The sequence below is a fragment of the Pseudomonas sp. TNT2022 ID642 genome, from assembly GCF_028656995.1.
Lineage (GTDB): Bacteria > Pseudomonadota > Gammaproteobacteria > Pseudomonadales > Pseudomonadaceae > Aquipseudomonas.
In genome coordinates, this window is the sequence record NZ_JAMDGW010000045.1 from 1 (window position 1) to 57,671 (window position 57,671).

The 57,671-nt window shown below is 57.5% G+C and carries 49 protein-coding genes, 5 tRNA genes, 2 pseudogenes and 1 riboswitch; of the genes and pseudogenes, 22 read left to right on the forward strand and 34 right to left on the reverse strand.

The genetic code is table 11. The annotated features are described in order from the left end of the window. Positions 1-333: 333 nt before the first annotated feature. Positions 334-410: transfer RNA gene (locus M5G26_RS29010), tRNA-Arg, on the reverse strand. A 295-nt stretch (positions 411-705) separates the two neighbouring features. Here M5G26_RS29010 and M5G26_RS29015 point away from each other — a divergent pair. Then, on the forward strand, positions 706-933 hold the full coding sequence (locus M5G26_RS29015) for a hypothetical protein (protein ID WP_134176809.1): 228 nt from the start codon (positions 706-708) through the stop codon (positions 931-933). A gap of 19 nt (positions 934-952) precedes the next feature. Beyond that, the gene (locus tag M5G26_RS29020; RefSeq protein WP_134176808.1) at positions 953-1,132 is read left to right on the forward strand and encodes a PA3371 family protein; all 180 of its coding nucleotides are present in this window, start codon (positions 953-955) and stop codon (positions 1,130-1,132) included. On the opposite strand, the gene phnN is transcribed toward M5G26_RS29020, so the two are convergent. After that, on the reverse strand, positions 1,107-1,676 hold the full coding sequence (gene phnN, locus M5G26_RS29025; protein ID WP_150693347.1) for a phosphonate metabolism protein/1,5-bisphosphokinase (PRPP-forming) PhnN: 570 nt from the start codon (positions 1,674-1,676) through the stop codon (positions 1,107-1,109). The two genes, M5G26_RS29020 and phnN, sit on opposite strands and share 26 nt — an antisense overlap. Before the next feature lie 390 nt (positions 1,677-2,066). On the opposite strand from phnN, the gene M5G26_RS29030 reads away from it, so the two are divergent. Beyond that, complete coding sequence (locus M5G26_RS29030) at positions 2,067-2,393, forward strand: Arc family DNA-binding protein (protein ID WP_003178899.1); 327 nt, start codon at positions 2,067-2,069, stop codon at positions 2,391-2,393. Positions 2,394-2,507: 114 nt separating this feature from the next. Here the strand turns inward: M5G26_RS29030 and mgtE are convergent, their stop codons facing one another. After that, complete coding sequence (gene mgtE / locus M5G26_RS29035; RefSeq protein WP_038366547.1) at positions 2,508-3,950, reverse strand: magnesium transporter; 1,443 nt, start codon at positions 3,948-3,950, stop codon at positions 2,508-2,510. A 321-nt stretch (positions 3,951-4,271) separates the two neighbouring features. Between mgtE and M5G26_RS29040 the strand changes: the two genes are divergently transcribed. Further along, positions 4,272-4,790 carry a cell envelope protein SmpA gene (locus tag M5G26_RS29040; RefSeq protein WP_273917146.1) on the forward strand — a complete coding sequence of 173 codons (519 nt, stop codon included), beginning with the start codon at positions 4,272-4,274 and terminating at the stop codon, positions 4,788-4,790. Positions 4,791-4,809: 19 nt separating this feature from the next. On the opposite strand, the gene M5G26_RS29045 is transcribed toward M5G26_RS29040, so the two are convergent. From M5G26_RS29045 to ltaE, 8 genes are all read right to left on the reverse strand, one after another. Continuing rightward, positions 4,810-4,886 (reverse strand) — tRNA-Arg (locus tag M5G26_RS29045). Positions 4,887-4,958: 72 nt separating this feature from the next. Beyond that, positions 4,959-5,035 (reverse strand) — tRNA-Arg (locus tag M5G26_RS29050). Positions 5,036-5,107: 72 nt separating this feature from the next. Beyond that, positions 5,108-5,184, reverse strand: a tRNA-Arg gene (locus M5G26_RS29055). 107 nt (positions 5,185-5,291) lie between these two features. Further along, positions 5,292-5,382, reverse strand: a tRNA-Ser gene (locus tag M5G26_RS29060). A gap of 62 nt (positions 5,383-5,444) precedes the next feature. Then, positions 5,445-5,633: a carbon storage regulator CsrA gene (csrA, locus tag M5G26_RS29065; RefSeq protein WP_002554426.1), complete on the reverse strand. Its 189-nt coding sequence runs from the start codon at positions 5,631-5,633 to the stop codon at positions 5,445-5,447. Positions 5,634-5,820: 187 nt separating this feature from the next. Further along, a complete protein-coding gene (locus M5G26_RS29070) occupies positions 5,821-7,062 on the reverse strand; it encodes an aspartate kinase (protein ID WP_007919332.1) in 1,242 nt (413 codons plus the stop codon). A 90-nt stretch (positions 7,063-7,152) separates the two neighbouring features. Further along, positions 7,153-9,771 (reverse strand): alanine--tRNA ligase, encoded by a 2,619-nt coding sequence (alaS, locus tag M5G26_RS29075; RefSeq protein WP_273917147.1) that lies wholly within the window; start codon positions 9,769-9,771, stop codon positions 7,153-7,155. A 146-nt stretch (positions 9,772-9,917) separates the two neighbouring features. After that, the gene (ltaE, locus tag M5G26_RS29080; RefSeq protein ID WP_273917148.1) at positions 9,918-10,922 is read right to left on the reverse strand and encodes a low-specificity L-threonine aldolase; all 1,005 of its coding nucleotides are present in this window, start codon (positions 10,920-10,922) and stop codon (positions 9,918-9,920) included. A gap of 198 nt (positions 10,923-11,120) precedes the next feature. After that, positions 11,121-11,293, forward strand: a riboswitch (FMN riboswitch). Positions 11,294-11,394: 101 nt separating this feature from the next. Between ltaE and M5G26_RS29085 the strand changes: the two genes are divergently transcribed. Further along, positions 11,395-11,904, forward strand: a complete 510-nt coding sequence (locus M5G26_RS29085) for a 6,7-dimethyl-8-ribityllumazine synthase (protein WP_016983960.1) — start codon at positions 11,395-11,397, stop codon at positions 11,902-11,904. 152 nt (positions 11,905-12,056) lie between these two features. Here the strand turns inward: M5G26_RS29085 and astE are convergent, their stop codons facing one another. The 7 genes from astE to M5G26_RS29120 form a co-directional block, all read right to left on the reverse strand. After that, the gene (gene astE, locus M5G26_RS29090) at positions 12,057-13,067 is read right to left on the reverse strand and encodes a succinylglutamate desuccinylase (protein WP_273917149.1); all 1,011 of its coding nucleotides are present in this window, start codon (positions 13,065-13,067) and stop codon (positions 12,057-12,059) included. 12 nt (positions 13,068-13,079) lie between these two features. Next, the gene (locus tag M5G26_RS29095) at positions 13,080-13,370 is read right to left on the reverse strand and encodes a hypothetical protein (protein WP_016983958.1); all 291 of its coding nucleotides are present in this window, start codon (positions 13,368-13,370) and stop codon (positions 13,080-13,082) included. A gap of 57 nt (positions 13,371-13,427) precedes the next feature. Then, positions 13,428-14,774 (reverse strand): N-succinylarginine dihydrolase, encoded by a 1,347-nt coding sequence (gene astB / locus M5G26_RS29100; RefSeq protein ID WP_134176802.1) that lies wholly within the window; start codon positions 14,772-14,774, stop codon positions 13,428-13,430. A gap of 166 nt (positions 14,775-14,940) precedes the next feature. Further along, positions 14,941-16,410: a succinylglutamate-semialdehyde dehydrogenase gene (astD, locus tag M5G26_RS29105; RefSeq protein ID WP_273917176.1), complete on the reverse strand. Its 1,470-nt coding sequence runs from the start codon at positions 16,408-16,410 to the stop codon at positions 14,941-14,943. Beyond that, on the reverse strand, positions 16,407-17,432 hold the full coding sequence (astA, locus tag M5G26_RS29110) for an arginine N-succinyltransferase (protein ID WP_160041483.1): 1,026 nt from the start codon (positions 17,430-17,432) through the stop codon (positions 16,407-16,409). Before astA ends, astD begins: the two co-directional genes overlap by 4 nt. 51 nt (positions 17,433-17,483) lie before the next feature. Next, positions 17,484-18,503, reverse strand: coding sequence for an arginine/ornithine succinyltransferase subunit alpha (gene aruF, locus M5G26_RS29115; protein ID WP_016983955.1), 1,020 nt, complete (start codon positions 18,501-18,503; stop codon positions 17,484-17,486). 214 nt (positions 18,504-18,717) lie between these two features. Further along, the gene (locus M5G26_RS29120; protein ID WP_007912711.1) at positions 18,718-19,938 is read right to left on the reverse strand and encodes an aspartate aminotransferase family protein; all 1,221 of its coding nucleotides are present in this window, start codon (positions 19,936-19,938) and stop codon (positions 18,718-18,720) included. Between the two features lie 303 nt (positions 19,939-20,241). On the opposite strand from M5G26_RS29120, the gene M5G26_RS29125 reads away from it, so the two are divergent. Further along, entirely contained in the window at positions 20,242-28,068 is a 7,827-nt protein-coding gene (locus M5G26_RS29125) for a dermonecrotic toxin domain-containing protein (RefSeq protein WP_273917151.1), read from the forward strand. Positions 28,069-28,100: 32 nt separating this feature from the next. On the opposite strand, the gene argR is transcribed toward M5G26_RS29125, so the two are convergent. The 7 genes from argR to acs all read right to left on the reverse strand — a co-directional run bounded on the left by argR (position 28,101) and on the right by acs (position 36,441). Beyond that, positions 28,101-29,093: a transcriptional regulator ArgR gene (gene argR / locus M5G26_RS29130; RefSeq protein WP_273917152.1), complete on the reverse strand. Its 993-nt coding sequence runs from the start codon at positions 29,091-29,093 to the stop codon at positions 28,101-28,103. Positions 29,094-29,336: 243 nt separating this feature from the next. Continuing rightward, on the reverse strand, positions 29,337-30,101 hold the full coding sequence (locus M5G26_RS29135) for an ABC transporter ATP-binding protein (RefSeq protein WP_007912705.1): 765 nt from the start codon (positions 30,099-30,101) through the stop codon (positions 29,337-29,339). 27 nt (positions 30,102-30,128) lie between these two features. Next, entirely contained in the window at positions 30,129-31,241 is a 1,113-nt protein-coding gene (locus M5G26_RS29140) for a M14 family metallopeptidase (RefSeq protein WP_273917153.1), read from the reverse strand. Between the two features lies 1 nt (position 31,242). Next, entirely contained in the window at positions 31,243-31,941 is a 699-nt protein-coding gene (locus tag M5G26_RS29145) for an ABC transporter permease (RefSeq protein ID WP_007912703.1), read from the reverse strand. Beyond that, a complete protein-coding gene (locus M5G26_RS29150; RefSeq protein ID WP_007912702.1) occupies positions 31,938-32,627 on the reverse strand; it encodes an ABC transporter permease in 690 nt (229 codons plus the stop codon). The genes M5G26_RS29145 and M5G26_RS29150 overlap by 4 nt, the downstream gene beginning before the upstream one ends. Positions 32,628-32,718: 91 nt before the next feature. Beyond that, positions 32,719-33,492, reverse strand: coding sequence for an ABC transporter substrate-binding protein (locus M5G26_RS29155; RefSeq protein WP_095123092.1), 774 nt, complete (start codon positions 33,490-33,492; stop codon positions 32,719-32,721). 993 nt (positions 33,493-34,485) lie between these two features. Beyond that, positions 34,486-36,441, reverse strand: a complete 1,956-nt coding sequence (acs, locus tag M5G26_RS29160; RefSeq protein ID WP_007912698.1) for an acetate--CoA ligase — start codon at positions 36,439-36,441, stop codon at positions 34,486-34,488. Positions 36,442-36,906: 465 nt separating this feature from the next. On the opposite strand from acs, the gene M5G26_RS29165 reads away from it, so the two are divergent. From M5G26_RS29165 to M5G26_RS29175, 3 genes are all read left to right on the forward strand, one after another. Beyond that, the gene (locus M5G26_RS29165) at positions 36,907-37,167 is read left to right on the forward strand and encodes a DUF2790 domain-containing protein (RefSeq protein WP_007912695.1); all 261 of its coding nucleotides are present in this window, start codon (positions 36,907-36,909) and stop codon (positions 37,165-37,167) included. Positions 37,168-37,709: 542 nt separating this feature from the next. Then, positions 37,710-38,960, forward strand: a complete 1,251-nt coding sequence (locus M5G26_RS29170) for a ribonucleotide-diphosphate reductase subunit beta (RefSeq protein WP_008084848.1) — start codon at positions 37,710-37,712, stop codon at positions 38,958-38,960. A 347-nt stretch (positions 38,961-39,307) separates the two neighbouring features. Continuing rightward, complete coding sequence (locus M5G26_RS29175) at positions 39,308-39,841, forward strand: BRO-N domain-containing protein (RefSeq protein ID WP_150693334.1); 534 nt, start codon at positions 39,308-39,310, stop codon at positions 39,839-39,841. A 136-nt stretch (positions 39,842-39,977) separates the two neighbouring features. On the opposite strand, the gene M5G26_RS29180 is transcribed toward M5G26_RS29175, so the two are convergent. Further along, positions 39,978-41,033 carry an HNH endonuclease gene (locus M5G26_RS29180; protein ID WP_224789344.1) on the reverse strand — a complete coding sequence of 352 codons (1,056 nt, stop codon included), beginning with the start codon at positions 41,031-41,033 and terminating at the stop codon, positions 39,978-39,980. 230 nt (positions 41,034-41,263) lie between these two features. Here M5G26_RS29180 and M5G26_RS29185 point away from each other — a divergent pair, with 230 nt between their 5' ends. Then, complete coding sequence (locus M5G26_RS29185) at positions 41,264-42,250, forward strand: hypothetical protein (RefSeq protein ID WP_273917154.1); 987 nt, start codon at positions 41,264-41,266, stop codon at positions 42,248-42,250. Between the two features lie 3 nt (positions 42,251-42,253). Here M5G26_RS29185 and M5G26_RS29190 read toward each other — a convergent pair whose 3' ends face one another. The 4 genes from M5G26_RS29190 to M5G26_RS29205 form a co-directional block, all read right to left on the reverse strand. Next, the gene (locus M5G26_RS29190; RefSeq protein WP_273917155.1) at positions 42,254-43,444 is read right to left on the reverse strand and encodes a hypothetical protein; all 1,191 of its coding nucleotides are present in this window, start codon (positions 43,442-43,444) and stop codon (positions 42,254-42,256) included. A gap of 86 nt (positions 43,445-43,530) precedes the next feature. After that, positions 43,531-44,250 carry a DUF6933 domain-containing protein gene (locus tag M5G26_RS29195; RefSeq protein ID WP_273917156.1) on the reverse strand — a complete coding sequence of 240 codons (720 nt, stop codon included), beginning with the start codon at positions 44,248-44,250 and terminating at the stop codon, positions 43,531-43,533. Positions 44,251-44,282: 32 nt separating this feature from the next. Further along, the gene (locus tag M5G26_RS29200; RefSeq protein ID WP_150693329.1) at positions 44,283-44,645 is read right to left on the reverse strand and encodes a hypothetical protein; all 363 of its coding nucleotides are present in this window, start codon (positions 44,643-44,645) and stop codon (positions 44,283-44,285) included. Positions 44,646-44,718: 73 nt separating this feature from the next. Continuing rightward, positions 44,719-45,534, reverse strand: coding sequence for a sulfite exporter TauE/SafE family protein (locus M5G26_RS29205; RefSeq protein WP_273917157.1), 816 nt, complete (start codon positions 45,532-45,534; stop codon positions 44,719-44,721). 112 nt (positions 45,535-45,646) lie between these two features. Between M5G26_RS29205 and M5G26_RS29210 the strand changes: the two genes are divergently transcribed. The 3 genes from M5G26_RS29210 (at position 45,647) to M5G26_RS29220 (ending at position 47,117) form a co-directional block, all read left to right on the forward strand. Beyond that, the gene (locus M5G26_RS29210; RefSeq protein ID WP_273917158.1) at positions 45,647-46,414 is read left to right on the forward strand and encodes an AraC family transcriptional regulator; all 768 of its coding nucleotides are present in this window, start codon (positions 45,647-45,649) and stop codon (positions 46,412-46,414) included. Positions 46,415-46,507: 93 nt separating this feature from the next. Continuing rightward, positions 46,508-46,825, forward strand: coding sequence for an XRE family transcriptional regulator (locus M5G26_RS29215; RefSeq protein WP_273917159.1), 318 nt, complete (start codon positions 46,508-46,510; stop codon positions 46,823-46,825). Positions 46,826-46,835: 10 nt separating this feature from the next. Next, on the forward strand, positions 46,836-47,117 hold the full coding sequence (locus M5G26_RS29220; protein WP_273917160.1) for an XRE family transcriptional regulator: 282 nt from the start codon (positions 46,836-46,838) through the stop codon (positions 47,115-47,117). 21 nt (positions 47,118-47,138) lie between these two features. Here the strand turns inward: M5G26_RS29220 and M5G26_RS29225 are convergent, their stop codons facing one another. Beyond that, positions 47,139-48,194, reverse strand: a complete 1,056-nt coding sequence (locus M5G26_RS29225; RefSeq protein WP_038369643.1) for an MBL fold metallo-hydrolase — start codon at positions 48,192-48,194, stop codon at positions 47,139-47,141. Between the two features lie 215 nt (positions 48,195-48,409). Between M5G26_RS29225 and M5G26_RS29230 the strand changes: the two genes are divergently transcribed. The 5 genes and pseudogenes from M5G26_RS29230 (at position 48,410) to M5G26_RS29245 (ending at position 52,473) form a co-directional block, all read left to right on the forward strand. Next, positions 48,410-49,018, forward strand: coding sequence for a TetR/AcrR family transcriptional regulator (locus M5G26_RS29230; protein ID WP_273917161.1), 609 nt, complete (start codon positions 48,410-48,412; stop codon positions 49,016-49,018). Positions 49,019-49,174: 156 nt separating this feature from the next. Then, on the forward strand, positions 49,175-50,242 hold the full coding sequence (locus tag M5G26_RS29235) for a diguanylate cyclase (protein WP_273917177.1): 1,068 nt from the start codon (positions 49,175-49,177) through the stop codon (positions 50,240-50,242). A 280-nt stretch (positions 50,243-50,522) separates the two neighbouring features. Next, positions 50,523-51,206, forward strand: a pseudogene (locus M5G26_RS29705) (PAS domain-containing protein); the annotation flags it as partial. A gap of 108 nt (positions 51,207-51,314) precedes the next feature. Further along, positions 51,315-51,752 (forward strand): annotated as a pseudogene (locus M5G26_RS29710) (methyl-accepting chemotaxis protein); the annotation flags it as partial. 187 nt (positions 51,753-51,939) lie between these two features. Further along, positions 51,940-52,473, forward strand: a complete 534-nt coding sequence (locus M5G26_RS29245) for a DUF1003 domain-containing protein (protein ID WP_150693323.1) — start codon at positions 51,940-51,942, stop codon at positions 52,471-52,473. On the opposite strand, the gene M5G26_RS29250 is transcribed toward M5G26_RS29245, so the two are convergent. Beyond that, positions 52,474-53,415: a LysR family transcriptional regulator gene (locus M5G26_RS29250; RefSeq protein ID WP_273917163.1), complete on the reverse strand. Its 942-nt coding sequence runs from the start codon at positions 53,413-53,415 to the stop codon at positions 52,474-52,476. A gap of 15 nt (positions 53,416-53,430) precedes the next feature. Between M5G26_RS29250 and M5G26_RS29255 the strand changes: the two genes are divergently transcribed. Further along, on the forward strand, positions 53,431-54,135 hold the full coding sequence (locus M5G26_RS29255; protein ID WP_273917164.1) for a CTP synthase C-terminal region-related (seleno)protein: 705 nt from the start codon (positions 53,431-53,433) through the stop codon (positions 54,133-54,135). Beyond that, complete coding sequence (locus M5G26_RS29260; RefSeq protein WP_273917165.1) at positions 54,135-54,440, forward strand: antibiotic biosynthesis monooxygenase family protein; 306 nt, start codon at positions 54,135-54,137, stop codon at positions 54,438-54,440. Before M5G26_RS29255 ends, M5G26_RS29260 begins: the two co-directional genes overlap by 1 nt. Before the next feature lie 132 nt (positions 54,441-54,572). Here M5G26_RS29260 and M5G26_RS29265 read toward each other — a convergent pair whose 3' ends face one another. Beyond that, the gene (locus M5G26_RS29265) at positions 54,573-54,899 is read right to left on the reverse strand and encodes a DUF2025 family protein (protein WP_273917166.1); all 327 of its coding nucleotides are present in this window, start codon (positions 54,897-54,899) and stop codon (positions 54,573-54,575) included. Between the two features lie 221 nt (positions 54,900-55,120). Here M5G26_RS29265 and M5G26_RS29270 point away from each other — a divergent pair, with 221 nt between their 5' ends. Further along, positions 55,121-56,248 (forward strand): glycerophosphodiester phosphodiesterase, encoded by a 1,128-nt coding sequence (locus M5G26_RS29270; protein WP_273917167.1) that lies wholly within the window; start codon positions 55,121-55,123, stop codon positions 56,246-56,248. Positions 56,249-56,289: 41 nt separating this feature from the next. Here M5G26_RS29270 and M5G26_RS29275 read toward each other — a convergent pair whose 3' ends face one another. Beyond that, positions 56,290-57,132, reverse strand: a complete 843-nt coding sequence (locus tag M5G26_RS29275; protein ID WP_273917168.1) for a hypothetical protein — start codon at positions 57,130-57,132, stop codon at positions 56,290-56,292. Between the two features lie 205 nt (positions 57,133-57,337). Here M5G26_RS29275 and M5G26_RS29280 point away from each other — a divergent pair, with 205 nt between their 5' ends. Then, the gene (locus M5G26_RS29280) at positions 57,338-57,643 is read left to right on the forward strand and encodes a PepSY domain-containing protein (RefSeq protein ID WP_007917758.1); all 306 of its coding nucleotides are present in this window, start codon (positions 57,338-57,340) and stop codon (positions 57,641-57,643) included. The last annotated feature ends 28 nt before the right edge of the window (positions 57,644-57,671 follow it).

Here is a 57,671-nt window from a genome sequence, read left to right on the forward strand (position 1 = left end):
TCGATGAACTGAAGCAACCTGCTGCCGAAACCTACATAACTCATTGAATCTCAAGGAGTTTTCCGTTTCGACTGCGCCGGAAGTGGGGCGAATTATAGACATCTGAAATCTGCCGTCAACCGTTAATTTCGTTTTTTATCCAGATCCCGCTAAAGACGCCTCCGCAGCCCTACCTATATAGAAGCAAAACTCGCGACCTCACCCGAAATCAACATGAAGGGCAACGCTGGACGCGGGCGGGACATGCATAGCCACACCAATAGAGGAGACAAACGAGAGGATTGAGCGATTTAGCGAGCAGAAGCTATGAAGGAAAGGGATTCATTATATAGATGGTGTCCCAGGGCAGGTTCGAACTGCCAACCTTCCCCTTAGGAGGGGGATGCTCTATCCAATTGAGCTACTGAGACACACGCTTGTCGCAGCAGACGCTGCATGACGGACGGCGTGCATGTTAACCACCGAACCCCGATTTGTCATGTCGTCCGTAGGGCTTTTTAAGTGTAGGCAGGTAGCCTGCCATGCTGCGGGAAGATTTACCGTGCATTTTGCACCCCCCTCAAAAACCCAGCATTGCAAATTGCAACCTTCAGAATCCGAAAAACTCTCTTAAATGCCTGTTTTTAAAGGACTTAACAGCGGTTAGACTATTGGCACGACGGCTGCTTTGACTGTTCTATAGACGAACACTCGGAGCCACGCCCCATGAACAGCACCCTTTTGCTTGCAAACGCAATTGCTCTGGCGGTTTTGGTGAGCGTCCATTTTCTTCCTGAGGCCGGTGAGCCACAAACGATAGCTCAGCGCATGCCACATTATTTGCAGGTGCAGAGAATGCCGCAGCTGGCTGTCCTGAGTGACCAAAACGACCTTGGCTCGAAGGAAGTCAGTAATTCCGAGCCAGCACCGACCTCCGAACATCTGGTTTTTTGAATATCTTCAGGAGCAAAACATGTCTAAGTCAGCTGCAGGATTTCTGATCCTCGCTTTATTGAGTGGCATTGTGCATTTATCGCTGTTCGAGGATACCGAAATCACCCTGCCGCTAATTGTCAGCGGTGTTTCTGCCGTGATATTCGTGCTAGCCCTGGCTGCAGGACGAAAGATCAAATTTGACCCGGTGCTGCGTTGAGATCGATCAAACTCAAAAGATGACTGACCGTTTCATCCAGATCACCAGAATTATCGATGAGATGGACAGGTCCGTCACTTGACCTCCTATCCTTGAATAGCGCATTACGAGCCAGCCTTGCATCAACTTGCTCAAGCGTCTCTCGACCCCGACTCAGCAGACGCTCTCGCAACACCTCTTCCCTGACCGTCAGTAAAACCGGCAACAATGTCGGATAACGCTCCAGCGCCTGCCGCAGGTTAGCCCGGGAGCCATTGACCAAAACATACTGCCCGGCACTCAACCATCTATCCATCTCCACCGGTATTCCGTAAGCGAGACCATTGGCACGCCATGCGAGCGAAAAATCACCGGCACGCTCGCGTCGCTCGAACTCTTCCGGCGTCACCCCAATAGCATCCTCCCCCACCGACTCCGCTGATCGGGTAATCACCCTGCGCATCACTTCACAGTTAAAAGCACGTAATGGCTCGCGAGCAGCCTCAATCAGACTGTCCTTGCCTGAACCGGACGGCCCCATCAAATAAATCAGTTTGCCATCCATCCTGAAAACGCCCTCCGGCAGGTGTCTGCCACTAGTAAATCGGCAATTTGCCACTATCCTGTACAGGTAAGGAACAAGGATGCAGAACCCGCATAGGATGCACGTTCTGATGGCTTCGGACATCAATAGATGTGCAGCAGGAGGCGGACCAGGTTGCGGACAGAGACGAAGATTTCAAACCAGTCCGCATTTCTGATAATTGGTGCTGGCATTACGCCTTTACCCAGCTCAATATTTGTCACAGAATTGACGCCAATGATCTGGCAATTTTGAGGCATGATGCGGGCCTCTTAACAATTCAGGTTGAACCATTTGGCGCGGATGCTTGTCCTACCACACATCCTGCGGCCAATCCCGAGAACCGCTCCCCTGAACTAACCGGTTAAATATATGCGCCCATTGAAACAGGCAATTTATTCCAGCCGTACGGCTGACAAGTTTGTCGTACGTCTGCCAGACGGAATGCGTGAACGCATTGCCGAGGTGGCTCGCAATCATCATCGCAGCATGAACTCCGAGATCATTGCGCGCCTTGAGCAGAGTCTTATTCAGGAAGGCGCACTGGGCGAAGAGCTGAGCATGCGCCTCGACAGTCCGGAACTGTCACTGCACGAGCGCGAGCTGCTGCAACGCTTCCGCCAACTTTCTCATCGCCAGCAGAACGCCTTGGTGTCCTTGATCGCCCACGACGCTGAAATGGCAGCAGACGCGTCCTGAGTCATACCGAACATCTCAAGCCAGCTTAACAGCTGGCTTTTTTTTGCGCGGAATTTGAGAATTCGCAGGCAAAAAAAAGCCCGCCAGATGAGCGGGCTGTTTCGATAGCGCAGATCAGAGCAGGAAGATTGTTGCCAACCCCAGGAAGATGAAGAAGCCGCCGCTGTCGGTCATGGCGGTGATCATCACGCTGGCACCCATGGCCGGGTCTCGACCCATTTTCGCCAGGGTCATCGGGATCAATACCCCCATCAATGCAGCCAGCAACAGGTTGAGCGTCATCGCCGCCGTCATCACCACGCCCAACGACCAACTGCCGTAGAGCAGATAAGCAACCACACCGATCACCCCACCCCAGACCAGGCCGTTGATCAGACCTACGGCCAACTCTTTGCGCATCAGGCGCGAAGTATTGCCAGTACTGACCTGATCGAGCGCCATCGCGCGAACGATCATGGTGATCGTCTGGTTACCGGAGTTGCCACCAATACCCGCCACAATCGGCATCAGTGCCGCGAGCGCTACCAGCTTCTCGATCGAGCCTTCGAACAGACCGATCACCCGCGAGGCCACAAATGCAGTGATCAGGTTGATCGCCAGCCACGCCCAACGGTTGCGCAGCGACTTCCAGACGGAGGCGAAGATGTCTTCCTCTTCACGCAGACCCGCCATGTTGAGGACTTCGCTTTCGCTCTCTTCACGAATCAGGTCGACCATTTCGTCGATGGTCAGTCGGCCGATCAACTTGCCGTTCTTGTCGACCACTGGAGCCGAGATCAAGTCGTAACGCTCGAACGCTTGAGCAGCGTCGTAAGCGTCCTCATCGGGATGGAAACTCACCGGATCACTGGCCATGACTTCAGCCACCTGCTTTTCCGGATCGTTGACCAGCAAGCGCTTGATCGGCAGCACGCCCTTGAGCACACCGTCGTAATCGACCACGAACAGCTTATCGGTATGGCCCGGCAACTCTTTCAGACGACGCAGGTAACGCAAGACGACTTCGAGGCTGACATCCTCACGGATTGTCACCATTTCGAAGTCCATCAGCGCACCGACCTGCTCCTCGTCATAGGACAGGGCCGAGCGCACTCGCTCGCGCTGCTGGTTATCCAGACTCTCCATCAGCTCATGGACGACGTCTCTCGGCAGCTCGGAAGCCAGGTCAGCAAGTTCGTCGGCGTCCATGTCCTTGGCGGCAGCCAGGAGCTCGTGATCGTCCATGTCGGCGATCAGCGTCTCACGAACGGAATCGGATACTTCGAGAAGAATGTCGCCGTCTCGATCAGCCTTGACCAGTTGCCAGAGCGTCAGACGATCGTCCAGCGGCAAGGCTTCAAGGATATAGGCAACGTCGGCGGAGTGCAGGTCATCAAGCTTGCGTTGCAGCTCGACGAGATTTTGTCGGTGAACCAGGTTTTCGACGCGATCGTGATGCGCGCCTTCCTGACGGTGAGTCAGGTCTTCGACGACCCGCTGGCGCTGCAGCAGCTCAACGACCTGAGCCAGGCGATCCTGCAGGCTTTCTTGTGTTTTCTTTACTTCGATTTCAGACATAGGCGAACTCCACTCCCAGCAGCGGGGCACGCCGGAAGGATCAATCAGTCAATTCATGATTGGTGAAACTATTTACTGAGTAACTACTGGGTAAGTCCATGGAGGTTTTCCATAAGCCCCGGCGGGGCTGACGGGCGCAATGATACACCGCCTGACGGTTTAAAACGTTAATAAATCACGGTCGAAACAAGCGCTTGCGAAACAAACCTGAGCGCCGTCCTGATCCCCGCAAATGCGACGACTTATCCTGAAAAGAAAACACACGAGCACCAAAAAATGTAGCGACTACCCTTCAGCGTAGATCGTCATGGAGGACGTCGAATGCCACTGAAACCATCACACCTTGTACTCACCAGCCTGCTCTGCCTACCACCCGACGGTGCCGCGACCAGCCTGCATCGCTGCGAAGCCATCGACGGCAGCCTCACCTTCACATCAATGAGCTGTGCGCACGGTGATCAGCGCTCAGTACAGGAAGTCCACCCCTACTCGCCCGGATCAGTCGTAGCGGTGATGCCGGAACATAACCACGAAAAGACATCCGGCATGACAACCAGAACTCGAGAACCGGGCATTATCGGCCACACTGAAGACCGATGCGGAAACCTGATCGACGCGAAGCAACGACGCGCAGCGATCATCAATCGACGTGTCATCGCCGGCATGAGCCAGCAAGATGTCGAAAGCGCGTTAGGCAAACCGGACAAGGTGAATATTCGAACATCGGCGACAAGCTATCGCTATGACCTCAAGCGAGGCCGTTCGGCTCAAATAGATTTTGATGAGCAGGGATGCGTGAAGGCAAAAGCCAAATCCCGGACAGCAAAAAGCCCGCGTTAAACGCGGGCTTTTTGGTATATGGTGCACTCGACAGGATTCGAACCTGTGACCGCTCGGTTCGTAGCCGAGTACTCTATCCAGCTGAGCTACGAGTGCAATTTGTGTTTTTAGACCAGACCACAACTGGCTGAAACCAAGTTATTCACATTACTGCAACTAACTCTTAAATGGTGCACTCGACAGGATTCGAACCTGTGACCGCTCGGTTCGTAGCCGAGTACTCTATCCAGCTGAGCTACGAGTGCATTTGTGTTTGTTAGACCAGATCACACCTGGTTGAAGCCAAGTCATTTACATTGCTGTAACTGACTCTTAAATGGTGCACTCGACAGGATTCGAACCTGTGACCGCTCGGTTCGTAGCCGAGTACTCTATCCAGCTGAGCTACGAGTGCATTTGTTGCGCCGCATTATAGCCCGTCTAATCTCTATTCCAACCACTTTTTCTAGTAATTTCAACAACTTACCGAAAAAGCCAGATTACGACGTACTAAGCAAATAATGGCGGAGAACGGGGGATTCGAACCCCCGACACCCTTGTGAGGTGTACTCCCTTAGCAGGGGAGCGCCTTCGGCCACTCGGCCAGCTCTCCGCAACACGGGGCGTATCTTAACCAACCTTTTCCCCGTTTGCAAACATAAAAATCGATAAAAATTAATGGCTTGGTTCTTCGTCCTTCTCTTTCTTTATACGCAGGTAAATTTCCTCACGGTGCACGGCAACCTCTTTCGGGGCGTTGACGCCGATACGCACCTGGTTTCCTTTAACGCCGAGCACGGTCACGGTGATTTCGCCATCACCGATAATCAGGCTTTCTGCGCACCGACGAGTCAGAATCAGCATACCTTTCTCCTTACGCAATTCAGTTCAGGGACAACAGTCTGCAAAAAAAAGGCACCCGACCTACAACCGGAGCGATCGTAGCCCTACATGCCTGAGTATTGACCAGCGCGAGCAAAAGAACAGTTCAGGGCTCGCGCCATTCAAAAAATAAAGGGCGCGGTCAGACCGCGCCCTTCAAGAAACGGAATTACTCGCCTTGACGGGCCGGAGCATCCAGTTCGAAAGCCGTGTGCAGGGCGCGCACGGCCAATTCCAGGTACTTCTCTTCAATCACCACGGAAACCTTGATTTCCGAAGTCGAGATCATCTGGATGTTGATGCTTTCTTTTGCCAGGGATTCGAACATGCGGCTCGCCACGCCTGCGTGAGAACGCATGCCGACACCGACGATCGAGACCTTGGCAATCTTGGTGTCGCCAACCACTTCACGGGCACCGATCTCACGAGCGGTGTTTTCCAGCACGGTTTGTGCGGCCTGGTAGTCGTTGCGGTGCACGGTGAAGGTGAAGTCGGTGGTGTTATCGTGCGCAACGTTCTGCACGATCATGTCGACTTCGATGTTCGCGGCACTGATCGGGCCGAGAATCTTGAACGCCACACCCGGGGTGTCTGGCACGCCACGGATGGTCAGCTTGGCTTCATCGCGGTTGAAAGCGATGCCGGAAATGATCGGCTGTTCCATGGTTTCCTCTTCATCAATAGTAATGAGGGTGCCCGGACCCTCCTTGAAGCTGTGCAGTACGCGCAGCGGAACGTTGTACTTGCCGGCGAATTCCACCGCACGGATCTGCAACACCTTGGAACCGAGGCTGGCCATTTCCAGCATCTCTTCAAAGGTGATCTTGTCCAGACGCTGAGCGACCGGCACAACGCGCGGGTCGGTGGTGTAAACACCATCAACGTCGGTGTAGATCTGGCACTCGTCAGCCTTCAGCGCCGCAGCCAATGCCACGCCGGTGGTATCGGAACCGCCACGACCGAGGGTGGTAATGTTGCCGTGCTCGTCGACGCCCTGGAAACCGGCGACAACCACCACGCGACCGGCTTTCAGATCACCACGAATCTTCTGGTCATCAATCTGCAAGATACGCGCTTTATTGTGCGCACTGTCAGTCAGGATCCGCACCTGATTACCGGTGTACGACACCGCCGGCACACCGCGCTTGATCAGCGCCATCGCCAACAGGGCAATCGTCACCTGTTCACCGGTGGAAACGATCACGTCCAGTTCACGTGGAACTGGTTGCGTGTCGCCACTGATTTGCTTGGCCAGATCGATCAGACGGTTGGTTTCGCCGCTCATTGCAGACAGCACAACCACCAGGTCATCGCCGGCATCGCGGAATTTCTTAACCTTGTCGGCGACCTGCTCGATTCTCTCGACAGTACCGACCGAGGTGCCTCCAAATTTCTGTACGATCAAAGCCATTTCAAAGCCGCCTCTGCCCATGAAGGGCGCCCAATAATCACTCGAACAGCCGCCCGGCCCGCCACTAGACTGCGGGCCGGACGGACTGCCTTATAAACCCTGCTCGACGAATGGAACGGTCAGCGCCAATGCGCCATCCAGCGCACCGGCATCAATACCGCCGCCCTGCGCCATGTCCGGACGACCACCGCCCTTCCCGCCCACTGCCGCAGCAGCCTGCTTCATCAAATCACCGGCTTTGAGTTGGCCAGTCAGGTCCTTGGTTACGCCTGCAACCAGTACGACCTTTTCCTCATGGACACTGCCGAGCAGGATCACTGCGCGGCCGAGTTTGTTCTTCAACTGATCAACCAGCGCCAGCAGCGCCTTGGCGTCCTGACCATCCAGACGTGCGGCCAGAACCTTCACGCCTTTGACGTCAAGGGCCGAGGACGACAGATCGTCGCCCGCAGCGCTGGCCGCCTTGGCTTGCAACTGCTCGAGTTGCTTCTCCAGTTGGCGGTTGCGCTCGAGCACAGCCGACAGCTTGTCGATCAGGTTGTCGCGGCTGCCCTTGACCAGGCTGGCCGCTTCCTTGAGTTGTTCTTCTGCCGCGTTCAAGTAGGCCAGTGCCGCAGCACCAGTGACTGCCTCGATACGACGCACACCCGAAGCCACACCGCCTTCGCTGATGATTTTCAGCAGGCCAATGTCGCCGGTACGGTTGGCGTGGATACCACCGCACAGTTCGACGGAGAAATCGCCGCCCATGCTCAACACGCGGACATTGTCGCCGTACTTCTCGCCGAACAGCGCCATCGCGCCTTTGTTCTTGGCGGTTTCGATGTCGGTTTCTTCGGTTTCAACGGAGGAATTCTTGCGAATCTCGGCGTTGACGATGTCTTCCAGTGCTTTGATCTGTTCCGGCTTGATCGCTTCAAAGTGACTGAAGTCGAAACGCAGACGCTGGCTATCCACCAACGAACCTTTCTGCTGAACGTGCTCGCCCAGTACCTGACGCAGTGCAGCGTGCAGCAAGTGGGTGGCCGAGTGGTTCAGCGAAGTCGCGTGACGCACTTCGGCATCCACATGGGTTTCCACTGGCGCGCCGATGGTCAGGCTGCCCGAATCCAGCACGCCGTGGTGCAGGAAAGCGCCGCCGGTCTTGGTGGTGTCACGTACGTCGAAACGTGCATTGCCCGCCTGAAGGAAACCGCAGTCGCCGATCTGGCCGCCGGATTCAGCGTAGAACGGCGTCTGATTCAGAACGATCACCGCCTCTTCGCCTTCATTCAAGACGTCGACCGACTGGCCATCTTTATAGATAGCGACGATTTTGGCCGAACCGCTGGTGTCTTTGTAACCGGTGAACTCGGTGGCCACATCAACCTTGACCAGGGTGTTGTAGTCCAGACCGAACGAGCTGGCGGAACGCGCACGAACACGTTGGGCTTCCATCTCACGTTCGAAACCGGCTTCGTCGACAGTCAGGCTGCGCTCGCGGGCGATGTCGGCGGTCAGGTCCATCGGGAAACCGTAGGTGTCGTAGAGTTTGAACACCACGTCGCCCGGCACCACGGTGCCTTTGAGTTCCAGCAGATCCTGCTCGAGGATCTTCAAGCCGTGCTCCAGGGTCTTGGAGAACTGCTCTTCTTCTGCCTTGAGCACGCGTTCGATGTTGCTCTGCTGCTTCTTCAGTTCCGGGAAGGCCTCGCCCATTTCGGCAACCAGCGCGGCAACAATCTTGTAGAAGAAGCTGCCGGTGGCGCCCAGCTTGTTGCCGTGACGGCAGGCGCGACGGATGATCCGGCGCAACACATAACCGCGACCTTCGTTGGACGGCAGCACGCCGTCAGCGATCAGGAAACCGCACGAACGAATGTGGTCGGAAACAACCTTGAGCGACGACTGATCGCCGTTTTCGCAACCGATCGCTTCAGCCGAGGCCTTCAGCAGGTTCTTGAACAGGTCAATGTCGTAATTGGAATTGACGTGCTGCATCACCGCACTGATCCGCTCCAGGCCCATGCCGGTGTCGACCGACGGCGCTGGCAACGGATGCAACACGCCATCGGCGGTGCGGTTGAACTGCATGAACACGTTGTTCCAGATTTCGATGTAACGGTCACCGTCTTCTTCCGGCGAGCCTGGCGGGCCGCCCCAGATGTGGTCGCCGTGATCGTAGAAAATCTCGGTGCACGGGCCGCACGGGCCGGTATCGCCCATGGTCCAGAAGTTGTCGGAAGCGTACGGCGCGCCCTTGTTGTCGCCGATGCGGATCATGCGCTCGACCGGCACACCGATTTCTTTGGTCCAGATGTCATACGCTTCGTCATCCGAGGCGTAGACGGTGACCCAGAGTTTTTCCTTCGGCAGTTGCAGAACGCCGGTCAGGAAGGTCCACGCGTAGGTAATCGCGTCCTTCTTGAAGTAGTCACCGAAGCTGAAGTTACCGAGCATTTCGAAGAATGTGTGGTGACGAGCGGTATAACCGACGTTTTCCAGGTCGCTGTTCTTGCCACCGGCACGCACGCACTTCTGGCTGCTGGTCGCGCGGGTGTACGCACGTTTTTCCTGGCCCAGGAAGCAGTCCTTGAACTGGTTCATCCCCGCGTTAGTGAACAGCAGGGTTGGGTCGTTGCCCGGAATCAAAGAGCTGGAGGCTACACGGGTGTGGCCTTGCTCTTCGAAGAAGCGAAGGAAGGCTTCACGGATTTCTGCGCTTTTCATTAGGTTCTTCCACGGAGGCTGCGGCCAAAGGCCTGTTCGAAACGTCAACAGACGAAGCGACGGCAAAGGGCCGCATTATATCGGCCCTGCGCGCGGGGTACAGCGTGTTTATACGATAGAAACGGTCAATTGGACGGCTAACGCTGTCACTTGCGCGAAAACTCGACGAATGTCGCGATCACTTGCTCGATTTGCGAGCGATTGACGTCCATGTGCGTGACCATACGCAGGCGCGCGGCGGCGCTCAACTTGATCCCGCGTTCGCCGGCAAAGGCCTTGATCGCTTCGGCCTTGTCGCCCATTTGCACATAAACCATGTTGGTTTGCACCGGTTCGACGATGAAACCTGCTTCACGCAGACCATCGGCCAGCAGTTGCGCATTGGCGTGGTCATCTGCCAGACGCTCGACGTTGTGATCCAGCGCATACAGCCCCGCCGCTGCCAGCAGGCCAGCCTGACGCATGCCGCCGCCGACCATTTTGCGCAGACGGCGAGCCTTGCCGATCAACTCGGCCGAACCGCACAACACCGAACCCACCGGCGCGCCAAGACCTTTGGACAGGCACACCGATACCGAATCAAAGTACTGAGTGATTTCCCGCGCATCAACCCCGAGCTTGACCGCTGCGTTGTATAGCCGCGCGCCATCAAGGTGCAGTTGCAGACCGTATTCTTGGGTAAATTGGCGCGCCCGCGCCAGATACTCCAGCGGCAGCACTTTGCCCTGCATGGTGTTTTCAAGCGCCAGCAAACGAGTTCGAGCGAAATGGAAGTCATCCGGCTTGATCGCTGCCGCAACCTGATCCAGATCCAGCGAACCGTCCGCCTGTACTTCCAACGGCTGCGGCTGGATCGAGCCCAGCACCGCTGCGCCGCCACCTTCGTACTTGTAGGTGTGCGCCTGCTGACCAACGATGTATTCGTCGCCGCGCTCACAGTGCGCCATCAACCCCAGCAGATTACTCATGGTGCCGGTCGGCACGAACAAAGCGGCGGCAAAACCGAGGCGCTTGGCCAGTTCGGCTTCCAGGCGATTGACCGTTGGATCTTCGCCGTAAACGTCATCACCGGTGTCCGCCGCAGTCATCGCGTCGAGCATGGCCGGAGTCGGTTGGGTGACGGTGTCGCTGCGAAGATCGATAACGCTCATGAACCTGGCCTCAAGTCAGCAGGGGAAATCCCTTTACGAAGTGGAATTACTGCGGTCATCGCGTGGATTAATCAACCCTTACGCAAGGAAAAGTCATTTCGAGTCGTCAAAAAATTCGATGGCAATCATCAGAAAGGCGCAATGCACAGACACACAATCTGTGTTAAAAACGCTGCGCCGCCCGAGAAAGGGCGGCAAAAACGTTCTCAGGGCGGGGTGCAATTCCCCACCGGCGGTAATTGCGCGCAATGCGCATAGCCCGCGAGCGCTTGGCGACGAACACGGCATTAAGCGGTGATCGACGGCAAGGTCAGCAGACCCGGTGTGATTCCGGGGCCGACGGTCATAGTCCGGATGAAGAGAGAACGGGATTAACGCCAAAGGGCCGTCCGCGCGATGTCGTGCGTGTGCGCACCCTTGAATCCCTTTCGATTCATAACGCCCTGTTTTTCACACAAACAGGAGTCAGAACATGCAACCCACCGCTATCGACAGCAAAAGCAAACACCCTCACGGCGAGCGCGTCGCGTTCATCCAGGCCTGCTGGCACAAGGAAATCGTCGACCAGAGCCGTAAAGGCTTCGTTGCCGAAATGATTGCCCTGGGTTATCAGGAATCCGACATCGATATCTTCGAAGTCGGCGGCGCCTTTGAAATGCCTCTGCACGCCAAATTGCTGGCCAAAACAGGCCGTTATGCTGGCATCGTCGCGGCTGCACTGGTCGTGGACGGCGGCATCTACCGTCACGAATTTGTCGCCCAGTCAGTGGTCAGCGGCCTGATGCAGGTGCAGCTGGAAACCGAAGTGCCGGTGTTCTCGGTGTCGCTGACCCCGCACCACTTTCATGCTGGCGACGAACATCAGAAGTTCTTCTTCGAGCACTTTGTGCACAAGGGTCAGGAAGCGGCGCGGACTTGCGCGGATACGCTGCAGAAAGTTCGTGCGCTGCGTCGTACAGAGCCGCGTGCAGTAGCCGTGTAACGTCGAGTGAGTTTTTGACCTCACTCAAATCAAATGTGGGAGCGAGCCTGCTCGCGAAGAGGGACTGCCAGCCGACGACAAGTTGACTGGTAGACCGCTTTCGCGAGCAGGCTCGCTCCCACATTGGTTTTGTACCGATTCAGATGTCGCTATCAGGCGAGGTTTTCGTCGGTGGTCGGGACGATCAGGATGCCCGCGCGCAGGCCGTTCTTGACCTTGGGATTGGGAAAGATGATCCGTGCGCCCTCTTCCTCAATGATCCAGCGGGTATTGGCCAGATCTTCGGCCAGCACGTAACCCACCTCCAACTCGGAAAAGTTCTCGATGTCCTGCGGCAGGTTCAGGCGGAACGAATCGCTGTGCTTGATGATTTCCCGCGCGACGCTGAACAGCTGCAAACCGTCCAGCTGCGCTTCAGCCATTTCCGGCTCAGTGCCTTCGATGATCTGCTGCAGACGAGTCTCCAATAGCGAGACATTGACGCCGTCGTTCTGCCCGAACGGCCGCGCCTTGCCCAGTTCCAGAGTGAAAGCCTCGGCACCGAGCTTGTCGTAGGTGTACGAGCTGAACACGATCGACGGTTTGTTCTGCAACAGCACCGCTTCCATCCCGGCAGCGCGCAAACGCGCCAGTTCAAGACGCGAATGCTGGCGACCTTCCTTCCACGGATACAGCGCAAACTGTTCGATCTTCGAACCGCGAATCGCCGTGTGCAGGTCGTAGTGCAGACGCTGGCGATCCGGCAAGCTGAAGAAACTCGCCGCCAACCGCTCCAGCTCACAGGCACGCAGCGCTTCGCTGCCACTGCTTTGTTCATGACGGCCGTTGAACAGCCGATTGACGTCCTGCTCGACGAAGCGCTCGCCTTTGCGAATCGCCTCCGGGTTGCCGAACAGGAACAGAATGCGTGCACGCGGCTTTAAATCACCGCGTGCGATGTCGTGCAGCAACCGATCAAGCAACTCGATCGGCGCTGTTTCGTTGCCATGGATACCTGCCGACAGCAGCAGGTCCAGGCCATTGTCGCGTGCTTCCGGTGGCCTGACTTCCAGCGCACCTTCGCTCAACCAGCGCATACGCACGCCTTCGACAGTCAGTTGAGTCTTCTCCGCCGGTTCGCGGCCGGCGAGGGTCAGTTCAAGCAGTTTGCCGAGGGCGAGCATAGAGCGGTTTCCTTAGTGGTCGTGGTTGCAATCCGGGCCGTGCACGTGGTCTTCGTCGTCGCCGACGTCAGCCGGTTCCATTTCCAGTTGCAGACTTACCAGATTAGTCGCCAATGGGCGCAGCAGCAGGTTGGCGTACTCGGCGTCACCTTCTTCAACGTCCACGCCGATCAGCAGTTGGCCACGGCCGTCCTGCTGGATCCACAGCTCTTTGCCTTGCCACATGACCGCGACGCGGGTGCACGAGGTTTGCAGTTGCGTGCCGTCGGTGTCTTCAAGGATCAGCTGCAGGGAATCGCTCATGTTTTTACTCTCTTGGGGAGACAAGCCGCGCGCCGCGTTCAGGCGGCGCATCGGCCATCAATTGATCTGGAATGGATAAACCGCGCCCAGTTTAAGGATTTGCGTCAGTTCATCCAGTGCCGTCCGGCATTCAAGCAGCAATTGCGGATCCGCCAGATCGGTTTCGCTCAGGCGGTCGCGGTAGTGCTTTTCAACCCATGCGGTCAACGAACCGTACAACGGTGGCGTCATGATAACCCCTGGGTTGACTGCCGCCAGTTCGGTTTCGTTAAGCGCGACGCGCAGTCGCAGGCACGCCGGGCCACCGCCGTTCTGCATGCTTTGCTTGAGATCGAAGACTTTCACTTCGCGGATCAGGCCGCCGGAACTGGTCAGTTCTTGCAGGTAAGTCCAGACGCGTTCGTTGGCCTGGCACTCTTGCGGCACGATCAGCAACATCGAGCCATCAGGACGCGACAGCAACTGGCTGTTGAACAGGTACGAGCGCACCGCGTCATCCACGGTGACCGCCGAACGCGGCACACACACCGACTGGAAGTTGCCGCCGGCTTTGGCGAGTTTGCTTTGCAGCTCGGCCAGCATCGAGTCGGTGTCGAGGAACGCGTCCTCGTGATAGAACAACACCTCGCCATTACCCACAGCGATCACGTCGTTGTGGAACACGCCCTGATCAATCACGTTCGGGTTTTGTTGCGCGTAGACCACACCTTCATCACGCAGACCGTGCAGACGCGCAACAGCTTGCGAGGCTTCGAGGGTCTGGCGTGCCGGATATTTCTGCGGCGCCGGGTAACGGTTGTCGAACGCACTGCGACCAAACACGAAAAACTCGACGCCCGCCTCGCCGTATTCACGGCAGAAACGCGTGTGGTTGGCCGCGCCTTCGTCGCCGAATTGCGCTACCGCTGGCAAAGCCGCGTGATGGGCGAAGTGTTGCTGATTGGCGAACATCGCACCGAGCACGCGACTGGTGGTCGGGTGTTCGATGCTGCGGTGGTATTTGCAGTTGAGGTTGGCGGCGGTGAAATGCACACGGCCGTCTGCGGTGTCGGCACTCGGGCTGACCGTGGCGGCGTTGGCCACCCACATGCTCGATGCGGAGCAACTGGCGACCAGCAGCGGCATGGCTTCTTTGGCAGCGCGCTCGATCACTTGCGCGTCAGTACCGCTGAAACCCAGGCGGCGCAGGGCGGCCACGTCCGGACGCTCCTGTGGCGCCAGCACGCCTTGCTGAAAGCCCATCTCCATCAGCGCTTTCATCTTCGCCAGACCTTGCAGCGCCGCTTCCTTCGGGTTCGAGGATTGCTGGCTGTTGCTCTGGGACGCAACGTTGCCGTAGGACAGACCACCGTAGTTATGGGTCGGCCCCACTAGACCGTCAAAGTTGACTTCATAGGATTTCATCAGCGAGGCTCCACGAGAATCTGTTGTTATAGGCTTCAGTAACTAACTGTTCAGTGCGACCGTGTCGCGGCCATCGCTGGCAAGCCAGCTCCCACAGTGACCGCGCCGTACACAAAATGTGTGAACGCCTCCGATCCTGTGGGAGCTGGCTTGCCAGCGATTGGCGTTACGCCATTTTCACGCCAGGCGTAAGGGCTGCAGGCAAAGACAGGTTCGGGGTTTCCAGCGACGCCACCGGGTACGCGCAATAATCCGCTGCGTAATAGGCACTGGCACGATGGTTACCCGAAGCACCAACACCACCAAACGGCGCGCTGCTCGCAGCACCGGTCAGCTGTTTGTTCCAGTTGACGATGCCGGCACGGCTTTCCAGCCAGAACTGCTGATAGCGCGCTTCGGAATCCGACAACAAGCCTGCGGCCAAACCGTAAGTGGTGTCGTTGGCTTCCGCGATCGCCGCTTCGAAATCGACGTAGCGAATCACTTGCAGCAACGGGCCGAACAGTTCTTCGTCCGGACGCTCGGCTACCGCTGTCACATCAATAATGCCGGGAGTCAACAACGCGGCTTGCGCCTGCGGCTGAGTCATTTCCAGCAGCGACACAGCACCGTTAGCCAACAGATGTTCCTGAGCATCCATCAGCGCTTTCGCCGCGCCGAGGGAAATAACCGAGCCCATGAACGGCGCCGGTTGTTGATCGAAAGCACCAACTTCAATGGTCGCGCTGACTTCAACCAGACGCTGCAACAGGCTGTCGCCCCACGCGCCTTGCGGCACCAGCAGACGGCGTGCACAGGTGCAACGCTGACCGGCAGAGATGAACGCCGACTGAATGATCGTGTAAACGGCTGCGTCGAGATCGGCGACCTGATCAACCACCAGCGGGTTATTCCCGCCCATTTCCAGCGCAAGAATCTTGTCCGGACGACCGGCGAATTGCTGGTGCAGGTGATTGCCAGTGCGGCTGGAACCGGTGAAGAACAGACCATCGATGCCCGGGTTCGCCGCCAGCGCGATACCGGTTTCGCGAGCGCCTTGCAGCAGGTTCAAAACGCCTGCCGGCAGGCCGGCTTCGATCCAGCACTTGACCGTCAGCTCGGCGACTTTCGGGGTCAGTTCGCTTGGCTTGAACAGCACGCTGTTACCCGCCAGCAGCGCCGGAACGATGTGGCCGTTCGGCAGGTGGCCGGGGAAGTTGTAAGGACCGAATACCGCCACCACACCGTGCGGCTTGTGACGCAGTACGGCGGTGGCGTCGCCCAACGGGCCGCTCTTCTCGCCGGTACGCTCGCGGTAGCTCTGCACCGAGATCGCGATCTTGTTGACCATACTGGTCACTTCCGTCGCGGCTTCCCACAGCGGTTTGCCAGTCTCTTCACCGATGGTGCGAGCCAGTTCGTCAGCGTGGTTTTTCAGCGCGGCGGCGAATGCCTCAAGCACAGTGATGCGCTCGTCCAGCGTACGACGCGCCCAGCCCGGGAACGCCTGACGCGCAGCTTGCACAGCCGACTCGACTTGAGCGGTGGTTGCGCCCTCCCCCGACCACAGCACTTGCTGGGTCACCGGGTTCAGCGATTGAAAGGCTTCGCCCTGACCGGCCAGCCACTCACCTGCGATGTATAGCGAATTCATTATTTCGACTCCCGTGCAGCGGACAACGCCACGGCGCGCACTTGATCGCCAGCGTTGAGTTGAAGACGTTTGGCGGTCTGCGGATCGACCACCAGGGTGCCGGCAGCCAGACGCGCCGGCGCAGCGGTGATGCGGCAGTCTTCACGTTTGCGGTTATGGATGATGAACGGCGTGGCGTCATCGCCCGGCGTGCCAACGGCCAACACCAGCGCTTCGCTGTCACGCACTGCGCGGATCTTGCCGGTTTCGCATTCGATGGCAGGACCGGCGTCGAAGATGTCGACGTAACCCTGATAGCTGAAACCTTCACCCTTGAGCATCGCCAAGGCCGGCTCGGTGTCCGGATGTACCTGACCAATGACGTTGCGCGCGCCTTCGGACAGGAAGCAGGTGTACAGCGGGAATTTCGGCATCAGTTCAGCGATGAAGGCCTTGTTGCCGACACCGGTGAGGTAATCGGCCTGGCTGAATTCCATCTTGAAAAAGTGACGACCGAGGCTTTCCCAGAACGGCGAACGACCGGCGTCATCGGAGACACCACGCATTTCGGCGATGATCTTGTTGCCGAACAGTTCCGGGAACTCAGCGATGAACAGCATCCGCGCCTTCGACAGCATGCGACCGTTCAGACCGCTGCGGTAATCGGCGTGCAGGAACAGCGAGCACAGCTCGGAATTGCCGGTCAGGTCGTTGGCCAGAAACAGCGTCGGAATCTCGCGATAGATGTTCAGCTCTTGCGAAGCGCTGACCGTCAGGCCGACACGGAAGTTGTACCACGGCTCACGCATGCCGACCGCGCCAGCGATGGCGGAAATCCCCACCACGCGGCCGTCATCGTCTTCGAGCACGAACAGGTAGTCCGCATCACCACGACCGGCTTCACCGCGAAAGGTCTTCTCGGCCCAGCCGACCCGATGGGCCAGACGTTCTTCGTTGGCCGGCAACGTGGTCAGGCCGGTGCCGGTGCTGCGGGCCAGGTCGATCAGAGCGGCTAAATCGCTGCTGCGTACGGGACGAACAATCATGCTATCTCCTCAAACGGGCCGCCTTCGCCACCCGTGAAACTCGCTAAGGCGTTAAACCGCCACCAGGCGCACGCTGGCACCTTCACCGACGCCGAGGGCCTCGGCTGCTTCCAGATCCAGAGTCACCGGTTTGCCCGGCGCGTAATCCAGTTCCAAGAGCACCGCGCGGTAATCCTGCAACTGCGCGTTGGCCACCAGATACTGGCGCCCGGCACCTTTGACAGGCTCGCCGATCTTCACCGGCACCACGCGGCTTTGGGCGATCGAACGGATCCCCGAAACACGCGCATGCAGGGTCGGGCCACCGTCGAAAATGTCGATGTAGTGATCAGTCTCGAAGCCTTCGCGCATCAGGATGTCGAAGGTGATCTGCGCACGCGGGTGCACCTGGCCCATCGCCTCTTGGGCGGAGTCCGGCAGCAGCGGTACGTAGATCGGGTAATGCGGCATCAGCTCGGCGAGGAACGTGCGGCTTTTCAGCCCGCACAGACGCTCGGCTTCGGCGTAGTTGAGGTCGAAGAAGTTGCGACCGATCGCATCCCAGAATGGCGAGTCGCCGTTCTCGTCGCTGTAACCGACGATCTCGGTCACCACCGAATCGGCGAAACGCTCCGGGTGGCTGGCAACGAACAACAGACGGCCGCGGGAGTTGAGTTCCGACCATGGCGAACCGACCAGCTCGCGCTGCACGTAGAAACTGGTCAGCAAACTATTGCCGGTCAGGTCGTGGCACTGCGAGAGCACGTGGATCTTGTTATGGATCTTCAACTCGCGCGAAGCGTGTACGAAAGTCTCGTTACGGAAGCTGTAGAACGGCTCCGAATAACCGGCCGAGGCGACGATGGCCGAGCAACCGACCAGCTTGCCGGTGGCGGAATCTTCGAGGACGAAGAAATAGCTTTCCTCACCGTTGAAGCTCACTTCGGCGGCGAACGAAGCTTCGCTCGCGGCGATCTTGTCGCTCAGACGTTCCACGTCATCCGGCAAGGAAGTGACACCAATCGGGCTGTCCGCAGCCAGACGCTGTACCTCGCCCAGATCAGCCATTTGCGCGGGGCGCATCACCAGCATGGTGTCACTCCTTAATCTCAGAACTTACAGAAGAAATAACCGGGCCTACATGAAGATCAATGTAGGAGTGAGCCTGCTCGCGATTGCGGTCTGTCAGAAACCAATGAGTCGACTGACACACCGCAATCGCGAGCAGGCTCACTCCTACAGTTGATCGGGTCCGGCATAAAATTTTGATCGACGCCTGAAAAAGCTCCAGGCGCCGAAGGGTCTATCAGGCTTGTGTCAGTGCTGCAGCAGCGCGTTCGAAACGGTCGAGACCGGCATCGATATCGGCGTCTTCCACCACCAGGCTCGGCGCGAAACGGATCACGTCCGGGCCGGCTTGCAGAATCATCAGGCCTTCTTTTTCGGCGGCGTTGAAGATGTCCTTGGCTTTGCCCTTCCAGGCATCACTCAACACGCAACCGATCAGCAGACCGAGACCACGCACCTGAGTGAACAGGCCGTACTTCTCGCCGATCTGCTCAAGGCGTGCCTTGAACTTGTCGTGCTTGGCGTTCACGCCGTTCAGCACTTCTGGAGTATTGATCACGTCGATCACTGCTTCAGCGACAGCGCACGCCAACGGGTTGCCGCCGTAAGTGGTGCCGTGAGTACCGACGACCAGATGTTTGGCCAGCGCTTCGGTGGTCAGCATCGCTGCGATCGGGAAACCGCCGCCCAGGCTCTTGGCGCTGGTGAGGATGTCCGGGGTCACGCCGTAATGCTGGTAGGCGAACAGCTTGCCGCTGCGGCCCATGCCGGTTTGCACTTCGTCGAACACCAGCAGCGCGTTGTTCGCGTCGCACAGTTCGCGGGCACCTTGCAGGTAAGCCAGTTCGGCTGGCAGCACGCCGCCTTCACCTTGAATCGGTTCCAGCACGACCGCACAGGTCTTGTCGGAAACGGCGGCTTTGAGCGCTGCCAGATCGTTATAAGGCACGTGGGTGATGCCGGTGATTTTCGGGCCGAAACCGTCGGAGTACTTCGACTGACCACCGACGTTAACGGTGAACAGGGTACGACCGTGGAAGCTGTTGAGCGCGGCGATGATTTCGTACTTCTCGCTGCCAAAGCGGTCGAATGCCACACGACGGGCCAGCTTGAACGCGGCCTCGTTGGCTTCAGCGCCCGAGTTGCAGAAGAACACGCGCTCGGCGAACGTGGCGTCGATCAGCTTGTGCGCCAGGCGCAACGCTGGCTCGTTGGTGAACACGTTGGAAACGTGCCACAGCTTGTTCGCCTGTTCGGTCAGTGCACCGACCAGCGCCGGGTGTGCGTGGCCCAATACGTTTACGGCAATCCCGCCGGCGAAGTCGATCAGCTCGCGGCCGGCCTGATCCCAGACACGGGAACCGGCGCCACGCACCGGAATGAAAGCGGCAGGCGCGTAGTTGGGAACCATTACCTGGTCGAAATCGGCGCGTTGTACCGCAGCGTGCTCAACGGACATCGGAGTCTCCTGATGAGGAACACTCGCCTGAAACTGGCGAGCTTGGTGAGGATTGTAAGGACAGTTTTCAGCCCGGCCTTGTCGCCAAGCGACAACTTCTTATAGCGCAAACCCCGGATTTTCACGGGTTTACGGCAATGCGACAAATAGCGTCGCAAAGGCGCAGTTTAACTGGCGCTGCCGATTTGCGGCAGGCGGCAAAGAATACCAACTCAACCCCGCGACAAAGATATAAATATGTACCGCACAAGGGTGGCCCATTCCTGATTTGCTGCGCGTTCTTTCAACGCCAAGGATTGGCCCATGCACCTGACTCAGCGACACCCTGCGACGACCTCAACCGTCGCCAGCGACGCGCAGCACCACGACGATCATTACCTGCCACTGAAAAATGCCGTGCCCGACTGGCTCGGCAACGCGTCATCGACCCGCCGCCAAGCATTCCAGAACAGCCTGCCCCGTCTGTCCGCTTCACTCCAGGCGGCGCCCGCCGAACAGCATCAACAGATGAAGACCCTCAACGCCGCGCACTGGGCCGCGCAAAGCAAGGTCGACCAAAGCCTGGAACACCTGCAGGACGCCAGCGCCTTTGCCGAACCCTTGCTCAAAGAGGAACTGAAAAAAAACTTCGACCTGGATCTGGATGTGCGCAACACCTATGTGCGCCTTTACATCCCCGCGACCACGCCGTGGTTTGCGCTGCGCACCGGCACACGCGCCTGGACCGTTTCGTTACTGGAGGCCGCGCTGCACAACTTCAAGGAAGCGGAAACCCATGACGACGCCTTCGAAGCAGACTCGACCTTCGTCACCCGCCCATCCGCCACCGGCCAGTTCATGACCCTGCCAGCGATCAAGGCCAAACTGAGCATTGCCGCTTTCACCCGGTTGTGTCGACGGCTGGACATCGGCGCGCAGTACAAAACCAATCTCGAGGACAACCTCGGTTATACCGATCCGATGGTTGCCGCCGTACTGCGCAACAAAATAGACGACAGCCAGAAAGCCGCGATGAAAGCCGCCCTGCAATGGGCGCGGATGAACCGCGATGTGTCGCAAAGTTACTTTCGCTTGATCGACGCCGTACTCGACGGCATGAAAGGCCTTTACGTCAGCGGGGCGCCCGTGGTGTGCCATGACATGGGGATGCTGTGCGCGCCGCTCACCGGGATCGTCGTGTTTGCCCCTGACCTGTACGCCTCACGAGACCCCGCACGGATTGTGGCTTATGTCCCCGATGATCCCGAGCACCCCTTCAAGGAATACGCTTCGACCTATGATCTGATCGCAGAGCTGACGCGCCAATTGCGCTCGAAAGACTACCAGCAGTTTTTCAGCCGATTCGTGAACCACGAACATCGAGGCTTTTTCTTCAGCACACTCAATAGCCGCTTGAGCCAGATCACGTGGCACCCGCCCGAGCCCGGCAGCTCGCAGCCCACTTGGCGCGACACCGCCGTCGAGCGGCCCGATCTGCAAACCACGCTGACGCCGTTCCATGACGATCTGTGGCAACACCTCTATCGATCGAAACTGAACAAGATCTTTAATGACGCGCAAATAATCGCCGTGCCCACTGCCGTGGTGGATCAAAAGGCGCGATGGGCGTACTGGGATTCGGTGAGCAACATCCTCTCGACCATCGTCCAGACTGCGGCGCTGATTGTAGCGCCGTTCGTGCCAGTTCTTGGCGAAGCCATGATGGCGTACATGGCTTATCAAATGCTCGACGAAGCCTTCGAAGGCATTATCGAATGGGGACAAGGGCGCACCACCGAAGCCTTCGGTCACCTGATGGGCACTGTAGAGTCGCTGATTCAACTGGGCATCTTCGGCGCCGGTGGCGCGATTGGCGCTGGCGAGTTTCGCAAGGTTTTACCCAAGGAAATTGTCGCGTTCATCGACCGTTTCAAGCCGGTGCAACTGACCAATGGCGAGACCCGCTACTGGGACCCCGATCTGGCCCGCTACCAGCACAGCGCCGTACCCGAAGCAAACTCCAGGCCCAACGAACTGGGCCTGCACCCACACCAGGGCAAACAACTGCTCCCACTCGAGCGCGCCCACTTTGCCGTGACCGAAGATACGGTTCCCGGCCAGTACCGCATCGAACACCCGACCCGCCCCGACGCCTACCAGCCGACGGTTCGGCACAACGGCGCCGGCGCCTGGCACACCGAGCTGGAGCATCCGCTGGAGTGGGACAACGACACGGCGCTGAGGCGAATCAACCCGGCAATCGAGTCGTTCTCGCCGACCGAGCGCGAGACGATTCTGCGGGTCAGCGGCGTCAACGAAGATGCCGTGCGCAAGATGCACGCAGACCAGCAAACGCCCCCGCCACTGCTGGCCGACAGCATCCAGCGCTTCAAGATCGATCAGCACCTGCAACGCTTGATCGATCAACTGGATAGCGACGTGGCCGAAGAGTTCCTGCGTGCCGACTCCGTTACCCAACTGCAATTGCTGACGCAGCACGGTCGCTGGCCGAGCAGCCAGCGTCTGCGCCTGGTCGATCAACAGGGCGAACTGATCTGGCAATCCTCGGCAGATGAAACCTTGCCACTGACCGAACTGGATCAAAGCAGCCTGATCGGCGGCGACCTGCTCAAGACGCTGCTGGGTTCCCTCGACGAGCAGCAGATCAAAGCCTTGCTTGCAGAACCGTTCGGCGGTCCGACGCCCTCGCTGGAAGTCCGCAGTCAGACTCTGCGCAAGCAACTGGCCCATCTCGCCCGACGCAATCGCAGTTCGCTGTTCGAATCGCGCTATCAGGCTCTCCAGCACATTGACGATCCATTGGCCCAAACACTCATCAACCACGATCCGACACTGCCGGCCAGCCTCACCCGTGAACTGCTCGACACCGCCAGCGGTAGTGAGTTGATACAGATCAACAACGGAGAGCTGCCACCGCGCCAAGAAGCACTCATGCAACTGGCCCATCAGGAAGTGCGCGTTACCCGCGCTTACGAAGGGCTGGAACTGAACGCCTTGAGCAATGCCGATTCCGATTCCCTTGCGCTGCACAGTCTCAAGCTGTTGCCGGGCTGGAGCGGCGATGTGCGCCTCGAAATCCGTGACGGACGTTACGAGGGATCGGTACTCGACAGCATCGGACGCGAGGATGCGCCCGCTCGGAAAGTACTGGTTCGCCAACAGGACGGCCGCTATCAACCTTACGACGATCGCGGCCAGGAGCTGCATTCGGCCACGGATTTCTACTCCAGCCTGTTGTACGCATTACCGGACGGCGAACGTCAGAATCTGAATCTGCAGATCGGCCAGAGTGATGCACTGAAAGCGGCGATTCGAGAGCGCACACTGGAACGCCAAGAGCTACGCACCGTACTGTTCGATGTGCCAATCAGCCAACCAGCCGTAGATACGCTGCGCCTGGCAGGCTTCGGGAACGAGCAATTGAACCTGCCAAGGCCTGTTGAACATCCCGACTTTTTTGAAGCGGGTGAACTCGGTGCCGTCGGCATAGCCCATCAGGACTACCTGGTCACTTTAGGTCAGCCAATCGCCAGTTCCGAGCAGCGTGTGCAGGCGATCTATCGAGGCATGTCCAATGAGGAAGCACGAAATTTCGCTGCGGGTTTTCAGAATGATCCGGCGGCGTTCAATGCCGAACTGACCAAACGTCGAATCGAGTACGGCAGGCTCAGTGACGACTTGCGCAAATGGGAAATCGACCTCCCCGCCAACGACCCGCTCAGTGGCCTGCCGTTAACCTACATCGAGCGCCGGGTAGCCCTGCAGAATCGCGCCCGTTTCAGCGACGCGCTTCTACGTACCTGGCGCAGAGAGACCCGTGGGTCCGCCGGACATATGTTGCAGATTACCGATCCGATACTGGGTGACCTGCCCGCGCTGGAAGCGGACTTCAGCCACGTCCACATGCTCTCCATCAATGGCAGCGCCAGAACCGCAGCGGTGGACGTTTTCATGCAACGTTTCCCGGGCCTGTGGTACCTGGATGCGCAAAACCTCAACTTGCCAAACCTGCCTCAGTCCCTGGCGTCAATGCCGGAACTACGCCAGCTGATCTTGCGCGACTGTGGCATCACCCATTCGGCTGAGAACCAAGCCGTACTTGGATCATTATCCAAACTGTCGTTGCTGGATCTGCGCGGTAATCCATTGGGTACGCCGCCCGATGTCCGCGCGATGCCTTCGTTGCGTCACATCAATCTAACCGGCACGGGTATCTCCACACTGCCGGCCAACCTGCTCGATCACCCGCGAATGATCACCGGCAGTTTCGGTGGCAATCAGATCACGGATATACCGGACGCTTTTTTCAGCCTGGTCAGTTCCCTCAGTGACGGCTTCGGTTTTGCCGACAACCCACTGTCGGCCGCCAGCCGAGAGAAAGTGAAAACGTTCTACAACCACACCGGTAAACAATTCGGAGTGCGCGCGGAGCCGGCAGATGTCCTGCGCACCACCGCGCTTTTTCCAAAACTGGATGCCGAGCAGGCCAGTGAGATGCTGTATCGGCTCCCCGGCACATTGGCCGAGGGCCGAGCCCAGCTCGCCAAATGGGAAGCTGAGCTCACAACGTTGAAGACCGAACTCGGCGAATGGGTCAACCAGATTCCTGCGCTGGATCCGGTATTCGGACGACCTCTGACGCTGGAGGAGCAAATACTGGAACGCAATGCGAGGAACGCATTCCGACAAAACCTGGAACAGTTCTGGCGCTCCAGATCGGCGACCCTCAGAGACAGCGATCTGTCATTGACGCTGGAGTTCATTGGCGACCTGCCGGCCTTGAGTAGCAATTTCGACCATGTTTCCAGGCTCACGCTGATGGGCAATAAAAACATCTCTGCAACGCTGCCGTTCATTCAACGCTTTCAGAATCTGACCACATTGGAGTTAAACGCCTTCGATCTGGAACCGGTTACGCTCTCACAGATCAGGATGCCTCGCCTCAGCGTATTGGAACTCAACGATTGCGGCGTGGTGCTGACTCCTGAAAACCAGGCAACACTGGTTTCGCTCAACAACTTGCATACGCTGGATCTGAGCAACAATCCTCTGGGGACTTTCCCCAACCTGACCTTCCTGCCTGATCTGACTTACCTCGACCTGTCCAATTGCGGCCTCAGCGTAATGCCTGACGGACTGGACACTCATGCGAACTTGCGCACAGCCATTCTCAGCGGCAACCGCATCAGCGAAATCCCCGATGCGTTGTTTGAGCTGTCGCCCAATCAGGGTGACGGCTTCGACTTTTCCGATAACCCTTTGTCGGCCGCCACACGCGAAAAGGTGAAAACCTATTACCGGACCACAGGATTAGACTTCGACGTGCGAGCCGAAAACGCTGACATCGACCTTATGCGCGAACTGTTCCCGTCCCTGGACGAGCAAGAAGCCAGCGATGTGTTCTACGACTTGCCCGGAACCCTTGCCAATGGCCGGGCTCAGCTCAACGCGTGGCGCACGGAGCTTGATCAATTGACTACCGCCCTGACCTTTTGGGCGCCGCAGGTTCCAAGTGTGCACCCCGTTACGGGCCAGATCCTTACTGCCATCGAGCTGTTTGACCAATACGCCGCCCGTTCCGAATTCGGCCAACAGCTGGAGCGATTCTGGCGCCACAGATCCACCCATTCAGGCATGCGTGCGGATTATTTCGAGGCCGACCTGAGGTTCTATGGTGACCTGCCCCAACTGACAACGGATTTCACTCACGTGTCGGGTATCAGGCTCAAAGGCAATGCCGCCATTGCCGCCCCGGACGCGTTTATCGATTTATTTGTCAACGTGCGTGAGCTGGACCTGCATCAGTTTCCGCTGGGGGAAATACCTCAGGCCGTGACTCGCCTGCCAAACCTTACGGAACTCACGCTGAGAGACTGTGCAGTGACGCTCACCCCAGCCGACCAGAACACTCTCGCCACGCTCAATAACCTCACACTTCTGGATCTGAGTCACAACCCGCTGACGGCGATACCTGACCTTCAGCCCCTGCCCGCCATGCGTGATCTCCTGTTGTCCAATTCCGGCATTACAGCCCTGCCCAATGGCCTGGCCAACCACCCGAACCTGAAAAACGCATTGCTGAGCAGCAATCGCATCACCGATCTGCCCGACGCTTTTTTCAGCCTTGATCTGGATCTCGCCGACGGCGTCAACCTGGGAAGCAACCCTCTGTCCCTGCCCGCTCGCGAACGCATCAAAACGTATTACGTCGAGCACGGACGCCACTTTGACGTCATGCCCGACGTCGGCGACCTGGCCAGCGCGCAACGACTGTTTCCGGAGATGGACATCGACGATGCCAGTCACATGATCTATCACCTGCCCGGCACATTGCAGGCCGGTACGGCTCAACTACTGCGCTGGGAGGCGGAAATCAGCCAGATGATGAGTGACTTGAACGTCTGGTCCGAAAACGTGCCGATACGCAACTCCGCGACCGGCGAAATATTGAGCACATCTGAACAGGTACGTGAGCGATTCCAGCGGAGAGAGTTCACGCAACGTCTGGAAACGTTCTGGCGCAGCAGGAACCGCGACAAGACCGAATTAAGGCTCAACTCGCTCAAATTCGAAGTCTCCTTCGTGGGTGAACTGCCGTCGCTGGCTGCCGATTTCAGCCACGTTACCAACTTGAGCCTCTTCGGCAACGAGGCGCTGAACGTGCCGGACGGTTTCCTGGCGCGGTTCAGTGGGTTAAGGAAGCTGGAAATGCATAACTTTACCCTGGGCCGCATTCCCGAGGCCCTGGCATTGATACCACCGCTCGAAACGCTGACGTTGAGCAGTTGTGGCGTTGTGATGGACGCAACGGGGCAGACGACTCTTGCCGCGATGACCCGATTGAAAGGACTGGATCTGTACCACAACCCCTTGGGTATGGCGCCGGACGTCAGCTCATTGCAGGCGCTGTCGACACTCGATCTTTCCCGCACGGGTATCCGTCAGATTCCCGCCGGCGTGGGACAACTGCCTCGTCTGCGCGAAGCGCTCCTCAGCGAAAACGCCATTGTGGAGTTGCCGCAAGACCTGCATGGCCTTGTCGTAAATGGCGTTGTCCTGAGGGCCAATCCGCTGTCCACTGCCTCAAGAGACCGGATAAAGCTCAATTACCAGTTCACTTACCAGAAGATGGGCGTTGCCGCTGATCAGGCGGACATCGCCTTGGCACGAGCGCTGTACCCCGACCTCAGTGAAGCCGATGCCAATAGCCTGATCTATCGCCTGCCCGGGACAATGGCCGAGGGACGTATCGAGTTACTGCGTCGCCAGAACGACCTCACCACGCTGCTTGGCGAACTCGATGTGTGGACGAGAGAGGCGCCGCGTGACCCGCTCACCGGGAGCAACCTCCGGGAGGAGGAACTACGGCAGGAGAATGCCAGGCGTACGGAATTCAGGAACACTCTGGAAGAAGGCTTGCGCGTGGCACCGACAGCTCTGGGGCGTTCAGACTTTGCGCTCGACCTGTCCTTCACCGGCGAACTGCCAAAACTGAGCGGCCGCTTTGAGCAGATCAATACACTGACACTGACGAGCACCGCTCGTGTACACCCGCGGGTTGACCCATTGCTCGAACTGTTCCCGAAGCTGAAAACACTGGATATTCGCGACTATCAACTGAACGCGATTCCCGAGCCGGTCTTCGGCATGAGCAATCTGACCAACTTGCAACTGCCTCGGTGCAGCATAGAACTGACTGGACAAAGCGTGAATGCACTGGCAACCCTGGAAAAACTGCAAACGCTGGATTTGAGTCACAACCTGCTGGGGCGGACACCCGACCTGAGAAACCTCAAGGCGTGTGAAACGCTGCGATTAAACAACACCGGACTGACCGACGTTCCGGTTGGTCTGTTTGACCTGCCGCATCTGATCGACGCGAGTCTTTCCGACAACGCCATTACCGAGCTTCCCGACCCACTGCCTCTTGCTGCTGACGGCAGAGCGATCACCTACAACTTCAGTAACAATCCATTGAGCCCGCAGAGTCAGAGGAGTCTGGGCACTTACAACACAGCCAATGAATTACGACTGGCTGAGGAGCGGAAGCGTTGGGTCAGACTTGGTCAAGAGCTCGACGACTTCAGGGATTCGGATTTCTCCGACGGCGAAGAACTACCAGAAGCGTAGTGATCACGGGTTAGCGCAGGCTAACCCGGTCCTTATCCGCGCTCTGGTGGCACTGACGACAATTCGAACGGGCTGCTGCTGCGCCGCTGGTTGCGATCTTCCCGCGGCGTGGCACCGAAGAAGTTGCGATAGGCGCTGGAGAAGTGCGGCCCCGAAGAGAAGCCACAGGACAGGCCGATCTGGATGATCGACTTGCTGGTCTGCATCAACATCTGCCGAGCCTTGTTCAGGCGCAGTTCCAGGTAGTACTGGCTCGGCACACGGTTGAGGTATTGCTTGAAGATCCGCTCCAGCTGACGACGGGACACGCACACATGCTGGGCGATTTCGTCGGTGGTCAGCGGCTCTTCGATGTTGGCTTCCATCAGCAACACTGCCTGGGTGAGCTTCGGATGGCTGGAGCCGAGACGGTTCTGCAACGGGATACGCTGACGCTCGCCACCTTCGCGGATGCGCTCGACCACCAGTTCTTCCGAAACGGCGCCGGCCAGTTCCGCACCGTGATCACGGGCCAGCACGGCCAGCAACAGATCGAGCACGGACATGCCGCCGCACGCGGTCAGGCGATCGCGATCCCAGTCGAACAGGTGGCTGGTGGCAATGACTTTCGGGAAACGCTCGGCGAAATCGTCCTGCCAACGCCAGTGCACGGCGGCGCGATAACCATCGAGCAAACCGAGTTGCGCCAAGGGATAAACGCCAGCGGACAGGCCGCCGATGACCGTGCCGGCACGCACCAATTGCTTCAGTGCACTGCTGAGTGCCGGGGCCAACGTGGTCGGCGGCTCGTCAGCGAGGAGAAACAGTTTCTGGAAGTTTTCGAGCTTGCCGGTCCATGCCTCGCCGGGCAATTGCCAGGCGCCTTCGGCCCCGGTTCCTGTAACGGCTTCGGCCTGCAAGAACGACAGCTCGTAAACCACCTCCGGGTGCACACGCTGAGCAACACGCAAGGCTTCCTCCGCCAGCGCCAGCGTCAACGCTTTAGTGCTGGGCCAAATCAGGAAACCAATTCGATGGGCAGTCATGGGCGGGCAATCCGAAACGAGGAACGGTGATGAAGGCATGGGCCAATGCTAGCCCGTAAATGAACACAAATCTTGAAACTGCGCAGCTCCCACTGTAGGAGCTGTCGAGTGAAACGAGGCTGCGATCTTTTGATCTTCAAAACAGATCAAAAGATCGCAGCCTTCGGCAGCTCCTACAGGGGATCGGAGCCAGCCTTCAGGTTGCGAAGCATGCACTATTCCGGTGCGTATCGGCAGTCATGTTTACTTGAGGCTGCCCGAGAGGAATTGCTGCAAACGTTCCGATTGCGGATTGACCAGCACTTCACGCGGGTTACCGCTTTCTTCCACCACACCTTTGTGCAGGAACACCAACTGGTTCGACACTTCACGGGCAAAGCCCATTTCGTGTGTCACCACAACCATGGTGCGACCCTCCTGAGCCAGCGCTTGCATCACCTTCAGCACGTCGCCCACCAGTTCCGGGTCGAGCGCCGAGGTCGGTTCGTCGAACAGCATCACTTCCGGTTCCATCGCCAGCGCACGGGCAATCGCCACACGTTGCTGCTCGCCACCGGACATGTGCCCCGGGAACGCGTCTTTACGATGGGCCACACCGACCTTGTTCAGGTAGTACTCGGCTTTTTCGCGCGCTTCGTACTTGGGTACGCCCAGTACGTGAACCGGCGCTTCCATGATGTTTTCAATAGCGGTCATGTGCGACCACAGGTTGAAATGCTGGAACACCATCGACAGGCGCGAACGCATGCGTTGCAGCTGTTTCGGATCAGCGGCTTTCAGCGCGCCGTCCTTGTTCGCCACCAGTTTCAGCTCTTCGTTGTTGAGCAGAATCTTGCCCGCGTGCGGCTGCTCGAGCAGGTTGATGCAGCGCAGGAAAGTACTTTTGCCGGAGCCACTGGAGCCGATGATGCTGATCACATCGCCGGCTGCCGCTTTCAGGGACACGCCCTTGAGCACTTCGTGACTGCCATAGCGTTTATGCAGGTCTTGGACTTCAAGTTTGTACATGCGGTCGGTTCTCACAAAAACAGTCAGTCAGTCGTTGAGCAAGCGCCCGTGACGCAGCGCTTCGCGCCCCGCCACCTTGGCCAGCCAGAAACCGGGTTGGGCATAACGCAGCCGTTCAATGGCAAACAGCACCCCGGAGGTACCAGCACACACCGTGCTGACCCGATCGGACAGAGGATCAATCACTTCAAAAATCTCGTCGCCTGCCTCGACCCACTCGCCGGGCTTGCGCAGAAAACTCACGACGCCCGGATGCGGCGCGAACAGCAACTCGGTGCCTTCGAACGGCATGCCTTCACAGGCTTCGTGCGCCGGGTTCGGCCACTCGCCAGTGATCAAGCCTTGCTCGGCGAGGAACGCGAGAATGCCTTCAGCATACGCCTGGGCTTCGGCGCGACCGGTGTCGGCCTGACCGCCCAGCTCAATGGTCGTCGCCAGACACGCCAAAGGAATCTGCGCATCGGGGAACTGCCGCGACAGACGCAGCCACGGCAACGAGCAAGCTTCATCGAACGAGCTGCCGCCGGAATCTTCCGCCAGCAATCCGACCTTCACATTCAGGTGCGCGGCCAGCGAACGCCACTGCGGCCAGTGCTGCGGCAGCGCGTACATGTGCAGCGCGGCTTCGGCATCGCAGTGCAAGTCGAGCACCACATCAGCGGTGCAAGCGTGGCTGAGCAACACACGCTGCATGCCTTGCAACTGACTGCTCGCTTCTGGCAATGCGGCCAGATGATCGGCCATGGCCTGACGGATCAGGCGCACATTGGCGTGCGGATCATCACCGAGGCTGTCGGCCAAAGCTGCCGCAACCGGCGCGCTCAGTTCGACGAAATCACGGTTGAAATTCTTGCCGCTGCCCGCCTCGAAACGGCCTTGGTGATTGCCTTGCAGCAATTGCCCGAGGCCCAACGGGTTAGCGACCGGTACCAGCTCGATGACACCGTTGAGCAAGCCTTTGGCTTCGAGTTCGCCGAGGCGCTTTTTCAGCTCCCAGGCGGTGCGCATGCCCGGTAATTCGTCAGCATGCAGGCTGGCCTGAATGTAGGCCTTGCGCTCGCCACGCCCGAAGCGGAACACGGAAATCTTGCGCTCGCTGCCTAAATGGCTCCACGGCAATACGTGGTCGATGCGTTCCATATCAGTGCTTCCGCGGGGCCAGGTAGCTCAACCAGCGACGCTCGGCCAGTTTGAACAGCTTGACCAGAATGAACGTCAGGCACAGGTAGAACACGCCAGCGGTGATGTACGCCTCGAACGGCAGATAGAACTGCGCGTTGACGGTACGTGCCGCGCCAGTGATGTCGATCAAGGTCACGATGGACGCCAGACTGGTGGTCTGCAGCATCATGATCACTTCGTTGCTGTACTGCGGCAGCGCCCGGCGCAGGGCCGATGGCAGCAGGATGCGCTTGTACAGTTTGAAGCGCGACATGCCCATGGCCTTGGCCGCTTCGATCTCACCGTTCGGCGTGGCCTTGAGGCTGCCGGCGATGATTTCCGCGGTGTAGGCGCTGGTGTTGACGGCGAAGGCCAGGCACGCACAGAACGTTGCGCTGGACAGCCACGGCCACAAGAAGCTTTCGCGTACCGCTTCGAACTGCGCCAGACCGTAGTAGATCAGGAACAGTTGCACCAGCATCGGCGTGCCACGGATCACGTAGGTGTAAAGCCACGCGGCGCCGTTGACCACCGGATTTTTCGAGACGCGCATCAGCCCCAGCGGCAGGGCCGCGAGCAGACCGAAAAACAGCGACAGCGCGAGCAATTTGAGGGTGGTCAGCAGGCCGCCGAGGTACAGCGGCATGGCCTCCCAAATGACGTTGTAGTCGAAGATCATAGATCAGCCGCCCTTACGCCTACCGAGTAGCGCTTCTCAAGTTGACGCAGGATCAGCAACGAAACACTGGTGATCACCAGGTACATCGCCGCCACTGCGAGGAAGAAGGTGAAAGGCTCGCGGGTGGCATCTGCCGCCTGCTTGGCCTTGAACATCATGTCTTGCAGACCGACCACGGAAATCAGCGCGGTGGCCTTGGTGAGTACCAGCCAGTTGTTGGTGAAGCCCGGAATCGCCAAGCGAATCATCTGCGGCACCATCACCCGGAAGAACACCTGAAAACTGCTCATGCCGTACGCCATGCCGGCTTCGGCCTGACCTTTCGGAATGGCCATGAACGCGCCACGGAAGGTTTCCGACAGGTACGCACCGAAAATGAAACCGAGGGTGCCGATACCGGCGGCCAATGGATTCAGATCGATGTAGTCGTCATAACCGAGCATCGGTGCGACGCGGTTGAGCAAGTCCTGACCGCCGTAGAAGATCAGCAGGATCAGCACCAGATCGGGAATCCCGCGGATCACCGTGGAATACAGATCGCCCAGCCAGGCCAGCCAGCGCACCGGCGACAGGCGCAACGCGACACCGATCAGCCCGAGAACGATGGCCAGAGCCATGGACGACAAGGCGAGCTGAAGCGTCAGCCATGCGCCATCGAGGATGACAGCCCCGTAGCCTTTCAACATGATTCAGGTCCTCGAAAGTTGGGATGAAAAAATGGCGCAAACCGCAGAGATCCTGTTGCTTGCGCCATTTCGGACTTGTCGCAGAGACGTGTTACTTGCCGTAGATATCGAAGGCGAAGTACTTGTCCTGGATTGCTTTGTATTTGCCGTTTTCGCGAATGGCCGCGATGGCAGCGTTGATCTTGTCTTTCAGGGCGTCGCCCTTACGGACCGCGATACCTACGCCGTCGCCGAAGTATTTGACGTCGGTGAACTGTGGACCGACGAAAGCGAAGCCTTTGCCGGAATCAGTGTTCAGGAAGCCGTCTTGCAGCAGGGTGGCATCAGCTACGGTACCGTCGAGGCGACCGGCGGCCACGTCGAGGTAGATTTCGTTCTGCGAGCCGTACGGCTTGATCTCGGCACCCAGTGGCGCCAGGACTTCGCGGGCGAAACGCTCGTGGATCGAACCACGTTGTACGCCGATGTTCTTGCCCTTCAGCTCAGCCAGACCTTCGCTGACCTGAGTACCGGCCTTCATGACCAGACGTGCCGGGGTGTTGTAGTACTTGTTGGTGAAGTCGACCGACTTCTTGCGGTCTTCAGTGATCGACATCGACGACAGGATCGCATCGATCTTGCGCACTTTCAGTGCCGGGATCAAACCGTCGAACTCTTGCTCGACCCACACACACTTGACCTGCATCTGCTCGCACAGAGCGTTGCCGATGTCGTAGTCGAAACCGACGATGCTGCCATCCGGTGCTTTCGAAGCGAACGGAGGGTAAGCCGCTTCGATACCGATCTTCAGAGGTTTTTCGTCAGCGAAGGCGTTCATCGACAGCACGGACAGTGCCAGGGCGCCAAGCAGCACAAGTTTCTTCATCTTGGGACTCCATCGGTAAAGGGCAAAAACGGCAGAGTGAGCGACAGCCCAATATGCGAATGGGTGAATCGGGAAATCGGTTGCTGCATCGGTGGGAAATTTCCGATTGAAACCGTCAGAGATTTCAACCTCGGCCACGATGAGCGAGTGATCGGCATTCTAACGACAGGCCCGAAGCCGATATTTCTTCAATGCGACAACTAATTACAGATGCACAGAGAAAGCGACTTTGGCGCATTGACAGCCCTGCAATTTCATGCAAGAGCGAAAGACAGTGAACCGATCTATGCTGCAAATTGCGGGCCTATTATTCGCAAACCCTTCTAATCCGGCAAGCGCAGCGTTGTGTCTTATTTTTCACCGGGGGTTTCGAGGCTCTAAAACGGGGCGATGCGTTTCCCTTTGCCCCGCTCCGGGGCGGGCGGTTACACATTCGGTTACGTGGAACGCGGCGGGTAACAGCGGGAAAGGTCTTACGGGGGAGATCGATAATTATTGGTTGGGTGATCTTGTGTTCCGACAGTGGACTACACAGCTGCCTGACAGATTGCTATCGCTGGCAAGCCAGCTCCCACAGGGATATGCGGCGAAGCTGAAATTTCCGACACACCACAAACTCTGTGGGAGCTGGCTTGCCAGCGATGAGGCCAGAGCAGCCACCCCCAATATGCGCCGGAACCAAAATCTCCAACACATCACAAAACCTGTGGGAGCTGGCTTGCCAGCGATTAGGCCAGAGCAGCCACCCCCAATATGCGCTGGAACCAAAATCTCCAACACACCACAAAACCTGTGGGAGCTGGCTTGCCAGCGATGAGGCCAGAGCAGCCACCCCCAATATGCGCTGGAACCAAAATCTCCAACACACCACAAAACCTGTGGGAGCTGGCTTGCCAGCGATGAGGCCAGTCCTACCATCACAAAACCTGCAGACACAAAAAAGCCCTGTCCGGCCTAAACCGAACAGGGCTTTTCAGCACATCAATCTTCTACTTAAGCAACATTCATGGTCTTGTGCGTATCAATCAAATGCTGCACCACACCCGGATCCGCCAGGGTCGAGATATCCCCCAACCCGTCATATTCCGCCGTAGCAATCTTGCGAAGAATCCGGCGCATGATCTTGCCCGAACGCGTCTTCGGCAGCCCCGGCGCCCACTGGATCACGTCCGGCGAAGCAATCGGCCCGATCTCCTTACGCACCCAGTTCTTCAGCTCCAGACGCAGTTGCTCGGTCGGCTCCTCGCCATTCTTCAAGGTGACATAGACATAAATGCCCTGCCCCTTGATGTCATGCGGCACACCCACCACCGCCGCCTCAGCGACTTTCGGATGCGCAACCATCGCACTCTCGATCTCGGCCGTGCCCATACGGTGGCCCGACACGTTGAGCACGTCATCGACACGCCCGGTGATCCAGTAGTAACCATCGGCATCACGGCGCGCGCCGTCACCGGTGAAGTACATGCCACGGAAGGTCTTGAAGTAGGTATCAACGAAACGATCGTGATCGCCGTACAGCGTACGCGCCTGACCTGGCCACGAATCAAGAATCACCAGATTGCCTTCAGCCTCGCCCTCGATGATGTTACCGAGGTTGTCGACCAGCGCCGGTACCACACCAAAGAACGGACGTGCTGCCGAACCCGGCTTCAGCGCGTGCGCACCCGGCAGCGGGCTCATCATGTTGCCGCCGGTTTCGGTCTGCCACCAGGTATCGACGATCGGGCAACGCGACTTGCCGACATTCTTGTAGTACCAGTCCCAGGCTTCCGGGTTGATCGGCTCACCGACCGAACCGAGCAGACGCAGACTGCTGCCATCAGCGCCTTCAACCGCAGCCTGACCCGAGGCCATCATGGCGCGAATCGCGGTCGGTGCGGTGTAGAGGATGTTGACCTTGTGCTTGTCGACGATCTTCGCCACCCGGGTGATGTCCGGATAGTTCGGCACGCCTTCGAACAGCAGCGTGGTTGCGCCATTGGCCAGCGGGCCGTAGACGATGTAGCTGTGGCCAGTGACCCAGCCGACGTCGGCGGTGCACCAGTAAACTTCGCCCGGACGGTAGTCGAACACGCGCTCGTGGGTCATCGCCGCGTACAGCAGATAACCGCCGGTGGTGTGTTGCACGCCCTTCGGCTTGCCGGTCGAGCCGGAGGTATAAAGGATGAACAGTGCTTCCTCGGCGCCCATCTCTTTCGGCGCGCAGACAGTGCCTGCCACTTTCATCAGGTCTTCGTACCAGATGTCGCGATGCTGGTTCCACTTGATGTCGCCACCGGTGCGCTTGCAGACGATGACTTTCTGGATGCTGCTGGTTTCCGGGTTGGTCAGCGCGTCGTCGACGTTGGCCTTGAGGGAAATCTTCTTGCCGGCGCGAATGCCTTCGTCAGCGGTGATCACCACTTTCGATTTGCAGTCGATGATGCGACCGGCCAGGGCTTCCGGCGAGAAACCACCGAACACCACCGAGTGAATCGCGCCGATCCGGGTGCAGGCCAGCATGGCGACCACGGCTTCGGGAATCATCGGCATATAAATGGTCACCACGTCGCCGCGGTGTACGTCCTGACCACGCAGGGCGTTGGCCAGTTTGCACACTTGTTCGTGCAGTTCGCGGTAGGTGATGTTGCGGCTCTCGGAAGGATCGTCGCCTTCCCAGATGATCGCCACTTGATCGCCGCGCTCGGCCAGGTGACGGTCGAGGCAGTTGTAGGAAACGTTCAGGGTGCCGTCGGCAAACCATTTGATGTCGACATGGTGATCGTCGAACGACGTCTGTTTCACCGTGGTGAAAGGTTTGATCCAGTCGAGACGCTTGGCTTGCTCGCGCCAGAAGCCGTCAGGGTTGACGACCGACTGCTGGTACATGGCTTTGTAGGTCGCCTCGTCAGTCAGCGTGTTAGCCAGAACCTCGGGACGAACGGGATACAGAGAAGCCGCACTCATCTTTCCTACCTCGGTGTAATAGTTGTTTTTGTATGACCCTGTTGTAACGGGGCGGGGGCCATAGAACCATTCGACGATGGTAGTAACAAGCCCTCCCCCACCAGCCGCGCCCTGTGTAGGAGCTGCCGAAGGCTGCGATCTTTTGATCTGGATGTTTAGAGGCAAGATCAAAAGATCGTCCGAACGCGGCCCGAGCCTTCGGCAGCTCCTACAGGGGGATTTAGGTGTTCTTTGGGGGATTGTTACCAAATCTGCCAAAGGTGTTTATCAAAACCCGCTCTGTTTACCCCCGCCCCATCCCCCTAAAATTCACCTCGCCAACAAGGCAAACGCGATTAACAACGATACAGCCCCCACGAAGGCCGTTAATCCAGCTCTCAAGTAATAACTGCAAACGATGAAGTTACACACGCAACCCCATAAAGGTTGCGTGACCCCACTCGACCTCAAAAAGGTAAATCTGAAATGAAAGCTTTATTGGTTCTGGCCCTCAGCAGTCTGTGCGCAACCGCCATGGCAGATGAGGTCCCGACTGATGTCGCACAGCAGCAACCGGTTATCGAGGAATACACTTACTCCACTCACCTGGACATCGCCAAAGTTGTTTCCATGAGCGAAGTTCCGAATGTCTGCGAAGTGGTTCCAGCCAAAATGGAATACGACGACTCCAAAGGCCAGCGTCACATCCTGCGTTACAGCATCATGGGCAACGGTTGCACCAATTGATGATTCGAGACTGCACCGAATTGGATCTCTCAGCGCTTCATTGAGGGTCGATTCCAGCCCGACTTCGGTCGGGCTCAGTTGTGTTTGAAGTCGTCAAAAATGCTTGCAAAACACTAGATGTAGTGAAAAACCGGTTTTTTTGTTCGTTTTTTGAGCAAATCGACAATTGCGAGATTTTTACGAAAAAAAATCTATCCCCGGCAAAGCCCTGTAAACCCTCACTCTCATCGAAAAACCACCCTCCTCGACCGCTCCATGCGCGGATTCGCCTCAGCACAGCCGTGTTTTTTTCCCTATAATGCCGCCCCATACGGGTCAGCAATATTCCCTTACAGGGAGCAAAAGCCATTCTGAAGCCCCGCAGCAGCGTTCAACGCTGATTGCGCCCATCAGAGGCTCTCGGAACCCGTCAAAATTTCTGTTTATTTGCCTGCGTGCATCGCTGCAAAAAACGACATCCAACGCGGTCTGTACGACCGTGTGAAAAACCAACCAATCAGGTTTCACACGGGCACAGGCCCTCACGCAGGAGACGACACGTCATGCTGAGCTGGGACGAATTCGACAAAGAAGACAGTGAAGTAGCAACCGTGAAAGGCGCCAACGCCGGCCACGCTACTGAAGCCAACATGGACCGCCTCGACAACGCCGGCGGTGCCGCCGCGATCGAAGCTCGCGCCGTGACCGCCGACGACTCGGCCGCTGTCGCCCGCGCCAAGGCTGCACTGAACTCCCTCGACGTCGCCGAAGGCCTCGCCGAACTCGAAGGCGCCTCCGCCCGTGTCGCCGTTGACGAAAAGCGCATGATCAACTGCCGTGCCGACCTCAACCAACTCGTGCCATTCAAGTACGACTGGGCCTGGCAGAAATATCTGGACGGTTGCGCAAACCACTGGATGCCGCAAGAAGTCAACATGACCGCCGACATCGCCCTCTGGAAAGACCCGGAAGGCCTGACCGACGACGAGCGCCGCATCGTCATGCGCAACCTCGGCTTCTTCTCCACCGCCGACTCCCTGGTTGCCAACAACCTGGTACTGGCCGTGTACCGCCTGATCACCAACCCGGAATGCCGCCAGTACATCCTGCGCCAGGCTTTCGAAGAAGCGATCCACACCCACGCCTACCAGTACTGCATCGAATCGCTGGCCATGGATGAAGGCGAAATCTTCAACATGTACCACGAGATCCCATCGGTCGCTAAAAAAGCAGCCTGGGGCCTGAAGTACACCCGTTCGATCTCCGATCCGAAGTTCGAAACCGGCACCCCGGACACCGACAAAGAACTGCTGCGCAACCTGATCGCCTACTACTGCGTGCTGGAAGGCATCTTCTTCTACTGCGGCTTCACCCAAATCCTCTCCATGGGCCGCCGCAACAAAATGACCGGCGTCGCCGAGCAGTTCCAATACATCCTGCGCGACGAATCCATGCACCTGAACTTCGGCATCGACGTGATCAACCAGATCAAAATCGAAAACCCACACCTGTGGGATGCCGAGATGAAGGAAGAAGCGACCCAGATGATTCTGCAGGGTACGCAGCTGGAGATCGAATACGCACGTGACACCATGCCTCGCGGCGTACTGGGCATGAACGCGGCGATGATGGAGGACTACCTGAAGTTCATCGCTAACCGTCGGTTGTCGCAGATCGGTTTGAAGGAAGAGTATCCAGGGACGACTAACCCGTTCCCTTGGATGAGCGAGATTATGGACTTGAAGAAAGAGAAGAATTTCTTTGAGACTCGCGTGATCGAATACCAAACTGGTGGTGCGTTGAGCTGGGATTAATAGTCTCGCTCGGCATGATTTGACGATTACTGCCTGATTCGCCAAGTCGAGAAAGCAAAAAGCCCCGATCTGATCGGGGCTTTTTTATGGGCGATGGGTAAATCTTTTTACGCCTACGCCACAGCGCTCAATCTCCTACAGCACTTACAGTCGCTTCCCATTGAAGCGTGCTGCGAGCACTACTAAGCTCTATCGCAGGTGCCTAAGAAACGCCCAACGTAGAAAGCTTGGTCAGTGACACCGACGTGTAATTCGTCGGTGGCAACGGCTCTGCTCGTTGGGATTTCTTAAGTCCACTCTACGTTGGGGTCAGGCCTTCCCAAAATCTAAACGTAGAGGTCATAGACATGTCTGATCCATGCTCGGTAACAGTCTTCTCTCGCCACAATCTTTCTCTGCATGCCCTTCTACTCGAAAACCAGCCATGGTTCTCCGCCCGGGATGTTGGCCGCTTGATGGGTTTCCATCTGAATGATCGGGTGGTCAACAAGCTAGATAGCGATCAGCGCCGCATCATGTGGATTGAGTATTTTAGAGAACCAGAACAGCATCTGATGCTTAGCGAGTCCGGGATTTATGCGCTGTTGGTCTATCACTACGTTCCGGGGAATCGGTTGTTGCGTGAGTGGCTGACCAATGAGGTAGTGCCGACCTTGCGCGATGCTGCGGATTCGGGAGATTCAAATCGGCCAATGTTGAGCTTGTTGGATTGGCCAGAGATGTCTTTGAGTTTGCTGCATTGGCAGGATGAGGGGTGGATTCGGCTGCGGGATATGCCTCACCTGTTAAATGATCAGCCGCAGCGGAAAGCAACTACGACTCGACCTTGGTGGCGCCGAGTTGCTCAGGCGTTCCAATCTTCGAAGCGCTCAATGGGCTAGGTGACGTGTTTATAGGAGCGCTTTCGAGCCCCACGACTCTTCATAAGGAGCTCATGACAGCCATTCAATATCGGCCGAGGGTTTGCACCCTCGGCAATCGTATGGGTACGAAAAAGAACAACCGTGATTGGAATATTTAACCTTCAATTGCTTCCAACCGAAGCTTCAATCTCTGATTCACCAATGCGCCATGCACCCCAGAGTGAATTTCCCGGTGACAACTTGGACATACAGCTGCCACATACCGTGGGTGGTCTAAACCACCATCGGAGAGCCTATTCACATGATGCGGTTCTAAATAGGGTGTGCCATCTTTCTTCAAAAACGGAGCAGGCATCTCACAGCTTTCACATATTCCCTGAGCACGCATCAATACGTAGAACGAGACCTTCCGGCTACGCTGATAAATCTTACGGGGGGCGGATTGCCCGAATCCATCACTGGCAAGCTTACACGCAGCCAGCGCGACCAGCCGCGCAGCAGCCAGAGACTCGGGAAGGTCAGCCTTATCCTCGTACTCGTCACCAACTTCAATCGTTCCGCCAGAAATACCGACTGGGACTAGTCGAAAAACAATAGCCGCACGATCCTGGCCAGTTACATCAGGTTGAATCCGCGTGAACATATCTGCACAAGAAAACTCACCTACATAAGCGCAGCCTTTACCTTTGCCGAGTGCCTTAAACAAATGCAGTGCTCGGCCATCCACGGCATGCTCAGCAATGGCGCGGTTGCCACGAGTCAAAGTCATCGCACCTCGCTGTCCTTCACCCGTGTAAAGGTATGCGCCGTCGTCCCAACGATCTGCATAACCGTATTGTTCACCGCTATCGCCAGTAAACAAAAAAATCACTGGATAGATAGCTGACGCTGCAATACCACTTTGCCGACTACCGCCGAACGCACCATTAATTTCAGTTTTTCGATCGTAAACAGCCCCCGGCGTGAACTGCAATACAAGCTCACCCTCTCCTCGCGGCAACTCCACAATAGTGAAGCCTCGCTTCTTGAGGTACCTGTTGGCCGGATGCCCACCCGAAAACTCGCCTACAGAAATACCAGTCGCCAGAGAGATGATTTTCTTCACTGGATACAGCTCACCCCCCGCATTAATGGCATAACGATGAGCTTGGTTGTTTTCCCAGTCCTGCCACTCAGGCCTACTCCGAAATTTATGATCAAACTCCAGCATCGCGCTGCCTATTCGTTCCTTCGAGACCGCTTTGATCACCACGAGCGCCGCCTTTTGTAGTCAATGGCTGTAGGAAAATTCCTATAGTCGCCAAACTCCAAAAGGGTTTCAATACATGACAGAGCAAAGAGCCACTATTTATAGGCGATGCTTTTGAATAGCGACGTATTCCCCTAATTCGTTAACTCGCGTTAACTGACCATTTTCTCCTCAAGGATCCGAGCCCCACCATGAAATTCGATCTCGCCTACTGCCTCAGCCTCGACGACAAGTTGTCGATCTATGATGTTCGCGATCTCAATTTCGATGAGACGGTGGCGTTTGACTCCGCGAAGGAACACTTCCAGTGCCCCAACGATGCTTGTCGTTCGGCGTTCGAGGCTTCCAACGAGTTGGGCACGTTCAATGCCAAGAACGTGAATTACGTGCGCACGCCGCACTTCAAGAATCTGCCCACGACGCAGCATGTGGCGGGTTGTCCGCATGTGAGTTTGAAGGCTTCAGCGTCTGGTGTTGAGACGGCGGATGGTGAGGTGGATGACGGGCGTGAGGAACACTTCCCATCAGAGTTGTTGCTGACCCGGCGTGAGTATGTGCGCAAGCCTGTCGCGCCAGCGGGGGCGGCGGATGTGTTGCGGGATGATCCGGTGCGGGTGGCGGCGGACAGTGGTAAAGAGTCGGCGAGTCGTGAGTCGGCGCCGGACAAGACCAGTGTGTTTGCGCATCCGGTGGAGTGTTTCGTTTCCAACTTCGCGGACAAGGAGTTGCTCAAGCGGATGCCGTTGAAGGTCGGCGAGCATTCGGCGCCGTACAGTTCGTTCTTCAAGAAGATCGAGTATCTGACGGACAACAAGGGGCTGATTTACTGGGGGCGGATCAAGAAGATCGAGGACTTCCACAGTGCCAGTTTTCGCATCGACTTCGAAGACAAGGTCTGGTTTAAGAAGCCCGAGGACAGTAAGAAGAAGCCGTATCCGGTCAGCGTTTATCTGAACAAGAAGCTGATCGACAACTACCGCAAGCGCAAGGCGTTTATGGAAGAGATCAAGCACGCGGTGGATAGCGATAAGGCGTTGTTCTGTTTCTTCTATGGGGTGACGCCGGAGTTGAAGCAGGTGCCCGGCAAGAAGAACCCCGAAAAGCCTTTCGAGGTCTTCAATGCCAATATCGAGAACCTGGATCACTTCATTATTCGTGAAGCGCCGGGTCTGGAGTGACGGTTAGCCTTGGGGCAGTTGCAGGTTGACGGCGCCGGGGTGTTGTTTGACGAGGGAGTACGGCAGGATCGACCAGTCGGGTCTATCGCAAGAGCGTTGTACGCGAGCGAAGTAGGCGCCGAGGTACAAGCCCTTCTCGGTGAAGTACCAAGGTGAAGTGCCCCAGATGCTTTCATCCTGGAAGTTGCAGTCGTCATCTCCCGTCGGTGCCTTCATTTCTGTGGGGTACAGCGCGGTGAATTGCTTGATCACCCAAGGTACCAACTCTTTGCTCACGTACTGATAGCGCGCGTTACTTTCGTCCTTGCTCAGCGGTTTGTCGCCTAGGCTGTCGCGCTCGGCATGTAGCAGCGGTTTGCCCTCTCCGACCCACAGCACATCTTCGAGGGACAGCGGGTGGCCGGTTTTCACGTCGATATTGAGCGGGGAATCGCCGAAGTCGGGATGCGCGCCGCCGCAGTAATAGCTGGTCGAGATATTCAGGCTGACCACGGCTGGCGAGATCATTTTCGGTTCTGCCTGTTGCATGAACTCCACGTTCTCCCCGCCCTGTAATTGGCAGCCGTGATAGCTGATGACTTCATTCCAGAGGCGCCCGAGCAACTGCTGGTTAACCCGTTGCTGATCATCTTTCGACAATCCGGACTCCACGCTGAACAGCGAAATCTTTGTCTCAGGCTCGGTCCACCATTGCAGGTCATAGCCCATGAAGTTTTCTTTCTTCGCCGGTTTGAGCTTGAGTCCCTGCAGGCGCAAATACTCGTAAGGCTCGCCGTATGGCAGTGCGGCAATGAAAGGTAACGTTGCTGAGGTGGGCGCGGTAAGTCTGGCCTCGGTAAGTTTCACCGGCAGCTTTTTGCCCTGCGGACTTTGCCACTCGCCCTGCCAGCCGTTGCCGGTTTCTTCCAGCTTCAAGGTTGGCAGCGGCTTGTCGTCACCGTAGCGGTTATTGCCTTCGACGAGGTTCAACGTGCTGTCTTGTAGCGAGCCGCTGAGGGCTAGGTCACGGTGATATTTCTCGTAGAAATAGCGGCCGGTGACTTCGTCCTGCTGTGTGGTGTTGAGTTCAACAACAATCGCCGTCTTGCCCAATGTGCCGGTAAATACGCGCCGCCCATCTTCGGCATGGGCAGTGGAAATCAGTGTGAACAGCGCCGCGGCATATGGCGCCAGGCGCATCAGTCCCTTGAGCATGAATCAATCCTTGAAGGAGTCGGAGGTCGCGTCGGCACACAGGCGTCGGCGCTGAAAAATACGCTGCGGATTATGGCGGGGGCCGCTTAACTATTCGAGTTTTCTTGCTCGTACTTTTCAAGCCAGGCTTTGCGCTCGAGGGCCGCAATTTCCCGAACCATTTGTTGGCGACGCTCCTTGGCAGCATGAAGCTGGACGTCATCAAGAAAGCAGTAATGACGCAGCCAGTGAAGCGCCATTTCCTCATTCGGAAAATAGTAAGACTTGGCGCCCTTGCTGTTCCTGGGCGTGTCATTCATTTGCTCGTCAAATACCATCGCTGTGATTTCATCCGGTGGCAAAGATCCCGTATGGGCGACCTTGTCCTGGAAAATCCATGCAATCTCATCAATGTGTTTTTGCGCGCTGCGATGGCTACGTCGATAGAACCGTTGATGCTCACAAGTCTGTTTCAGCCGCGCCAACATCAACTCAGGGTTTAGCCACTGCCCGAGGTCATGATGATGTGCGTTGATCACTATCCCCTTGACCCAACGATCCACAAATCGATCAACAAAGTCTTCTGTGTCAGCCTTTTTCGCATCAGCGAAAATCAGGCAATAGCGGGTCTGGACGTGAATGACCAGCAACACATGCTTGCGTTGTACCGTTATCGCGTGCACCAGCCACTGCTCGTCAGCGCCGCTCAGCTCATCATCTTCAATGATTGCGGACGGCGGTTTAGCATCCACCGGCGTGATCTTTTTGCCCTTGTGGACACGGCTGAAGAATTTGCTGGCGGCTTCGGTGCAATTGAAGATCAACATTCTGATTCTCTGGAAAGTGCTGGGGAGAATGGTCAGTCATCATGAGCAATTTCATCGACCCACTCAATTTCATAATGCCGACGCTCAATATCAGAAAGTAACTTGCGCGCGTCATCGCTCAAGATCGATAACTCCGCGTCAGTCAAAAGGTCATGCGAGACCATCAAGGTCAACTTCCATAGTGCGGAGGATCGAGCGAGGCCATCGAACATGCGGGCCATGTCGTGGTTCCGATCATTGATCAGTCCGTAGATCATGCTGTAGCGCGCATGCGCCGAAAGTGCTCCGTGCTGAGTGATGGTTCTGGTGTCGGCGATAACGCCTTGGCAAAACCGGTCGAGTGCGATTTTGCGCAGTTCCTTGAACTTCTTCCAGTCACTTTCAATGATCGACATGGTTTCTCTCCGCGCTTTTTTCTTGAGGCGTTCGAATTTTTCGTCTGGACTTCCAAAGATACAAAGCAGCAGTTCATTTCGTCCACATACTCAGCATCACCAAGACCAGCAATCCAATATAAACCCAGGCATGCACCCGATCCGGGATCCGCCCAATCCATGGCGCGGCCAATCGAATCCCGATGAGCGACCCCGCCGTCAGCACCGCAAACGCCAGCAAATCAACATACCCGACAAACCACGCGCCCAAGTCAGCCTGACTGAACCCGGCCAGCGCCATGTACGTCAGCGTCCCAGCCAATGCCACCGGTACGCTCAACGGATTGGCCATGGATGTCGCTTGCGACATGCTCAATCCACAACGGCGCAGCAGCGGCACGGTCATGACGCTGCCTCCTACACCGAGAAACGTCGCGATGGCGCCAATGCCTACACCGCCTGCGGAAGTTTCCGTAGCGCCAAGTCGGCGTGGGATGACGTCTGCGTTTTGAGTGAGAAATCCGCGTCGCAGCAGGCAATCAATGATGGTCACGCCGAGGTAGCCGATGAACGCGTAGCGAATCACTTCGCCGCTGACCCACACCGCCGCTATTGCGCCAACAACCGCGCCCAACCCGATGAACCCGCCCAGCGGCCACAGGTAATGACGAATGAGATTGCCGGCGCGGCGGTGTTTGTCGGTGGCGATCAGGGCGTTGACGATCATCACGCAGGTCGAAGTGGCGACGGCGATGTGCATCGCCGATTGGCCGATCGGGTCGTCGGCGCCGTGGCTGGTGGTGAGCAGGCGATACAGCAGCGGCACCACGACGAAGCCGCCGCCGAAGCCGAACAGCACGGCGGTAATGCCGGTCAGGCAGCCGAAGAGGGTCAGCAATAAATAGAACATGTCGAGGCGTCCGTTGTGGGAGAGCGGTCGACGATAGAGCGGCAGCGCTTGGCCTGCTTCAGCAAGTGAGCCAATAATGTTTGCGTTTACGCCAATCACCGGGAAATGCCTGATGCGCAATGTTTCGATCAATCTGCTGGATGACACGCCGCGCGCGGTGGTGGCAATCGGTACGGATTATTCTCACGGTCACCTCCTGCCCTTTCATACGCATCGGCGGGCGCAGTTGTTGTACGGCGCGACGGGTGTGATGCAAGTCAGCACCCATGACGGTAATTGGGTGGTGCCGCCGCAACGTGCGGTTTGGATTCCGCCGGGGGTGGCGCATGAGGTGGTGATGCTCGGCGTCAGCACTCGCAGTGTGTATATCGAGCCAGGCGCAGTGGATTTGGGCGAGCGCTGCCAGGTGATCAGTGTGTCGCCGTTGATGCGGCATTTGCTGATGGAGGCGGTGGAAGTGCCGCTGACCTATGACTTGGGCGGACGCGACGGTGTGTTGATTGATCTGTTGCTGCATGAATTGACGCGCAGTGCGCCGCTGCCATTGCACATTCCGCTGCCGACTGACGGAAAACTCCTGCATCTGTGTCAGAACTTTCTGCATCAGCCGTACGCCCATCAATCTCCACAGCAGTGGGCCGAGCAGTTACACATAAGCTTGCGCACCTTCAACAGGATGTTTCGGCAACAGACCGGATTGAGCTTCAGGCAATGGCGGCAGCAGGCTTGCGTGGTCCTGGCGCTGGCGCGCTTGGCCTCGGGTGAAGCGGTGACGCGCATCGCGCTGGACTTCGGTTATGAAAGCCCGGCGGCGTTCTCGACGATGTTCCGGCGGATCCTCGGGCAGGCACCGTCCGTCTGGTTGGAGGCGGCGAATTAGCGCAAATCAAAAAATGCGTTTGATCCCGGCCGAAAACAACTGTACAAAAACACAGTACATTTTCAATCAGCACTCTTGAGCCCGGAGCACACCATGGCCTCTCTTGCGATGAACCACATCCTCGAACGCATTGCCCTTTTCCAGTTCACCCCGACGCACTGCATCCAGGCCCGAGCGATGCTGGGCTGGAGCGCGGAACAGCTATCGCGGGAGGCTGAGGTTTCGGTTGAAGACATTCATCGGTTTGAAGCGCAGCAGGATGTCGCGGATGCGGCGCGACTGGCGTTGGCGTATCGGTTCGAGGCGCAGGGGCTGGTGTTCTTTCCCGGGTTTGCACCGGGGCGTAGTGCGAGTTCTCAGGGCGTTTCGTCGGAAGCGGTGGGCCGTGGGGATTTTGCGATGGCTGAGTAAGGATAAAAACATGAGCGAGATCGAAGAAAGCACAGGCAATGTTTATCAAGATTTAGACCTTGAGCATGCAGGCGAGATGCTGCTCAAGTCCGAGTACGCGACCAAATTGATCTCGCTCATCGAGTCCACCGACATAAGCGAATCTGAAGCCGCACAAAGACTGGGAATACCTCTGGAGAACCTGCAGCAATTACTTCGTGGAAAATTTCGAGAAGTGTCGGTTACTACTATGGCTGATTACAGCCGTAAGATTTCAGGGCTTGTTTCAGGAGCAACCGGTTCGCCCCCTTAGGCGCGAACCGTCTTCATCTGATCAGGCGTTCTGCACCACACCCTCACTCTCCCCTTCAACCGCCAACCACCACGCCTCCCCGCGTTGCGGTTGAGCGATGTTAAACGCCTCACCCATTTGCGGCGTGGTAATGGAAATACTGCGTTCCCACGCCAGTGCCAGAATCCGGTCGAACGGTTCGTGCCAGGCGTGCATGGCCAGGTCGAAGGTGCCGTTGTGGATCGGGAAGAGCCAGCGGCCTTTGAGGTCGATGTGCGCTTGCAAGGTTTCTTCGGGCTGCATGTGCACGTGCGGCCATTCGACGTTGTAGGCGCCGGTTTCCATCAGGGTCAGGTCGAACGGGCCGTACTGTTCGCCGATGCGTTTGAAGCCGTCGAAGTAGCCGCTGTCGCCGCTGAAGAAGATCCGGGTGTCGCCGTCGATCATTACCCAGGACGCCCACAGGGAACTGTTGCCATCGAACAGGCCACGGCCGGAAAAGTGCTGGGACGGTGTGGCGACGAAACGGATGCCGGCAATTTCTGCGCCCTGCCACCAATCGTACTGACGGACTTTACTGGCATCGATACCCCATTTGATCAGCGTGTCGCCGACGCCCAGCGGGGTCAGGAACAGGTTGGTCTTGGCGGCCAGTCTGAGCACGGCCTGGTAATCGAGGTGGTCGTAATGGTTGTGCGACAGGATCACCGCTTCGATCGGCGGCAACTGGTCGATGCTGATCGGGGGCTGGTGGAAGCGTTTCGGCCCGGCCCACTGTACGGGTGATGCACGCTCGGCGAAGACCGGGTCGGTGATGAAGAATTTGTCGCGCAGTTTCAGCAGCAGGGTCGAATGACCGAGGCGATAGACGCTGTGGTTGGGCGCCGCCAACAGCTCTTCTCGAGTCAACGCCTGCACCGGGATCGGCGCTGCGGGCCGGGTGTTGCGCGGTTTGTGGAAAATCATGTTCCACATGATCCGCAGCATTTTGCGTAGGCCTTCGCGTTGCACGGGTGCGTGATTGCGAAACAGCCCCTGATGCTGCCGCGAGGCTTCAGGCGTGGATGTGTGATCCGGGATCGAAACTGGATTGGCCATGACTGAATGACTCCAGAAAAACCGCGCAATTCGCGGTTTTCCTCGGTGGGACGATAAATGGCCAAAGCTGCACGCATAGGCCGAACTGTCTGGTTTTTAGATTGCGAGGATTAACGCAACATTACACTGCTCGGTGTAGTTTCTAGGTTGCATCAAAGCGGATGACAAGTAAACTGCCAAGTGTAATTTCATCTTTTCTCTGCCGAAGCGTACTTATGACAGCTCCACAGCGCCTCACCGACCGTAAACGCGAAGCCATTATTCAGGCGGCGATTGCCGAATTTCGTGCCCACGGATTCGAGATCACCAGCATGGACAAGATTGCTGCCACGGCCGGTGTGTCGAAACGCACGGTGTATAACCATTTCCCCAGCAAAGAAGAGCTTTTCGCCGAAATTCTCAACCAGTTGTGGGCACGAATCAGCGCCGAGCAATCGGTCGTCTACAACCGCGATCAGCCATTGCGCGAACAATTACGGCAGATGCTCCAGGCCAAGGTGCAGTTGATGGCCGACGAGAATTTCCTGACCCTGGCCCGGGTGGCGATTGCCGCCACCATCCACTCGCCGGAGCGCGCACAGAACATGATCGAGCGCATGGGCGAGCGCGAGGAAGGCCTGACCGTGTGGATTCGCGCCGCGCAGGCTGACGGTCGACTGAAACCGGTCGATCCGGAATTCGCCGCACATCAAGTACAAGGCTTGCTCAAGACCTTTGGTTTCTGGCCGCAGATGTCGATGGGCCGTGCCGCCCTCGATGTCGATATGCAGACCACCGTCGCCGAATCGGCGCTGGAGATGTTTCTGGCCCGCTATCAGCTCTAAATCGCCCTTCTCCTGCGCGAGCCGTCGATTAAATGGCTCGGAAGGACACTGATTAATCCCGTTGGAATAAATGACAATGTCCGACAATCGACCGACGAACGGTTAGCCTGAGAAAATACTGCAAAGTATTTCAGGATGAATTTCGCGCAGGGCATCATGGAAAACCAACGCGGCAAAGGCTTGTCATTCGCCCGGCGCATTTACCTGCCCAGGGCCATTGGTCTGGGGATCGGTTTCTTCAGTGTCGGTGCGGCGTTGTATCCGCTGAACATGCCCGGCTGGCTGTGGGCGCTGTTGTTGTTCAACGGCTTCGCCTGGCCGCATCTGGCTTATCAGATTTCCACGCGCTCGGTTTTCCCGTATCAGGCTGAACGCCGCAACCTGTTGTATGACTCGTTGTGCGGTGGATTCTGGGCGGCGTGCTTTCAGTTCAGTCCGCTGACCACCGTGACCATCCTGTCAATGATGACCATGAACAACGTCGCCGCCGGTGGCTATCGACTGTTCGTGTTCGGCGCCCTGGCCCAACTCGCTGGCGTGTTGATCGGCTGGGCAATCTTTGGTTCCAAATTCAGCCTGACGATGACCCAAACGCAAGTCTGGGCCTGCCTGCCGATGCTCACCCTGTATCCGCTCGCGCTGGGCATGGTCTGTTATCACCTGGCGATCAAACTCTCCCAACACAAACGCGCACTGAGCGCCCTGAGCCGCACCGACAGCCTCACCGGCCTGCTCAATCACGGGGCCTGGAAAGACCTGCTGCACCTGAAATTTCAGCAGTGCCGCCAACACAACACCCAAGCCACGCTGGCGTTGATCGACATCGACCATTTCAAGGGAATCAACGACAGCTTCGGGCACATCGTCGGCGATGAAGTGCTTCAGCATTTGAGTCAGGAGCTCAAACGCCTGCTGGACCAGTACGAATTGGCCGGGCGCTACGGCGGCGACGAGTTCTGCGTGATCCTGCCGACACTGCCGCTGAGCAAGGCCGAAGCGCTGATGGAGCAATTGCGCGAGGCAATGCAGCAGTATCGTCATCCGCAGGTGTCAGAGTTGCGAGTGGGTCTGAGTATCGGTCTGGCGCGCTATCAGCCCTTGTACAAGGATGCACTGGACTGGCTGGACGATGCCGACAAAGCGCTCTACACCGCTAAACACAAGGGCCGAAACACCATCAGTGTGGCTTTGAGCCGTGCCGCGACAGACAACGTCAGCGCTTAAAAAGTTATACAAAATTACAAATAATTACTTCCTTGTACAACTTTATGAAGTTTTGTATAAGTAGCCATCTGCCAGCTAAGGAATACTGGCATTGAGCAGTCATTACCGAATGCCGTCCGCGCATTCGGTCTGCCGGCGCGGAAATAGGGACTGAATCCTCGATCTTCCCCACTTCCAGAGTACTGCGAGCATGTTCTTCAATCGCCACAAATCCGTCGTCGACGATCTTCAGCGCACCCTCACCGAACAAGCCGGCCTGCTCGATGCGATCAATCGCTCGATGGCGGTGATCGAGTTCGACCTCGATGGCGTGGTGCTGCGCGCCAATGACAACTTTCTCAAAACCATGGGTTACAGCGCCGAGCAAGCGATCGGCCAACCGCATCGGCGCTTTTGCACACCAGAGTTCGGCCGTAGTGCTCAGTACACTGATTTGTGGTCACGCCTGAAAAACGGCCAGTTTCAGTCCGGTACGTTTGAACGGGTCGACGGCAAGGGCCAGCCGATCTGGCTGGAAGCCAGTTACAACCCGATCAAGGATGCCTCGGGTCGCGTGGTGAAAGTGGTCAAGTACGCCATGGACGTGACCGCCAAAGTGCAGCAGGAAAGTGAGGCCAACGCCAAGTTGCAGGCGATTGACCGGGCGATGGCAGTGATCGAGTTCAACCTCGACGGCAGCATTCTTACGGCCAATCAGAACTTTCTGACGCGCATGGGTTACACCCTCGCCGAGCTGAAAGGTAAACATCACCGTTTGTTCTGCACGCCGGCACTGGTCAACAGCAGCGCTTATGAGGATTTCTGGCGGCGCTTGAACCAGGGTGAGCTTTTCCAGGGGCAGTTCGAACGCGTGGATAAACGCGGGCAAACCGTGTGGCTAGAAGCCAATTACAACCCGGTCTACGACGCCGCCGGGCGCTTGTGCAAAGTGGTGAAGTTCGCCTCCGACGTCACCGCCCGGGTCGAGCAACACGAACAGGATGCACGCAGCGCCAGCGCGGCGTATCACATCTCCGTGGCCACGCGAAAAGTCGCCGAGCAAGGTACGCAAGTGATCCAGCAGGCCGCCAGTGAAATGCGCGAAATCGCCGAGGACATTGCTGAGTCTTCAACGCTGATTGCACAACTGGGGGAACGCTCCGAGCAGATCACCGCCATCGTCAACACCATCCGCGCGATTGCCGACCAGACCAATCTGCTGGCGCTCAACGCTGCAATTGAAGCCGCGCGCGCCGGTGAACAGGGGCGCGGGTTTGCCGTGGTCGCTGACGAAGTGCGGCAATTGGCGGCTCGAACCAGCGGCTCGACTGCGGAGATTTCCAGCATGATCGGTTTGATCCAGAACGAGACCCGCCAGGCCATCAAGAGCATGGAAGGCACCCGGGGTCGCGCGGCTGAAGGCGTCGAGTTGGCGAATCAGGCGGGCACGGTGATTCTGCAGATCCGTGATGGCGCCAGTGAGGCGGTGGATGCGGTGAGCATGTTTGCCAATGAGCGTGTGCCGGGTTAAGGCTTGTGCAAGGCAGCCAGACCGCGTCGTGGCCTTCGCGAGCAGGTTCGCTCCCACAGGGGTCAGGTTGATCACAATATTTGTGAATACCCCGGCTACCTGTGGGAGCGAGCCTGCTCGCGAAGGGGCCGGTCGCCACAACGCAGGGCTATAGTGACTACACGTCCCATGCCCTGCCGAGTGCACCATGACCACTGAAAAACCCGCAACACCTGAAACAGCTCCCGTCGATCACCTGCGCTTCCACCGCCGCCATGCCCACCTCAACACCACCTTCGGCAACGACACGTTCGCCCTGCGCGCCGAGGCGTTTGCACGCTTCTTCGGCACGCCGATGTTTCTCGGCGCACAAACCCTGATTGTGCTGTTGTGGGTCTGCCTCAACGTGTTTGGCGTGACCACTTTCGATGTTTACCCGTTCATCCTGTTGAACCTCGCCTTCAGCCTGCAATCGGCCTACGCCGCGCCACTGATTCTGCTCGCACAAACCCGTCAGGCCGCCCGCGACAAGGCGCAAGCCGATGCCGACGCGCAACACCGTGAAGCGTTGGCATCGGCCAATACCGAGCGTCAGGCCGAAGCGGCGAAGAACACCGCGCAACTGCTTGAACTGCTGGAGCAGAACACCCGCCTCACCGAGATGACCAAAAACCTCACCGAACGCATCGCCAGCCTGACCAGCGAGTTGCACGATCACATGCGCCAGAACCCGCAGCGCTGATCACGGTAAACGCAGCGCCCGCCCCAATTCATCGAACAACGTCACCACCGAGCGCAACGCCCGGCAATCCGGGCGGGTCAGCAGCCATAGCGCGGTGTCATAACCGTGCAGCGGTTCGCTCAACGCCTGCAAACCGTCGGTGATCAGAAAGTCCGGTAATGCCGCCACGCCGAGGCCGGCGCGGACCAGTTCGGTTACCGACAATATGCTGTTGCAACGATAGCTCGGGGTCACGCCTGGCAGGTGTTGCCGACGCCAGGCGATGGTTGGGTGATCGGGGAGAAAGTCGTCCGGAGCGATCCAGGTCAGCGCGGCCAGATCCGACGCATCGACATTCTGCAGATAGCGCGAACTGGCGCAGACCCGGTAGGAAATCTTCGCCAGTTGCCGTCCGACCAGATGCTCGGGCGGTGTGCGCGTGAGGCGCAGGGCGATGTCGGCATCGCGGCGGCTGAGGTTGGCGAAATCGTTGGAGGTGCTCAGTTCAATGGTCAACGCCGGGTAATGGGGCATGAATTGCGCCAGGGCCGGCAGCAGCAAACCTTGCAACACCGAGTCGGTGCAGGTCAGGCGCACTGTGCCGCTGACCACTTCGCCGCCCTGCTCCACGCCAATGCGCGCGGCCTCCAGCGCCTGTTCGGCGCGTTCGGCTTGCTCGGCCAGTGTCTGTGCCAACGTCGTCGGCAGGTAGCCAGCGCGGCTTTTTTCGAACAGTTGCTGACCGAGTGCAGCTTCGAGACGGCGCACGGCGCGAAACACCGTCGACACATCGACCTTCAACAACTGCGAAGCCCGGGCCAGAGAGCCGCCGCGCACCAAGGCAAGAATCAGGGCCAGGTCGGCGTAGTCGAGCTGATAGTGCGTCGCTGCATTAATCACTTGGGGAAACGCCCATATTGAGTGCGTGAACGCCAATCTATAGTGAGTGTCATCAATCAACAAGCGCAGGGAATTCCCATGGAAAACAGCGCCATCCGTATCGCCCTGATCGGCGACTACGACCCGCAAGTCACCGCCCACCAAGCCATTCCCGTCGCCCTCGGGCTGGTCGCCGAACACCTCAATCGCAACGTGCAACTCGAATGGCTGGCCACCGACCGGATCCACGCCGATACGCCGCTCGAGCGGTTCGATGGCTTTTGGTGCGTACCCGGCAGTCCTTACAAGAGTGAAGCCGGCGCACTGCGCGCGATCCGTTTTGCCCGCGAACAGCAGCGACCTTTCCTCGGTACCTGTGGCGGTTTTCAACATGCGGTGCTGGAGTTTTCTCGCAACGTGTTGGGTTGGGTCGATGCGGAACACGGTGAAACATCGCCCGATTCTGAACGCGCGGTACTTACGCCGTTGACCTGTTCGCTGGTCGAAGCGGTGGACAGCATTCACCTGGTGCCCGGTTCGTTGATCGCCAAGGCGTACGAAACGTCGCAGATTCGTGAAGGTTATCGCTGCCGCTTCGGTGTGAATCCGCTGTTTGAACAGGAACTGTTGAACGATCGGCTACACGCCGTGGGTCATGATTCGGCGGGAGATTTGCGCGCGATTGAACTCAAGGAGCACCGCTTCTTTGTCGCGACGTTGTTTCAACCGGAACGTGCGGCGCTGAAAGGGTTAATGCCGCCGCTGGTGCGCGCGTTTGTTGAAGCTTGCGCGGAGGCACGTTGATGACGGCCTGCTTTGCGGTGATTTTTACCTCGACTCGCACCGAGGGTGACAACGGCTATGCCGAGGCGGCTGAGCGCATGGATTTGTTGGTGCGCGAACAGCCGGGGTTTCTCGGGGTGGAGTCGGTTCGAGGCGCGGATGGCGTCGGGATTACGGTGTCGTATTGGCAGAGCGAAGCGGCGATTCTGGCGTGGCGGCAGCATCCTGAACATCAGGTGATTCAGGAGCGTGGGCGTCTGCAGTGGTATTCGGCGTTTCATACGCGGGTATGCAAAGTCGAACGCGAGTATCGGTTCAGCCTGTGATGTTGGTGGTGAACTCTCCGGCCTCATCGCTGGCAAGCCAGCTCCCACAGGTACGATGTGATCTTCAGAGCAACGCATAACCTGTGGGAGCTGGCTTGCCAGCGATGAGGCCCGTACAGCCACTAAAAAACTTCAGCCCCGCACCAGACTCCGCACCGCGACAATCTCCGGCACTTCAACCTTGGTCATATACACCCGCAACGGCTCGGTGATGTTGATCCGGTCATCGATATTCTGATCCAGCAACAACTGAATCAACTCGCGTTTAAGCGTCATGGTCTGCGCTGTCGCTGGCGCCCAGACGAATTCATTCACAGGAATAATGCCTTCATCGGCCACGTCCATGCCGAACGAATCTTCGCTGAAGCGCACGATGTACTGACCGGTCTTGCGGTTGAGACCGACAAAACCCTTGAGATCGTCGGCGGCCTGGCAGATGAGTTGGGAGGTGATGCGCATGGTAAACCTCACGAAAAATGATCGATGGTTTACACGCAGGGCAACTGAGCGGCGCGCCCTCTGCCGGGACGTCTGCCGAGGGCAAGCGTACTGCAAACCGCGCCACAAAAGTGCAGGAAAAATCGCTTTTAATACGTTTATGTCGGTCCTGCGATAGCACCCGAGCGCTTCAGTTGTTAAAAGGTACGTCTTTGAAAATGCCCTGCGAAAGGAACTCGAACATGCCCGCTACTTTCACCAAAAGCGCTCTGGTCCTGAGCCTGCTGCTCGGCCTCGGTCAGGCGCACGCCGCCAGCCACGCCGATCCCGGTGCGGTCGCTGCCGCCAACGGTATCCCGCATCCGGCGGTGATCGCTCACCGTGGCGCCTCTTTCGATGCACCGGAATCCACCGCTGCCTCCTACAAACTGGCTCGCGATCTGGGCGCCGATTACCTGGAAATGGACTTGCAGCGCAGCAAGGACGGCGTGCTGTTCGCCCTGCACGACGACAACCTCCAACGCACCACCGACGTCGCCAGCAAGTTTCCGGAGCGCAAAGACGCCTCGGCCACCGCGTTCACCATGGCCGAACTGAAAACCCTCGACGCCGGCAGCTGGTTCAACACCAAATACCCGGATCGCGCGCGCCCGTCCTACGCCGGGCTGAAAATTCTGACCCTCGATGAAATCATCGACATCGCCCAGGCCAACCCGCAACACAAGCCGGGTCTGTACATCGAGACCAAAGAGCCGCAGCTGTTTCCGGGGATCGAGAAAGACCTGAAAGAGAAACTGCAGGATCGCGGCTGGCTGAGCCCGGCCGGTTCGAAACTGGCGAAAAGTGCGCTGGGTGTTGGTCAGGGCAAAGGCAAAGTGATTCTGCAAACATTCGAGAAAAACAGCCTCGAACTGCTGGAAAAAGAAATGCCGCAGGTGCCGAAAATCCTTCTGTTGTGGGTGGGCGAAGGCAGCATCGAGCCAAAATCGAAAGTGACGTTTGCCGAATCCGGCGAGAAAGACAAAAACGTTTTCTTCGGCAAGCAAGAGCCGAAGTCCGAAGCCGAATTCAAACAATGGGTGGATTACGCCAAGGCCCAGGGTGCGATCGGCACCGGTCCTTCGGCGAAGTTGACCAAGGGCGGCGATCAGAGCTATTCGGATCTGGTGCAACCGTGGATGAACCAATACACCCACGACCAGGGCCTGCTGGTGCACGTCTACACCGTCGACGAGCCGGTGGACTTCGAGAAAGTCATGGCGGCCGGTGTCGATGGCATCTTCACCAACCGCGCCAGCGAACTGTTGAAGTTCTATAAACGCCCGGCGGCCGGCAGTGTTGATCAGGTGTTGAAGAACAACGGGTTCTGAGTGAACCAGCGCGCGCCTTTCAATCAGGCGCGCGCTGAACATCAAAAGCTTCGCACATTCTCAATTACAGAAATTCCAAGCATGTTTCTCAGCCCTACCAGGGCTGCAGGTAATGCTCCACCCAATACCAGGAACGTTCTGGCGTTCTGTGGTTTTAGCTCCACACTCTGACGCGCCTGCAAAACAGCTTTGTACTTTATGCACTGATAAAGACCTCGAACGATATCCGCTTCATCTGCTGTCGAAGGCTTGACCTCAACGCCGATTACCTCCTTGCCTCGCATAAAGAAAACATCAATCACATCGCCAGATGGCAAACGATGTTCTACCTCAGTAAGTCCTCTCTTGCCTGTCAGATTAAGAATCTCGGGATGTTGGGCAACGAACAACTTGAGTCGTCTATGTTCTTCTCCCTCGCCGCCGCCGCGGCGAGAGGCTTCTGCCAACAACGGAGCAAACACTGGTGTCAGCGGTTGCAGGTCTAGAGCCTCCAATACCTCGTTCCAATACTGATACGCATAAACCTCCCTTAGCTTGGCGTGAATAATGCTCTCTCGCTGCTTACGCGACTGTCTGCGATAGTTCTTCAGGTCATCTATAAACCAATCGATACCTTCACCCGGAATGCGGGTGGCTTTGTTTATCACCAGACTTTGCAAGGGGGGGACCCTTTCTTTCCACTGCTCTTCCAGCTTTTGCAGAGACCTGCCCACACAACCCAAGACAAAGTTCAGGTTTCGTGGATTAGGCATACCCAACTCTTGCGCCAGGTCTTCATAGGTCACTGGGGTGGTCGCCAAAGCCTGCCGAACCAGGATCGGAAATGCCAATCTCGCACGTTGTTGAAAAAGCTGATTGCCCCAAAGATTTTCCATTCCCGTCATGTCCTTGTTTCCTGTTGGTATGCAGACCGCTGATCAAAGAGCTCACTTGGATACTTAGAAAGTGAGTGATTTCCAGTTGAAAAAACACCGAATCGTTCACTTGAGCCCAAACTCATTGATTAAGCCTGAATTAAGACAGCTTCGATACGCTGAACCCACTTGAACAGCTCAACCCATTCAAACGAACACCTAAAGGAATGAACCGATGAAAACTTTGACTGCCCTGTTTACCGCTGCTGCCCTGACTCTTACCGCTGGCCTGGCCCAGGCTGATGTTCGCGTTGACCAGATTCCTGAACTGGTTAAGTCGGGCAAGATCAAGTCGCTGGAATCGATGAACGCCGAAGCGCTGAAACTGCATCCGGGTGCGACTATTACTGACACCGACCTGGATAACCACTTCAATGGTTATGAGTATGAAGTTGAGTTGAAGACGGCTGATGGCAAAGAGTTCGATGTGGACTTTGATGCGACCACTGGCAAGGTGTTGAGCAACAAGCAAGACACTTGATTGAACGCACCACCAAAAGCCGCACGAT

Bases quoted from the DNA above. Each gene is read 5' to 3' on its own strand.
- M5G26_RS29265 (WP_273917166.1), bottom strand. From the start codon at position 54,899: ATGCGCATCACCTCCCAACTCATCTGCCAGGCCGCCGACGATCTCAAG.
- M5G26_RS29180 (WP_224789344.1), bottom strand. From the start codon at position 41,033: ATGCTGGAGTTTGATCATAAATTTCGGAGTAGGCCTGAGTGGCAGGAC.
- M5G26_RS29165 (WP_007912695.1), top strand. From the start codon at position 36,907: ATGAAAGCTTTATTGGTTCTGGCCCTCAGCAGTCTGTGCGCAACCGCC.
- M5G26_RS29140 (WP_273917153.1), bottom strand. From the start codon at position 31,241: ATGGAACGCATCGACCACGTATTGCCGTGGAGCCATTTAGGCAGCGAG.
- M5G26_RS29200 (WP_150693329.1), bottom strand. From the start codon at position 44,645: ATGTCGATCATTGAAAGTGACTGGAAGAAGTTCAAGGAACTGCGCAAA.
- M5G26_RS29030 (WP_003178899.1), top strand. From the start codon at position 2,067: ATGCGCCCATTGAAACAGGCAATTTATTCCAGCCGTACGGCTGACAAG.
- M5G26_RS29155 (WP_095123092.1), bottom strand. From the start codon at position 33,492: ATGAAGAAACTTGTGCTGCTTGGCGCCCTGGCACTGTCCGTGCTGTCG.
- aruF (WP_016983955.1), bottom strand. From the start codon at position 18,503: ATGCTGGTGATGCGCCCCGCGCAAATGGCTGATCTGGGCGAGGTACAG.
- ltaE (WP_273917148.1), bottom strand. From the start codon at position 10,922: ATGAGCGTTATCGATCTTCGCAGCGACACCGTCACCCAACCGACTCCG.
- M5G26_RS29260 (WP_273917165.1), top strand. From the start codon at position 54,135: ATGACGGCCTGCTTTGCGGTGATTTTTACCTCGACTCGCACCGAGGGT.
- M5G26_RS29095 (WP_016983958.1), bottom strand. From the start codon at position 13,370: ATGAGCGATTCCCTGCAGCTGATCCTTGAAGACACCGACGGCACGCAA.
- M5G26_RS29175 (WP_150693334.1), top strand. From the start codon at position 39,308: ATGTCTGATCCATGCTCGGTAACAGTCTTCTCTCGCCACAATCTTTCT.
- M5G26_RS29230 (WP_273917161.1), top strand. From the start codon at position 48,410: ATGACAGCTCCACAGCGCCTCACCGACCGTAAACGCGAAGCCATTATT.
- alaS (WP_273917147.1), bottom strand. From the start codon at position 9,771: ATGAAAAGCGCAGAAATCCGTGAAGCCTTCCTTCGCTTCTTCGAAGAG.
- M5G26_RS29235 (WP_273917177.1), top strand. From the start codon at position 49,175: ATGGAAAACCAACGCGGCAAAGGCTTGTCATTCGCCCGGCGCATTTAC.
- M5G26_RS29150 (WP_007912702.1), bottom strand. From the start codon at position 32,627: ATGTTGAAAGGCTACGGGGCTGTCATCCTCGATGGCGCATGGCTGACG.
- M5G26_RS29270 (WP_273917167.1), top strand. From the start codon at position 55,121: ATGCCCGCTACTTTCACCAAAAGCGCTCTGGTCCTGAGCCTGCTGCTC.
- M5G26_RS29255 (WP_273917164.1), top strand. From the start codon at position 53,431: ATGGAAAACAGCGCCATCCGTATCGCCCTGATCGGCGACTACGACCCG.
- M5G26_RS29135 (WP_007912705.1), bottom strand. From the start codon at position 30,101: ATGTACAAACTTGAAGTCCAAGACCTGCATAAACGCTATGGCAGTCAC.
- M5G26_RS29225 (WP_038369643.1), bottom strand. From the start codon at position 48,194: ATGGCCAATCCAGTTTCGATCCCGGATCACACATCCACGCCTGAAGCC.
- M5G26_RS29170 (WP_008084848.1), top strand. From the start codon at position 37,710: ATGCTGAGCTGGGACGAATTCGACAAAGAAGACAGTGAAGTAGCAACC.
- M5G26_RS29040 (WP_273917146.1), top strand. From the start codon at position 4,272: ATGCCACTGAAACCATCACACCTTGTACTCACCAGCCTGCTCTGCCTA.
- M5G26_RS29020 (WP_134176808.1), top strand. From the start codon at position 953: ATGTCTAAGTCAGCTGCAGGATTTCTGATCCTCGCTTTATTGAGTGGC.
- M5G26_RS29120 (WP_007912711.1), bottom strand. From the start codon at position 19,938: ATGTCCGTTGAGCACGCTGCGGTACAACGCGCCGATTTCGACCAGGTA.
- astE (WP_273917149.1), bottom strand. From the start codon at position 13,067: ATGCTCGCCCTCGGCAAACTGCTTGAACTGACCCTCGCCGGCCGCGAA.
- acs (WP_007912698.1), bottom strand. From the start codon at position 36,441: ATGAGTGCGGCTTCTCTGTATCCCGTTCGTCCCGAGGTTCTGGCTAAC.
- M5G26_RS29190 (WP_273917155.1), bottom strand. From the start codon at position 43,444: ATGCTCAAGGGACTGATGCGCCTGGCGCCATATGCCGCGGCGCTGTTC.
- M5G26_RS29215 (WP_273917159.1), top strand. From the start codon at position 46,508: ATGGCCTCTCTTGCGATGAACCACATCCTCGAACGCATTGCCCTTTTC.
- argR (WP_273917152.1), bottom strand. From the start codon at position 29,093: ATGACTGCCCATCGAATTGGTTTCCTGATTTGGCCCAGCACTAAAGCG.
- M5G26_RS29205 (WP_273917157.1), bottom strand. From the start codon at position 45,534: ATGTTCTATTTATTGCTGACCCTCTTCGGCTGCCTGACCGGCATTACC.
- M5G26_RS29275 (WP_273917168.1), bottom strand. From the start codon at position 57,132: ATGACGGGAATGGAAAATCTTTGGGGCAATCAGCTTTTTCAACAACGT.
- M5G26_RS29015 (WP_134176809.1), top strand. From the start codon at position 706: ATGAACAGCACCCTTTTGCTTGCAAACGCAATTGCTCTGGCGGTTTTG.
- M5G26_RS29185 (WP_273917154.1), top strand. From the start codon at position 41,264: ATGAAATTCGATCTCGCCTACTGCCTCAGCCTCGACGACAAGTTGTCG.
- csrA (WP_002554426.1), bottom strand. From the start codon at position 5,633: ATGCTGATTCTGACTCGTCGGTGCGCAGAAAGCCTGATTATCGGTGAT.
- astA (WP_160041483.1), bottom strand. From the start codon at position 17,432: ATGATTGTTCGTCCCGTACGCAGCAGCGATTTAGCCGCTCTGATCGAC.
- M5G26_RS29210 (WP_273917158.1), top strand. From the start codon at position 45,647: ATGCGCAATGTTTCGATCAATCTGCTGGATGACACGCCGCGCGCGGTG.
- M5G26_RS29145 (WP_007912703.1), bottom strand. From the start codon at position 31,941: ATGATCTTCGACTACAACGTCATTTGGGAGGCCATGCCGCTGTACCTC.
- M5G26_RS29245 (WP_150693323.1), top strand. From the start codon at position 51,940: ATGACCACTGAAAAACCCGCAACACCTGAAACAGCTCCCGTCGATCAC.
- M5G26_RS29070 (WP_007919332.1), bottom strand. From the start codon at position 7,062: ATGGCTTTGATCGTACAGAAATTTGGAGGCACCTCGGTCGGTACTGTC.
- M5G26_RS29195 (WP_273917156.1), bottom strand. From the start codon at position 44,250: ATGTTGATCTTCAATTGCACCGAAGCCGCCAGCAAATTCTTCAGCCGT.
- astB (WP_134176802.1), bottom strand. From the start codon at position 14,774: ATGAAATCCTATGAAGTCAACTTTGACGGTCTAGTGGGGCCGACCCAT.
- mgtE (WP_038366547.1), bottom strand. From the start codon at position 3,950: ATGTCTGAAATCGAAGTAAAGAAAACACAAGAAAGCCTGCAGGATCGC.
- M5G26_RS29220 (WP_273917160.1), top strand. From the start codon at position 46,836: ATGAGCGAGATCGAAGAAAGCACAGGCAATGTTTATCAAGATTTAGAC.
- M5G26_RS29280 (WP_007917758.1), top strand. From the start codon at position 57,338: ATGAAAACTTTGACTGCCCTGTTTACCGCTGCTGCCCTGACTCTTACC.
- M5G26_RS29085 (WP_016983960.1), top strand. From the start codon at position 11,395: ATGCAACCCACCGCTATCGACAGCAAAAGCAAACACCCTCACGGCGAG.
- M5G26_RS29125 (WP_273917151.1), top strand. From the start codon at position 20,242: ATGCACCTGACTCAGCGACACCCTGCGACGACCTCAACCGTCGCCAGC.
- phnN (WP_150693347.1), bottom strand. From the start codon at position 1,676: ATGGATGGCAAACTGATTTATTTGATGGGGCCGTCCGGTTCAGGCAAG.